At 40.9% G+C, this 57671-nt stretch carries 48 protein-coding genes (2 of these 48 cut by a window edge); 22 read left to right on the top strand and 26 right to left on the bottom strand.

Features of this window, described 5'->3' with window-relative positions:
- From GKR71_RS15690 to GKR71_RS15605, 18 genes are all read right to left on the bottom strand, one after another.
- Positions 1-107 carry the beginning of a hypothetical protein gene (locus GKR71_RS15690; protein ID WP_154609574.1) on the bottom strand. 1600 nt of this gene lie to the left of the window's left edge, so the window shows 107 of its 1707 coding nt (coding positions 1-107); it begins with the start codon at positions 105-107; its stop codon lies off the left edge, out of view.
- Between the two features lie 54 nt (positions 108-161).
- A complete protein-coding gene (locus tag GKR71_RS15685; RefSeq protein ID WP_154599852.1) occupies positions 162-1160 on the bottom strand; it encodes a hypothetical protein in 999 nt (332 codons plus the stop codon).
- A gap of 5 nt (positions 1161-1165) precedes the next feature.
- Positions 1166-2482, bottom strand: a complete 1317-nt coding sequence (locus GKR71_RS15680) for an IpaC/SipC family type III secretion system effector (RefSeq protein WP_036949958.1) — start codon at positions 2480-2482, stop codon at positions 1166-1168.
- Positions 2483-2500: 18 nt separating this feature from the next.
- A complete protein-coding gene (gene sctE / locus GKR71_RS15675; RefSeq protein WP_154634538.1) occupies positions 2501-4645 on the bottom strand; it encodes a type III secretion system translocon subunit SctE in 2145 nt (714 codons plus the stop codon).
- A 13-nt stretch (positions 4646-4658) separates the two neighbouring features.
- On the bottom strand, positions 4659-5192 hold the full coding sequence (sicA, locus tag GKR71_RS15670) for a type III secretion system translocator chaperone SicA (protein WP_051422582.1): 534 nt from the start codon (positions 5190-5192) through the stop codon (positions 4659-4661).
- A 128-nt stretch (positions 5193-5320) separates the two neighbouring features.
- Positions 5321-6394: an EscU/YscU/HrcU family type III secretion system export apparatus switch protein gene (locus tag GKR71_RS15665; protein WP_154634537.1), complete on the bottom strand. Its 1074-nt coding sequence runs from the start codon at positions 6392-6394 to the stop codon at positions 5321-5323.
- Positions 6395-6426: 32 nt separating this feature from the next.
- Positions 6427-7221, bottom strand: a complete 795-nt coding sequence (gene sctT / locus GKR71_RS15660) for a type III secretion system export apparatus subunit SctT (RefSeq protein WP_036949956.1) — start codon at positions 7219-7221, stop codon at positions 6427-6429.
- Positions 7218-7490: a type III secretion system export apparatus subunit SctS gene (gene sctS, locus GKR71_RS15655; RefSeq protein ID WP_036949954.1), complete on the bottom strand. Its 273-nt coding sequence runs from the start codon at positions 7488-7490 to the stop codon at positions 7218-7220. Before sctS ends, sctT begins: the two co-directional genes overlap by 4 nt.
- A gap of 16 nt (positions 7491-7506) precedes the next feature.
- Entirely contained in the window at positions 7507-8172 is a 666-nt protein-coding gene (locus tag GKR71_RS15650; protein ID WP_036949952.1) for an EscR/YscR/HrcR family type III secretion system export apparatus protein, read from the bottom strand.
- Between the two features lie 2 nt (positions 8173-8174).
- A complete protein-coding gene (locus tag GKR71_RS15645; RefSeq protein WP_036949950.1) occupies positions 8175-9104 on the bottom strand; it encodes a FliM/FliN family flagellar motor switch protein in 930 nt (309 codons plus the stop codon).
- Entirely contained in the window at positions 9104-10372 is a 1269-nt protein-coding gene (locus GKR71_RS15640) for a SpaN/EivJ family type III secretion system needle length determinant (protein ID WP_154634536.1), read from the bottom strand. The genes GKR71_RS15645 and GKR71_RS15640 overlap by 1 nt, the downstream gene beginning before the upstream one ends.
- Positions 10344-10799 carry a hypothetical protein gene (locus GKR71_RS15635; protein WP_036949946.1) on the bottom strand — a complete coding sequence of 152 codons (456 nt, stop codon included), beginning with the start codon at positions 10797-10799 and terminating at the stop codon, positions 10344-10346. The genes GKR71_RS15640 and GKR71_RS15635 overlap by 29 nt, the downstream gene beginning before the upstream one ends.
- Positions 10799-12091 carry a type III secretion system ATPase SctN gene (gene sctN / locus GKR71_RS15630; RefSeq protein WP_108478767.1) on the bottom strand — a complete coding sequence of 431 codons (1293 nt, stop codon included), beginning with the start codon at positions 12089-12091 and terminating at the stop codon, positions 10799-10801. Before sctN ends, GKR71_RS15635 begins: the two co-directional genes overlap by 1 nt.
- 6 nt (positions 12092-12097) lie before the next feature.
- Positions 12098-12502 carry a type III secretion system protein gene (locus GKR71_RS15625; protein WP_036949943.1) on the bottom strand — a complete coding sequence of 135 codons (405 nt, stop codon included), beginning with the start codon at positions 12500-12502 and terminating at the stop codon, positions 12098-12100.
- An 11-nt stretch (positions 12503-12513) separates the two neighbouring features.
- Positions 12514-14580, bottom strand: coding sequence for an EscV/YscV/HrcV family type III secretion system export apparatus protein (locus GKR71_RS15620; RefSeq protein ID WP_036949941.1), 2067 nt, complete (start codon positions 14578-14580; stop codon positions 12514-12516).
- A gap of 23 nt (positions 14581-14603) precedes the next feature.
- Positions 14604-15731 (bottom strand): type III secretion system gatekeeper subunit SctW, encoded by a 1128-nt coding sequence (gene sctW, locus GKR71_RS15615; protein WP_036949938.1) that lies wholly within the window; start codon positions 15729-15731, stop codon positions 14604-14606.
- Positions 15722-17422, bottom strand: coding sequence for a type III secretion system outer membrane ring subunit SctC (gene sctC, locus GKR71_RS15610; RefSeq protein WP_108478664.1), 1701 nt, complete (start codon positions 17420-17422; stop codon positions 15722-15724). Before sctC ends, sctW begins: the two co-directional genes overlap by 10 nt.
- Complete coding sequence (locus GKR71_RS15605; protein WP_036949931.1) at positions 17412-18227, bottom strand: AraC family transcriptional regulator; 816 nt, start codon at positions 18225-18227, stop codon at positions 17412-17414. Before GKR71_RS15605 ends, sctC begins: the two co-directional genes overlap by 11 nt.
- A 218-nt stretch (positions 18228-18445) precedes the next feature.
- Here GKR71_RS15605 and GKR71_RS15600 point away from each other — a divergent pair, with 218 nt between their 5' ends.
- The 13 genes from GKR71_RS15600 to GKR71_RS15540 all read left to right on the top strand — a co-directional run bounded on the left by GKR71_RS15600 (position 18446) and on the right by GKR71_RS15540 (position 37553).
- Positions 18446-19639 (top strand): PrgH/EprH family type III secretion apparatus protein, encoded by a 1194-nt coding sequence (locus GKR71_RS15600; protein ID WP_154634535.1) that lies wholly within the window; start codon positions 18446-18448, stop codon positions 19637-19639.
- Between the two features lie 13 nt (positions 19640-19652).
- Complete coding sequence (locus GKR71_RS15595; protein WP_036949926.1) at positions 19653-19964, top strand: EscF/YscF/HrpA family type III secretion system needle major subunit; 312 nt, start codon at positions 19653-19655, stop codon at positions 19962-19964.
- Positions 19965-20031: 67 nt separating this feature from the next.
- A complete protein-coding gene (sctI, locus tag GKR71_RS15590) occupies positions 20032-20328 on the top strand; it encodes a type III secretion system inner rod subunit SctI (RefSeq protein WP_036949923.1) in 297 nt (98 codons plus the stop codon).
- 3 nt (positions 20329-20331) lie between these two features.
- Entirely contained in the window at positions 20332-21087 is a 756-nt protein-coding gene (gene sctJ, locus GKR71_RS15585) for a type III secretion system inner membrane ring lipoprotein SctJ (protein WP_108478662.1), read from the top strand.
- Positions 21071-21622: a hypothetical protein gene (locus tag GKR71_RS15580; protein WP_036949918.1), complete on the top strand. Its 552-nt coding sequence runs from the start codon at positions 21071-21073 to the stop codon at positions 21620-21622. Before sctJ ends, GKR71_RS15580 begins: the two co-directional genes overlap by 17 nt.
- Positions 21600-22280, top strand: coding sequence for a hypothetical protein (locus GKR71_RS15575; RefSeq protein ID WP_154599843.1), 681 nt, complete (start codon positions 21600-21602; stop codon positions 22278-22280). Before GKR71_RS15580 ends, GKR71_RS15575 begins: the two co-directional genes overlap by 23 nt.
- Positions 22270-22755: a hypothetical protein gene (locus GKR71_RS15570; protein ID WP_230082483.1), complete on the top strand. Its 486-nt coding sequence runs from the start codon at positions 22270-22272 to the stop codon at positions 22753-22755. The genes GKR71_RS15575 and GKR71_RS15570 overlap by 11 nt, the downstream gene beginning before the upstream one ends.
- 336 nt (positions 22756-23091) lie before the next feature.
- Complete coding sequence (locus GKR71_RS15565) at positions 23092-23520, top strand: winged helix-turn-helix domain-containing protein (protein WP_036949913.1); 429 nt, start codon at positions 23092-23094, stop codon at positions 23518-23520.
- A gap of 26 nt (positions 23521-23546) precedes the next feature.
- Entirely contained in the window at positions 23547-23972 is a 426-nt protein-coding gene (locus GKR71_RS15560) for a YbaY family lipoprotein (RefSeq protein ID WP_036949911.1), read from the top strand.
- A gap of 328 nt (positions 23973-24300) precedes the next feature.
- The gene (locus GKR71_RS15555) at positions 24301-32667 is read left to right on the top strand and encodes an Ig-like domain-containing protein (protein WP_154634534.1); all 8367 of its coding nucleotides are present in this window, start codon (positions 24301-24303) and stop codon (positions 32665-32667) included.
- 912 nt (positions 32668-33579) lie between these two features.
- A complete protein-coding gene (locus GKR71_RS15550) occupies positions 33580-33864 on the top strand; it encodes a helix-turn-helix domain-containing protein (protein ID WP_036949907.1) in 285 nt (94 codons plus the stop codon).
- A gap of 222 nt (positions 33865-34086) precedes the next feature.
- Positions 34087-35913 (top strand): FUSC family protein, encoded by a 1827-nt coding sequence (locus GKR71_RS15545; protein WP_154634533.1) that lies wholly within the window; start codon positions 34087-34089, stop codon positions 35911-35913.
- Positions 35914-36311: 398 nt separating this feature from the next.
- Positions 36312-37553, top strand: coding sequence for a Zn-dependent hydrolase (locus tag GKR71_RS15540; protein WP_154634532.1), 1242 nt, complete (start codon positions 36312-36314; stop codon positions 37551-37553).
- Between the two features lie 66 nt (positions 37554-37619).
- Here GKR71_RS15540 and GKR71_RS15535 read toward each other — a convergent pair whose 3' ends face one another.
- Both GKR71_RS15535 and dcuC read right to left on the bottom strand, forming a co-directional pair.
- Positions 37620-38885 (bottom strand): amidohydrolase, encoded by a 1266-nt coding sequence (locus tag GKR71_RS15535; protein ID WP_036949898.1) that lies wholly within the window; start codon positions 38883-38885, stop codon positions 37620-37622.
- Positions 38886-38900: 15 nt separating this feature from the next.
- Positions 38901-40175 (bottom strand): C4-dicarboxylate transporter DcuC, encoded by a 1275-nt coding sequence (dcuC, locus tag GKR71_RS15530; protein ID WP_154634531.1) that lies wholly within the window; start codon positions 40173-40175, stop codon positions 38901-38903.
- 801 nt (positions 40176-40976) lie between these two features.
- On the opposite strand from dcuC, the gene codB reads away from it, so the two are divergent.
- The 6 genes from codB (at position 40977) to GKR71_RS15500 (ending at position 47442) form a co-directional block, all read left to right on the top strand.
- Positions 40977-42224, top strand: coding sequence for a cytosine permease (gene codB / locus GKR71_RS15525; protein WP_036949895.1), 1248 nt, complete (start codon positions 40977-40979; stop codon positions 42222-42224).
- Positions 42217-43515, top strand: coding sequence for a cytosine deaminase (locus tag GKR71_RS15520; RefSeq protein ID WP_230085101.1), 1299 nt, complete (start codon positions 42217-42219; stop codon positions 43513-43515). Before codB ends, GKR71_RS15520 begins: the two co-directional genes overlap by 8 nt.
- Positions 43516-43687: 172 nt before the next feature.
- Complete coding sequence (locus GKR71_RS15515; protein ID WP_036949891.1) at positions 43688-44359, top strand: heavy metal response regulator transcription factor; 672 nt, start codon at positions 43688-43690, stop codon at positions 44357-44359.
- Positions 44356-45717 (top strand): heavy metal sensor histidine kinase, encoded by a 1362-nt coding sequence (locus tag GKR71_RS15510; protein ID WP_154634530.1) that lies wholly within the window; start codon positions 44356-44358, stop codon positions 45715-45717. The genes GKR71_RS15515 and GKR71_RS15510 overlap by 4 nt, the downstream gene beginning before the upstream one ends.
- 109 nt (positions 45718-45826) lie before the next feature.
- Positions 45827-46834, top strand: a complete 1008-nt coding sequence (gene msrP / locus GKR71_RS15505; RefSeq protein ID WP_036949887.1) for a protein-methionine-sulfoxide reductase catalytic subunit MsrP — start codon at positions 45827-45829, stop codon at positions 46832-46834.
- Positions 46834-47442, top strand: coding sequence for a sulfite oxidase heme-binding subunit YedZ (locus GKR71_RS15500; protein WP_036949885.1), 609 nt, complete (start codon positions 46834-46836; stop codon positions 47440-47442). The genes msrP and GKR71_RS15500 overlap by 1 nt, the downstream gene beginning before the upstream one ends.
- A gap of 37 nt (positions 47443-47479) precedes the next feature.
- On the opposite strand, the gene dmsD is transcribed toward GKR71_RS15500, so the two are convergent.
- The 4 genes from dmsD to dmsA form a co-directional block, all read right to left on the bottom strand.
- Complete coding sequence (dmsD, locus tag GKR71_RS15495) at positions 47480-48094, bottom strand: Tat proofreading chaperone DmsD (protein ID WP_036949883.1); 615 nt, start codon at positions 48092-48094, stop codon at positions 47480-47482.
- A 274-nt stretch (positions 48095-48368) separates the two neighbouring features.
- Entirely contained in the window at positions 48369-49226 is an 858-nt protein-coding gene (locus GKR71_RS15490) for a DmsC/YnfH family molybdoenzyme membrane anchor subunit (protein ID WP_132496824.1), read from the bottom strand.
- A 1-nt stretch (position 49227) separates the two neighbouring features.
- Entirely contained in the window at positions 49228-49845 is a 618-nt protein-coding gene (locus GKR71_RS15485; protein ID WP_036950397.1) for a DMSO/selenate family reductase complex B subunit, read from the bottom strand.
- An 11-nt stretch (positions 49846-49856) separates the two neighbouring features.
- Positions 49857-52301: a dimethylsulfoxide reductase subunit A gene (gene dmsA / locus GKR71_RS15480; RefSeq protein WP_108478651.1), complete on the bottom strand. Its 2445-nt coding sequence runs from the start codon at positions 52299-52301 to the stop codon at positions 49857-49859.
- A 705-nt stretch (positions 52302-53006) separates the two neighbouring features.
- Here dmsA and GKR71_RS15475 point away from each other — a divergent pair.
- Positions 53007-53339 carry a helix-turn-helix domain-containing protein gene (locus GKR71_RS15475; RefSeq protein WP_051422597.1) on the top strand — a complete coding sequence of 111 codons (333 nt, stop codon included), beginning with the start codon at positions 53007-53009 and terminating at the stop codon, positions 53337-53339.
- A gap of 58 nt (positions 53340-53397) precedes the next feature.
- Here GKR71_RS15475 and GKR71_RS15470 read toward each other — a convergent pair whose 3' ends face one another.
- Both GKR71_RS15470 and GKR71_RS15465 read right to left on the bottom strand, forming a co-directional pair.
- Positions 53398-53859: a hypothetical protein gene (locus GKR71_RS15470; protein WP_154634529.1), complete on the bottom strand. Its 462-nt coding sequence runs from the start codon at positions 53857-53859 to the stop codon at positions 53398-53400.
- Positions 53860-53864: 5 nt separating this feature from the next.
- The gene (locus GKR71_RS15465; RefSeq protein WP_036950391.1) at positions 53865-54770 is read right to left on the bottom strand and encodes a winged helix-turn-helix domain-containing protein; all 906 of its coding nucleotides are present in this window, start codon (positions 54768-54770) and stop codon (positions 53865-53867) included.
- A 425-nt stretch (positions 54771-55195) separates the two neighbouring features.
- Between GKR71_RS15465 and GKR71_RS15460 the strand changes: the two genes are divergently transcribed.
- Positions 55196-55714 carry a fimbrial protein gene (locus GKR71_RS15460; RefSeq protein WP_036950387.1) on the top strand — a complete coding sequence of 173 codons (519 nt, stop codon included), beginning with the start codon at positions 55196-55198 and terminating at the stop codon, positions 55712-55714.
- Between the two features lie 66 nt (positions 55715-55780).
- Positions 55781-57671, top strand: the 5' portion of a protein-coding gene (gene pefC / locus GKR71_RS15455) for a PefC/AfrB family outer membrane usher protein (protein WP_154599832.1). 485 nt of this gene lie beyond the right edge of the window; the window shows 1891 of its 2376 coding nt (coding positions 1-1891); it begins with the start codon at positions 55781-55783; its stop codon lies beyond the right edge, outside the window.

Raw genomic sequence — 57671 nt, 5'->3', positions numbered from 1 at the left:
GCCGAAATTTGTGAGCTGATAGGATTATTACCCGCTAGCGATGTAGTATTTAATGATATATCTGACGAACGTCTTATTTCAGAATTAGCGCTTCCAATAATAGGCATAAAAACTCCTCATAATTACTTATGATTAAAATTAAATAGGATAAATGACTTAAATTACATATTGATCAGACTATTATTATTTTGATTTAAGTCTTTAATTAATTGAATTAATAACTGAACTAGTGTTTCAAAATGACTATTATCTTGACGAAAAGTCTCTAATAAACGGGAAGTACTGCTATTAACCGAATTTTTTTGGGCATCAATGGCTGTTTGTAGGCTCTGCAATTCCTGAGCCATGATGTCACTTCCCCCCCACTCAGCTGATGATTCAACAACAGACTTAAATATTTCACGTATAGGCTTTAAATCAGGGCAGATTTCAATTTTTTCACCCTGTTTCCTAACAATAAATCCTTGACCACTGAGTTTTTTTTCCCAGAATTTAAATTCTGCCTCCGTGTAGTCAAACGTAACAAATGGCTTTGTTTGAGAGTCTTTACTAGACCAGGATTTATAATATGTACTTGGTTCAGATACTCGCATAGCCAGATCTTTAGGAGTAGTGGGTTTATCGTCCGTATATTTTGAAACCGAACCTTCTAATTTGTGTAAAAAATCGAGAGGTTTAAAATTAATTTTGCCGTCTTTCCCTGCCTGGACACAAGAACTCATTAGGCCCACAGCCGTATTAACATCCTGCATATACTCCGTCGATGCTTTAACGATTTCACCGTATTTTTTCTGGTAGTCTCCGTGAATTTCTTCAATTAAATTAAAAGTTGCAGAAATATGGCTACGACCATCCTCAACTAATTGAGAGGCACGTTGAAACTGATCAGATGAATGTTTCATCGCCATCATCATTGAGCGATATTGATCTTTGACTTTATCAAGGTTGCCCGAAACAGCACTCTCACGAAATTGCGTTTCAATCACTTCTGAGCCCAATTGTGCGGCAAATTGAAGACCTTGTTGGTAGACATCTAAAGAGGGGTCTAGTACTAACCCTTCCCCTATAACAAGGGAAGAGTCCTGAGCATCTAGATGCTTGGTCGCTGATCCATTGACTGGTGATTGCGGGTTTAAATGTCTCTGTGTGATGATTTCCATCGTGCTTAACCCCTTACCACGCTTTGGAAGGTACGCAATTGACCTTCACGGATCTCGCGCAGGTGCTCATTCATCTGTTTAACCAAGTCCATGCTTTTATCAATTTGCTTATCTTTATCCGCAGAGACGCTCCGTGCCACATCCGCAACAGATTGCTGCGTCATTTTATTCGCTTCTTCCGCTTTGACATTAACCTGATTCGCTGATGTTGCCATTTGACCTGCGTTGTCAGATAAGCGCCCACCTTGCTCAGCAATCCCCATCTTTGTACGGGTTTTGTTCATAATACGCTCATGTTCATCGCGCTCAGACAGCCCCAATTTATTAGTACGTTGTGCAGCCTCTGCACCACGCTGGTTAGCCAGTGCCTGCTGTGCTGGCGTTGCTTGATCAACGAGTTCCACACTCACACCCTCTTTATTTTTCAGTGTCAGTGAACTGTTTTTTGAAGACGAAGACAGAGAATTTGCATTCAGCTCATTCAAGCGGTCTGCTGCTGAGCCATTTTGGTTCGCCTTAACCAAGTTATTTTTAATTGATTGATTCTGTTGATGGAGAGATTTTGCTTGGAAAGCTGCGCCTGCTGTACTAATTGCCAAGGCAGTAAAGAACCCCGTCAATGCACCCGTGAACATCTCTTTACCTTCTTTGATGGTTGACTCTGCTGCCGCTTCAACCATTTTCGCGTTAAGCATTAAAAATTCGGCACTAATTCTACGGTCCGAAATATTCAGCTCTGCAACCACTTTACGAACTAGCTTAATCAGTTCCAACATGATGTCGCTACTAATGATGCCAACAAATTGCTGAGCTTTTGCACCTTCTAGTGACTTGGTGGATTTCTTATCCAACTCAATCACGTCCGAATTTTTCGATGACCCATCGAAGAAACTGCTGCCAATCATCACTTGAATGGCAAGGGCAATTTGTTTGTAATCAGTTTCATCCAGCTGCTGGTTATTAGCCAATACCTGATTAAGTGTTTTACTTTCTGCGGCGAAGACTTTTTCTACTGCTTGTTGCGTTTGCTCTGGTGTGACGCGAATAAAGCCATATAAATCATTCAATAACGCATTTTTCTCTACTCCGCTTAGCTCAGATAATGCCACTTGCATTTGTGTTGCTGTCATCATTGATGCAGGTACAGATAGTGCAGGTCTATCAATGGCGCTATCCGCAAAATCACTCGAAATATCATTTAGCTGAATATCTTGGCGTGCATTATTTACTGTTGAAAGTTGAGTTTTAGGCATCAGTGAAAATCCAATGCCATTTTGTTGGATCTGTGCAGGTAAATTTAATGATTGAGCGATAGTTGTCATATAAAAATTCTCCAAAATTTAAGCGAAGCGAGCCGTTTTTAGCATATCGACTTTATTGTTATTTGATTGGTGAAGAGTGGTCATCATGCCGCTGAACATTTCCTCAAATTGCTCATGGCTTTTAGACATAGATTTGATTAATGAATTAATGAGCTCCGTCAGCATTTGGATACTTTCATTATTGAGCATCATGCCTGCGAGCATCTCTTTCATATCACGCATCTGAGCAGCTGCTTCTAGACGTAACCCGCCTGAAGTTGCCGCATTAGCAACAGAAAGACCTGCGCCGGTTCCTTTCATACCCACTTCCAAACGCGCCATATTGACGCTTTGCGTTTTTCCTGAAGAAGAGACTTTTTCTACTGTTTTACCAATATCTTTTACGTCATCAAGCTTATCAGCGGCTTTCGCAAGTTTTGTTGTATCACTCACTTTCACCATTTGCCCACCAAGGGAAACATAGTCCGAAGATTGATCCGTCGCCTTAGCAAAGCTTTGAACATCATCGAATTTATCGGCTAGCTTGGTGAATTTTGTCAGTTTCACCATTTCATCCGTATTATCTGCAACGGCCTGTCCCATTTTGGCGCCTTTCGTTGCCATATTGCCCAGTGCATTGGTAAAACTTTTCGGCATCGCTTTCACGGCACTTTTCAGTAAAGTTCCCACGTTCTTCGCCAACATTTTGGTGACGTTGGTTACGGTATTTGCGATGTTTTTAACGAATGAAGACATAGAAAGTAGTGAGATTGCCAAGAATGCTACTGCGGCCAGAACCATTCCCACGATGCTGCCAATCTTTTTGGCTTCCTCTTCTGGCACGCCAAAAGTGATCAGCATATCCGTGACGACACTGGAAATTTCCGTCGCCAACATTTGCATCAAGCTCCCTTGTCCCGTTTCTTCCAAGACAATATCCGCAACAGACATCGCAATACCAATCGCAGCAACCGCCAACGTTAAAGGCGCGGCTGCACCAAATGTAGCAACCGTAGCAATCACAGAAACTGCGAGCATCACATAACTGAAAATCTTACTGGCGCAAGATGCCGCTTTATTAGCGTCTGCCGCTTTACGTTCAGCTTCGGCAGCTTCTTTGGCTTTTTTATCAGAGTCTTTACGAGAGGCTTCATTGATTTTCATCATCACCTCTTCTTGCTCTTTCATGTTGCGGATTGAATCTTCATTCATCGCTTTTTTGAGCTGCGCGGTGAGCATGGTTAACAGCGCAATGGTGTTTTCCCATTTTTCACCATCAACATTCGTTTGCAGTGGTGCAGTCTCTATAAATTGATTTAATTTTTGACGATCTTTATCCGCAATTTCCGCTAGCTTTGTGGAATCGCGCAGCAATGAATCTAATGATGAATTTAGCTGGTCAATCTCATTTTTGAGTACGCTGAGCTCGCTATCGAAGGCTGTAATGTTTGAATCTAACGTTTTTTGCTGTTGGGTAACTTGCTCAATTTCACTCGAAAATTGCGCAATGTTCGCTTCCAACATCACCTCTCGCTGATACACTTCTTCGGTATAAGGTTTCGGGAGTGAATCTAATTGGGCTAATGCTGTTTGGTTTTCGGCTAACTTGGTGCTTAGCTCGGCCAGCTTTTGCTCATTACTTGTGAATAAAGACTCATTTTTCGAGCGCTGGTTAACAAGGTCATTAGATTTAAGATTCAGCGGCTTTAACTGAGCCTTTTTTTCAGCAATTTTGTCATGGGTGTCTTTCAGCTGGTCAGTGGAACCAGCAAATGAGTCCAATAACTCCGCACCTTTTTGGCGTAATGCAGCCGACTCAATATTTAATAACTGCAATCGGTTATTTAACTCACTAATATTACCTTCATGCAATAACTGGCGGATGGTTGAGAATGTTTCAATCAGTACCGCATTGGCATTGAATCCTTTAGCTTGCTGAGCTTCTGGTGACATTTTCATTGCCGACATTTTAGGCTTTACTAGCTTTGGAAGATGCTCTGAACGCTGACGTTTCATTTGCTCTGAAGACATCAGTTCACCACATGCCTCTTCTAAGGCTAATACCGCTTTTGCAGTCGCCTCACCTAGCTCCAAAGGATTATTCCCTTGCAAGAAGGTGTGAATATTATTAATTCGTTCATTACCTGAAGCGTGACTTACGCCTGGCATGGTGACTTGACTCATGGTGTTTCCTTCTCTAGGTATTAGAGTTCGATGACTCTGATGACTCTGCCTTTTCGATGTTTGCCTTCAAAGCACTCAAATAAGCTTCTGATTTTTTCTGTAAATCTGCATCAAGACTGTTTTCAATTACGCTTTCAAAACAGTGGATTGCCGCACTGCTCTTCTTCAGCATCAAATTGCACTGCCCTGCATGGAATAATGGTCGGTAATCATTTTTCGCCAAAACAAAGGCGAGTGCGTATAATTCCGTTGCTTTCTCATAACGTTTTGTTAATTGATAAACAGCCGCTAACCCCATGACATAGTCAGTGTTATAAAAATCGTAAATACTTAAAAAGCGGAAAAAGGTTTCTGCTTCTTCTAACTTGCCTTGCTGATAAAATTCATAAGCGTAGGCATAAATGCCATCCATCGTGGTTTGTGGAATACCATGAATATCTTTATACGTTGCCCCATCCATGAGTGCCGTGGTAATTCCGTCGAGTAATGCTTCCATTTCGATTTGAGTGCTGTTAGTTTGGGTACTGCTTGTTTCTGTGTGGTTCATATAGTCACCTCGTTATTAATACGTGATATATGATGCAAACTGCTCTGTTGCATCATAATTAATCAAATTTCTCATTTCTTATAAAAAACGATTCAATGTATGAATAATTAATTCATAGCGTCATAAATTTATGATGAAATTAACTTTTCCAATGCTTCATCAACATCTATTCCTAATTTCTCTAATTCCACGCGGATCAGCCAAGTAATTATTTGCATAACATCCTGTAATCCATTTTCATCAATAAAGCTGTTCTTTTTATAATTTCGCCATATTTGACGAGCCAAAATAATATCTCGTACTACAGGTACATTCTGTTGCTCTGCATATTTAATAACGGCTTTCGCTTGTACCCCGCGAGTTTTTAACATTAAGAAAGGCAGTGGTGCGACATTCGAGTCATAGTAAATTAACATGGCAATGTGTGTCGGGTTTGCCATAACGAATGTCGAGTTTTTAATATTTGACTTCACTTCCTCTGATAATATTTCTTGGTGTAGCTCTTTACGTGCGCTTTTAATGTGGGGATCACCTTCATTATCTTTGTACTCTTTTTTGACTTCCTGTTTTTCCATTTTTAGGTTTTTAATAAATAAGAAAAACTCTGCAATTGCATCCACCAAAACAATAATGAGCGCCACTGCAAGAAAGACAAATACAAAGATAATACAAAGAGTTACCCACTGTGTAGTCATGCCATTTATCGTGGTTCGATATAACATGAAAATTTCGTGCCGCCACACCACAAAAAAAGTGGCAGCGGAAACACTAAAGACCAATAAGTACAAAATGGCTTTAATCAGCTCTTTAAGCGAATTTAAAGAGAATATTTTTTTAAATCCGGCAATTGGGTTTAATTTTGTAAAATCGAGTTTGATTGCCTCGGTCGCTAATCTAAACCGACTCTGCAATAATGAAATAATGGTGCCTGACAAAAAACAGGCAATCAAAATAGGTACCACTATGCTCAAAAATATTTTTGAGAATTGCCAAAGTAAATTATCGATATGAATATCATGTGGGTTTAATAATAATTTTTTCATTAACCCACCCAGTTCATATAAACTGGACATTCCGCCAATAACAAATGCACCAGTGACTAAAACAATTGCTGCTATGGTGTCCTTACTTTTATAACTTTGTCCTTTTTTGGCAGAGTCTTTTATTTTTTTGTCGGTAGGCTTTTCTGTTTTTTCAGCCATAGCACAGCCTCATAATTCCGTATCAATAATCATTAAGGTGAATAAAAAATAGTTTTTAATGGCGATATCGAAATCATATTGACCAAAATATCTGGAACTTCATTTTGGAAATAAAGTAAAAATACAATAAAAGCAATAATCGACTTAATTGCCAAAGACAATGAAAATGCGTTTAATTGCGGACAAAAACGGGAATATAACCCGAGCGCTACTTCCGAAATAAAGAGTGTCACAATAATCGGTGCCGTTAATATCACTCCGTTCACTACTGCCTTATTTATCCATTCCCCTAACGGTAAACTATTGAATGACGTAAACCCATGAGCAAAGGGCAATAATTGGTAGCTTTGCGCAAATACGTTGGCGAGTTGGTACATGCCCCCTTGCGCCAAAAACACCATACACACGATATAACTGATAAATACTGCTAATTCAGAGGCTTCTGTACCACTCGCAGGGTCTACAATACTACTAATGGTTTCTCCCCGCTGGGTATCTATCAACTCGCCGATAACATTGGCAATCATAAATGGCAGCCCTAAAATTAGCGCCAATACAATGCCAATACTGATTTCGTAAATGAAAACCTCACTGAGGCTGATTTCATCCCAATTTATTTCGCGAGCGGTAAGATAAGGCCACATTCCTAACGCCAAATACGCAACGACACAGTTTTTAATGATCCCACCATTGAGTAATTTATTACTCAAAAAAGGCAGGAAGAACATCACAGGGGCAATGCGCAACCATGCAAACGCAATCTTCACTAGCCCTTGTTGGAAATTAAAATACAAGGACGACGCTAATGAGAGCATCTCCTGGTTCATCCAAATAACCCTATCGCAGGCAGAGCGGTGGTCATGACTTCAATAGCGTAATTCATCACTTTATCCGCCAGCCAACCTGAAATCATAAACAAGGAACCAAATACGGCTAATAGCTTGATACCAAAAGGTAATGTCTGTTCCTGAAGTTGGGTCACGGTTTGTAAAAGCCCGACTAACAACCCCACGACCGTCGCCACAATCACAGGAATCGCTGACAATATGACGATCAACAACATCGCTTTATTACTGACATAAATGATTGAATCCATTTTCTATTCCCTTACGTCAATGCTGTGCGAGTTCGAAATACTGCATCACCAGCCCTTTCGAAATCAGTGACCATCCATCAATTGCCACAAACAAAATCAATTTCACTGGCACTGAGATAGTCACGGGACTCATCATCATCATACCGAGTGCCAACAGAATGCTTGAGATCACCAAGTCGATAACCACAAACGGTAAATAGATATAAAAACCAATTTCAAACGCGGATTTAATTTCACTCAATGCGTAGGCTGGCAGTAATGAAAATAGCGTTGGCGCCGCTTGCTCTTCTTGTACCTCGGCTTCCGTTTTACCCTGCTGAATAGACTCGAAGAAATTCACTAATTGAGGATCGGAATATTTCACTAAGTAATCTTTATAACGCCCTAGTCCGTTATCAACGAAGTTGTCGATGGATTCCACATTGCTAAAATCCACGCTTTCGTGGCGCATGTAATTGTTCACATCTTGCAGCACAGGCATCATCACAAAAATAGACAGTAATAAGGCGATACCATTAAGTGCCATCGTCGAAGGGACTTGTTGTACGCCCATCGCATTGCGCACCATAATCAGCACAATCGAGATTTTTAGATAGCAAGTTCCCGCTGCAATAATAAAAGGTAGCAGTGTGGAAAAGGCGATAAGGACTAATAAAGGTATTTCATTCGGAACCGTTGGCATGCTTATAACCTTTTATCGCCTAAGCTTACCAATCGCTTAATTTCTAAGCCTAATTCGTCACTATCACCAATATAGGTCAGCTCGCCTTCTGCGATCAGTTGCTTGTTGGCATACACCTTCACTTCACGTTCTTTATTTTCACCAATTGAGTAGATTGCTCCCGGCTGGAGTGAATCCAATTCCTCTACACTGATGTCTGAATGACCCAATACAAAGGTCAGTTTGACCGTGAGGTCGTGCAAATTAAAAGGACGAACAGTTTCATCAACAAACTCCTCTTCCACCGCAGAATCTATCTGTTCGTCATCCGCTGTCATTAACTGCTCAATCATAAAAATGCCTTCTTGTTGTTTTTGAAAATGGGCCAATACACGCCCTGCAACGGTCATATCTAATTGTAATTGCTGAATACGCAGCACATCGCCAAGCGCGATAGACTGCAAAATTTTGCGACTGATATGGCTATAACCTAAAATCCAGTCGGCTTGCAGCTTAAGCTGCTCGGCTATCCCGTTTTGCGCCTTACGCTCGATTAGCCCTTCAATAGGCTCAGCTAACAGCACAATGCCAAGTTTCTTTTCTTTCACCGTGAACCTTGGTTGTAGGAGCTGTTCATCATCAATAATCTCGACGCCATGACAACGGAATTGCTCGGAGAAAAACGCCTTTCCGGTATTTTCATAAGTAAAAACTTTGCATAAGCTTTTGGTATCTAAAAGATTCCATGCGTAATGAGCCAACTTAGGCCAGCGGTGACGGCACCACTCTTCAGCATTCACCAGCACTTGAGTTTTCTGCTTTTTACTGTGTAGAGTGACTTGAAAATAGCGCTCTCCAACTTTGGGAATATGCATGTCTAAGTCCCATTGAAAACGCTGCTGCCACTCTCTCACCTGCTTTTCTCGGTGGCTAATTCGATGAATGTTTAGCATTAGGACTCCTCATCTTGCTGATGCTGTTGCTGCCGTTGACGCTGTTGACCTTCCTGCTCTTCACGTCGGATTACCATTTTTTGTTCACCTGTCCATAAATGCTGGTTGTCTTGCAAAGCCTGCTGAACCTCATCGCTTTGCGTTGATGCCACCACCTGATCTTTGTTGGTACTCGCTAAAGCAAAAGAGACCGTTGGTGCATTTTGCCATTGGCTAAAGGTGTAACTCAGTGTGCGAGAAGGCACCGTTTTGAAACTTTCAACTTCGGAAGCTGCCATCAATTCAGCGACTTTGTTTACCATTGAAGAGGCTTGCTGTGTGTGTGTTGAAGTTTGAGAAGCCGAGGTTTGAAAAGTAGAAATTTGAGGCGTCACCGCCAGTGGCTTTTCCCCCATCTCTGCACGCACTTGCGTTAAAATGTTTTTGGTAATATCCATTTCATCCGGTTGAATCACTTCTGATTTTTCAATATTGAAGCTTTTCATATCAGGAAAATGTTGCGGTGCCGGGCGCTCATTTGGTACAGGACGCTCATTTGGCACAGGTCGGCTTTCGTGACTCGCAGAGGCATTCTGCCCCTCAAAATCATGCTGAGCTTGCATAACAGGCTCAGTCACAGAGTGAGTTTCACTCACTAAACTTGATTGACCATCACGCAAAGGTGATTTCAATACCGCGATATCCACAACTTCAGTCTGCTGCGCTAATGGGATGCTCATCCATTGGGTCTGCTTGACACTTGTCGGGTTATCTGACAAAAAGCGAGCCGCTTTTTGTTCTATAGTTTTTGTTTTAACGGTCTTCGCGTTAGTTAATTGACCAATCGATACCACCTCAACATTGGCGTTAAACGTAATCTGAGGAATATCATCTTCACTCACCGCTTGCCCTAATAAGTCATCAGGTTGTGCACTTAGTGAATGGTTCGCTTCGCTGTTGTTTTTATCTGAGCCATATTCTGCAGAGAGAAATGCCACTTTCACGCCAGAGTGCATATGCTGGATTTGAGTCGGTAAGTTCAACAGAACGGGTACTGCCAACTCCTCTACTGGTTTTTTAGGCTTTTTATTATTACCGGTCACTTGAGTCAGTTTTTTTTGAACAATATCCTGAGCCGCTTTTTTGACTGAATGCTGCTGACTGCCCTGATTTTGAAAACCCGGTTTTTGCTGGTTATATTTTTGATGATTAAAACCAAGTGATGAACTTTTAGCTTCCATTACGGAATTAAATGTATTGTCACTGGGCAGTGATTTTATTGTCGACATGAACAAACAGCTCCTCGATTTCATTTTGTTGCTGACGCTCTAATTTTAACCACCGCGCCCTACGTTGTTGCTTGAGATATTTTCGGAATTTCTCGCACTTATTACGCAAAATGAACGTCCGTTCAGTCATTTGCTGCTTCAATAAATGGTACTTAGATAATTCAGCGTTGATGTTTTCTATCTGAAATTCACATTGGGCGATTTCTGATAAAACCACGGCTTTTTGCCGTTGACGTTCCCAAAAATCCATTTGGGTTAATTCTTCAGATTTTTCATACACCCCAACTTGTAGAGTTAATATGGCGATCCGTTGGTGGATATCTTGGCGCTGTTGCTGCAACTGCAAAATGGCGATTTTCAGCTTGCTTTGCTCTAACTGCACTCTTTCGAGACGCTTTTCAGTCAACGCTAATAATTGATTAATCATCAGGATGCCAAATGGTGTAATTGGGCTAACATTTCCTCAAAGCCCTCTGACTCATCCATGTTTTGTTGTAAGAAATGATTGATATCCTGCTGTTTATCTAAAGCACGGTCATTTTCTTGGCTTTCACCTCGCTGGTATTCCCCTAATTCGAGGTACAGCTTGATCTGCTCTAAGCGAGATAAATTTTCACGAATATCGACAGCAAATTGGCGATGTTCTGGCGTTGTTACCTTCTGAAAAACACGGCTAATACTGTGCAAAATATCAATCGCAGGGTAATGTCCTCGCCCCGCAAGTTTATGACTGAGATAAATGTGTCCATCCAAAATAGAGCGAATTTCATCTCCGATAGGATCGGCTTCTTCCTCGCTTTCTAATAACACGGTGTAAAACGCAGTAATAGAACCCTGTTTTACGCGCCCTGGACGTTCGAGTAATAACGGAAGTTGCTCGAAAACAGAGGCAGGATAACCACGACGTGCAGGAAGCTCTCCTGCCGCAAGAGCCACATCGCGCAACGCCCTTGCATAACGGGTCATCGAATCGACATACAATAAAACCTGTTTTCCTAAATCGCGGAAATATTCCGCCATCGCTGTCGCCAATAAGGCGGCATTACAACGCTCAATCGGCGGGCTGTCGGAGGTGGCATACACTAAAATGGTTTTATCCGCATGGGGGGACTGCTTGAGTTCTTCAATAAACTCAATCACTTCTCGCCCACGCTCACCAATCAGTGCCACGATATGAATATCCCCGTGAGCGTGATTAATCAGCATGTTCATTAAGGAGGTTTTACCGCTACCCGCGGCTGCAAAAATACCGATACGCTGACCTAACCCGCACGTGAGCAATCCATCGATAGCGCGAATTCCTGTGACCATCGGTTCATTCACCGGACGGCGTTTATTCACACTCACTGGAGGATTATCAATGCGTTGCAGCTTGGTTTTTAACTGGGTGATTTCGCTATTTTTCTGACTTAATGCGCCTTCTAATTCCCCAGCAGCATTAAAAATATTCCCAGCAAGATGCTCCCCCATTTGGAATACAAATGGGTAGCCACTTGGGCGAATAACCACTTCACGAGTGAAGCCCTGAGCACGGCCAATGAGGCTCAAAACAGTTAGCCCTTCTTTGAAGCCTATTACTTGCGCTTTGGCGATAACTTTTGGCTGTGCCAATGACTGCTCAATAAAGCAGATCTCGCCAATAAATACGCCATTCAATGGAGCTTCAATCAGGCATCCATGAATGCGCACAGGATGTGCGCAAACGTCAAAAAGTTTCATCATCAATTACGATAATTGCAGACGCAATTCGTTAACGCGTTCAAAGAATTCTTCAAAAGAATCAGCAAATAATTGCATGTCATCCAATGAAGTCTCCTTTAATACCGCGGACAGCACCAAGTTATTTTCCATAATATTGAGTGCAGGTTGCCCTGGATAAAAATTACGTGGTACATATTCTAAAATGCTTTTTAATAATGAAGCGTGGGATGCATCGAGCCGGCTGTAATTACATTCCATTAAGCTGCACCAAATAATTAAATCATCCGATGACAAATCAATATTAATCGCAGGTACATCACTCATTTCGAGTTGAATATTGGAATGGCAATCAAGCTGCGGATTCACTAAATCACTGCGCCCCATGGCATTTAAAAATTCATTCAATTTTTCGACAAAACGGTATTTCATTTACGTATTCCTTATATCGTTTTAATAACGTTGACCTTCACCATTTCGGAAACCTCATTAAATGAGAGCACCTCAAGTTCAGGGAAACGACCTTCTAAGATTTTTTTCACAAACCGGCGGATATCCACAGGTACCAGTACATTGACATCTCTAACAGATAAGTAACTGTTTTCTAATGCCAATTCAGCAGCCTGAATAAGCTCATTGCTTTTTTCAGGTTCTAAATGCAAATAAACGCCACCAGATGATTGACGGATACCTTGGCGAATGGTGTCTTCCAGTTCGGCATTCACCATTAAGACATTCAAACGCCCTTCCACCGAGAAACGGGATGAGATATAACGCGCCATTGAGCTGCGAATGTGCTCTACCAGCATCATGCTGTCTTTCTCTTTGGGTACCCATTGCACTAAGGTTTCAATAATTAGCTTCATATTGCGCACCGAAATTTTTTCCATTAATAAACGTTGAAAAACTTCCGTGACTTTTTGTACGGTGGCGTGGCGATAGCATTCTTTCAGTAATTCGGGGTACTTTCTTTCAAGATCATCCAGTAAATTTTTAGTTTCTTGGATCCCGAAGAATTCATTGATGTGGCGTAAAAGCAGCGTACTAACGCAATCAATCATTTCCGTTACGTCATCGCGCACTAATAGACCGAGTTGCTCGACGTTTTCGCTGTATTGGTTGTCAAACCAGGTGCTGACTGAACCATATTCATCGGTATATTTGATGAGTTCCATACCAAGGTATTCCAGCTCATCATTCGCTGTTAGTAAGCGTTGACCATGAAAATAGACATCGTATTCACCCGCTTTTACTTCGTTTATTAGCACCACAATTTTGTTTTCTGGCACGATAGGCGAATAGTTAATGGCAATATCTGGAATGCGATATCCATAACGAATAAACACATCTTTTTTCATGCGAGATAGAAAATTATTATCTTCTAGATGCTGCTTATATTGCTGATTAACCGAGATAATGACGGGTAAAGTTTCAGGAATATACTCATCGTCGAAATCATCATTCGCGCGCTGAGTTTCCCCTTCAGTGGCTTCGGTTTGCAGATTTTCCTCACCCAATTGCTGCTCTTTTCGCTGTGCTTTACGCTTTTTAAAATAGCGAGTGGCAAATAACCCCATCAGCAATGCCGCAAGGAATAAGAAAATGGCGGTTGGAAATCCGGGTAAAAACCCCATGAATAGCACGATAAATGCGGTGATCAGGATGGTGAAATCATTGTCAAAAAGTTCAGAAACAATGTTTTCACCCAAGTTTTTATCATTGCCACCCACGCGGGTCACAATAAAGCCCGCACTGATAGAGATAAGAAGCGCTGGAATTTGTGCGACCAACCCATCACCGATGGTTAATAACGTGAAGGTATTTAATGCCGTGGAGAGATCCATGCCTTGCTGAGCCGTACCCACGGATATTCCGCCGATTAAGTTGACGAAAATAATCACGATACCGGCAATGGCATCCCCTTTGATGAACTTCATCGCACCGTCAAAAGAACCGAATAATTGGCTCTCTTTTTCCAGTTCGCCACGTTTAATTTTCACGGTCGCTTCATCGATAACCCCGGCGCGTAAATCCGCATCGATGCTCATCTGTTTTCCGGGCATCGCATCCAAGGAGAAGCGAGCTGCCACTTCAGCAATACGTTCTGAACCTTTAGTGATAACAATAAATTGCACGATCGTCACGATGGCGAATACCACCATTCCTACCACTAAGTTGTCCTGAATAACGAACTCACCGAAGGTATCGATAATGTCGCCAGCATCTGCTTCAAGCAGAATAAGTCGGCTGGTACTAATAGAGAGCGCCAATCTAAACAGCGTGCTAATCAGCAAAATAGACGGGAAGGATTGGAAGTTAAGAACGCGCGTAATATAAAACGAGCTCATAAAGATCAGCACCGAAATCATAATGTTCAGTGCAATCAATAAATCGACCAAGACGGTAGGTAACGGAATAATCAGCATCGCAATAACCATCACCATGATGACTAGCACCATCAGCTCAGGGCGATTACGGATCTGCAATAAAAATCCGGTTAAGTTTTTCATGAAATCGTGTATTTCCTGTCAAATTAGGGTTGTCGACGTAAGCGCTGCTCTTGCGCCAACAGTTGATCCATCTGTATTTTTAATTGGTCGAGTAATTCATCACGCGCTTCCAATGAGTAAAAAATGGCAACTGGGATAATTGAAAACGCAATAATCAGAAGCTGAACAAAGCGAGCACGTAGATCCGTGGTCATGGCACTTAATTGTTCCTGAATAAAATTCACCAGCTTGTCATTGAAACTTTCTTGGCTACGGATCCCACTGGTAAATAATTGGCTTAGCACCTTCTCCAATTGGCTCTGCGGCAAGAGGTTTTGTGACAACTGTTTTTGTGACAAGCTCGCTTGCTGGCGAAACAGACCCGATTGGAGAAATTGCTGACTAAATGTGCGGTCTAGTGACTGCAATTCACGCAGACGACCAATTCGTGTAAAGAAGCTGCCAAACTCACTGATATTGAGGTCTCCCAGCGGCAGTGCTTGTAAGTCACACGCCAAGGCCCTTGCGAGATAACGCATCATGTTTTCCCGTTGAATCAGTTCCATTTCTTCTACCCACTGTTCGTATAAATAGACCACTGGACCGTCATAACCGATAAATTCGCGGTATAAGGTGCGTAAGTTCCCAGCACTTTCACGCAGAGTTTGGGCAAACGCTTTGGCAATTAGCGCGATGTTTGCCCCTGCCTGCGCCGTACGGTTGGTATCTTCCGTTAGCAGTAACCGCTCTAACTCTTGTAAATGATCAATCTGCTCCTGCTTGAGTTTTTTACGGTTGATAAGCGCGGCAAGCACCATCAGTAAATCGCTAGGATCAGAGAAAAACTGCAATAAAAAGGCGCGTAGCTGCTGAGGTGTCATCAACTGACGATTGAGTATTCCTTCAATCTTCAGCACTTTTTCGTCCGCATTGTTTTCTAAGATGCGCTCAGCAAAGCGCATCCACTCCTCTTCTTGCCCTTTTTTCGAACCGCCTCGACGAACATGGCTCGCGGCCAACATCGCCATCGAAGCGTATTCGCTGGAACTGTCAATCACCCCCGCACCACGCGCAGCTTCATCGGAGTCATCACTGCTTTTCGTGGCTGTACGACTCTTATCTTGTGCGTTCAGTAGCGTGCGATTGCTATAGCTCAGCGGGGTTATTGCCATGAATCCCTCATGTATTGCTGGAGAAACTGTACAGTTCCATGCAGTTGGCTATCTTTTTGTGTAATACGGGCTTTCTCGGAAAATTGTCTCCCATCCCACACTTCGTTTTCATCCAATAAACGCGGCTGGATTAAAAAGATGCGCACCATTTTTTGTTGATTGGTCGAACTATGGCGGAATAAGCCACCCACCCAAGGAATATCACCAAGAAGAGGAATTTTGCTTTCATTTTCAATATATTGGTCGCGGGTATAACCACCGATTAATAAACTGCTATCTTTGGCGATACGTGCCACGGTATTAATGCTGGTACGGTTAACCGTCGGAAGCCCTTCAACGCTGGACGTTTTACCGCTGCTATCACGGTTCTCTGCACCGTCTTCGATATTGACTTCCATTTCAACACTTTGGCCGGCTGAAATGCGCGGCATGACGCTGATCATCGTGCCGTAAGTGACAGATTCGAGAGTTGCGGTACGTTCACCTTGTAGCTTGGCGTAGAAACTGGTGTTGTTATCAAACAGCGCAGGAACGTTTTCTTGGGTCAGTAGCACCGGACGCGAGACAATTTGGCTATTACCATTTTTGCTTAGCGCATCAATTTGTACTAAAAACTTGCTGCTATCGGGTAAAGTGCTTCGATTGAAAGAAACAGAGCCACCGCCTACGTTAAAAGAACCGACTTCCCAATTGACCCCTAAGTTATCTAACTCAGAACGCGTGATATCGATGATCCACAAAGAAAGCTCCACTTGGCGGCGGCGGTTATCTAATGTTTTAACCAAATCGCGGACGTAACGGATCTGCTCAGGGCTACCTTTCACAATCAGGCTGTTGCTGTCAGGATGGGCAACCAGAGAAAAGCTACTATTTGATGCGCCACCACGTTTGACGGTGACTTGGCGATTTTCAGGACGAGCGCCACCAATGGGTGCATCCATCAAGGCATCAATTTCATCCCCATCGGTATTGAGCTTTGCAGGTAAAATTTCGAGGGTTTCTTCGACGCTACTGCCCCCATTTTTAAACAGGGAACTGATCACCGATAACATGCCGGGAACCGTGATCGATTGGCCACGTAATGAGTAACTTCGATCGCTTACAGAGGCATGCTTCAGCGGGAGTACCGCAACATTACCACTGGTTTTTTCTTCTTGTTTGCGTTGCTCGCCAAGATACAACGCGGCACCTTTAATCAACTCAACATAGAGCGGCGGTCCCGACACAAATAACATCGTGTCGCCACCTTGGGAACGAACAGGAAAACGCGCATCATAGATGCCATTACGTTGAATATAGCTGAGAACTTGCTGGCTACTGACTTTATGAGTTGGAATAATCAGACTACGCATTTCACTATTATCATAGACATAAATGCCTGCACCATCGTCATACCAGACTAACGCGATACGACGCGTTAAGGCTTTAAACATTTCATCGGCATTCGCGAGGTTAAAATTTCCCGTCACTTTTTTCTGGGATGCCAATTTACTTAAAATAATCGGCTTGTTAATTTGTTCCGCTACAGCATCAAACACTTTGCCTACCGCGATATTATTCGCGACAAACGTGTCTGCACTTCTTTCTTGTGTTACCGGCTCTGCAATCATCATTTCTGATTGCGCGGTATTGATATTTACACTCAGTAAAAACAGCGAGATAAAAACCGCCATTAATTTTTTACTGTTCATATAACGTTGCTCCAAGGTGCCTTATTTCTGATGGGGTTAATCCCAATTCTTTTTTCAAATCATTCGTGAAGTGAGAGGCGGAGCAGTAACCTGCTTCTAACCCAACATCTAAAATAGAACTTTCACTTTCAATTAATTGCAAAATGGCCGCCCCCATACGTACGCCCATAATTTTGCGTTTAGCGGTTTTATTAAAGTTTTCTCGGTAGAGTTGTCTAAAATAAGAAGCGGAAATGCCGTAACGGGCACACAGTTGATTAATATTGGCGTTTTTGTCTTGCTGAGCGGCTGAAATTAAAAAGCGCATCATTCCATACGCTTCATAGCGTCTTAATACATCACACCAATCATCAAATAACGGCTGCTTTTTAATGATCAAATCAATTACGATATTTTTAATTAAAACAGGTGCTGATATTTCATCGTCAAATAGAATGAATTCACCTAGTTGGTTTTCATCACTCTCTCTGGTGGCTTTTTTTGCAAGAAAGGATTGCCCCATTGCAGTATCAATAATAGCCAGCGTTTCAACGAGTTCAGATAATTCCATTGTATAGATATCCCATAAGGCTTTATCTTCAATCGTTAATTCATCCAAACCGCAAACAAAGATAGCGGGTTCTTGTACTTTAATATTTAAATTTGTATACCGAGATTTATAACAAAGCGTCGCTTTCGCTTTTACTGTGGTTACAGTTTCTATTGAGGTTATAGTTTCTTTTGGTATTGACAAGACCAATACGTCTTGTAAAGAAAAGCAACTATTTCTACTCGCCAATAATTTAGCAATATCTTCATTCGACATTATAAATAGACCTTATCCATTGATTTTTACTTGATATAGGTTCATTGATTAAATATAAAAAAACAAATGAATACTCTGGAATAGTTTGGAATTAACTATAAAAATAAAGGGTGTGAATGAATAAGATAAATTCAGCTGACTATATTATGTTCTTATATTTAAATGCTGAGCATTGAAGTCAATATGATTCGCTATTTTTTATTAATTGAGATTATCTTATGATAGAAAAAAAATACCACACCTGCATAATGAAAATCATTAGTGGTTCGATGAATAGTCAAGAGCTAATGATTAACATCGATAAAAATCTTATTATCGTTGGGCAATATACTAAATACAAAACTGAAATAGATGAAAACGGTTTCACAACCTATTATATTCCTAGCGAACATACCCAGTGCGAGTTTTCTATTGTTTCTCATGACGAACATAGTAATAATTTTGCAATTAATCTTAAACAAGATGGAAAAAGTCGTCACCTCACTGTCACACTACAAGAAATCTTGCTCATTGACACCTTTCCAATCGTAATTAAGCTATTGAATACTGAATGGAATTACCCCGAAAAAGACCAAAAACCATTGTCATCTAAATCACTATCGCTTACAGAAAATAGATCCACTGCCATAAAACAGAAACCAAAGTTTAATAAGAAATGGCTTTTTGTTTTATTATTAACATTTGTCGTTATTTTTATATTATTCGTTGAATTCCAAATTAATCCAAAAAATAACGCTGCAAAACAGATTAAAAATATAGATAATATATTAAAAGGAAGCTATTACCCTATTATCTATACGCAGAATAAAAATGGCGAAATACTTATTCTCGTCAAATCGCAAAGAGATGAAGACTGGAGCCGTCAAGTTTTACTAAAATCAGATTATCAAGAAAAATATACCATCAAAAAAATAAACCTTCTTGAAAAAGAAATTGAAGATAAGTTAATAGATACTGTACCCAATTTATTAAAGGTTGACATTAGCAACCCTTGTCAACCCGTCATTCGAGTCGTGAAAAACCCACTACCGAATAATGATGATAAAAATATTAATCGCATTTTATCTAGTTACTTCAGTTGTTATAACCAAAGCCAACTTGTACAGATTCCTCTTGATGAACTCATCAAGAGAGCAGAGTTAGGATTGACTGAAAGTAATGTGAAATGGCAAAGAATAACCAAAGGTAACTACATTATCTTTGTTATAAGAGATAGTTTAAATGATAAACAGACTCTCTCTTTAATTAGCTTCACCAATTCATTTAGTCAAAAGTGGGGAACCAAGCAAATTCAATTTTCCGTCTCCCTTGCCAATAATGAACTGGCTGGAAAATCGTTTATCACCAATTCTAATGGTATTACGTTGTTAGGTAATAATCATTGGTTATTTAACTCAAATCAACCTAATTAATGAGGTAATAAATATGGCAACTCCAGGCATTAGTAATGCAAATGGTAATTGGGATGCATCTGCATTAGAACAAGCATCTACCATAGCAACAGATAATAAATGGGGCATGATGTATCGCAGCTCCGCAGGTATTAGCGAAAGAACAAAAACTATCGCTGATGAATTAAAGTCTATGATCGACAACCCAAATCTGGAAGTCGATAACCCGCTGACTCTGGGTAAAATCACAGCATTAAGCGGTAACTATAATATGGCACGTCAATTACAAAGCAACATAATGAAGTCCTTTAAAGATGCGGCGCAAGCCATTATTCGTAACGTGTAAGCCCGCAACGTTTAATTTACATCAGAGCATCACTGATCCTGATGCTCTATTTTTATAGGAGATACTTATGTTACCTATTAATCCTGTTTCAGTATTATCAAATATCGCTGAAATGGCACCTGTTACTCCAGCGGCTATCCCATTGGAAGATAAAGTGAAACAGTTATTTGCTGAGTACACGACCTCTGTGAGCCAAGAAAAAGCGGATCTTCTGGAGAAAATGAATACCGTTGACCCAAGCGACCCCGCTAAATTATTGGAATTACAAAACCAAGTCGGTAATTACAGCCTCGCCTTGAATATGGTCAGCACACTCACACATAAAAGTGTTTCTGCCATCGATACGGTATTAAAAGCACAATAGACCATGAATATATTAAAGAAATTCCTATTAATCGGGTTTATTAGCTTACTGCTCGGCTGTGATAACCAGCTATTACTGAGCAATTTAAGCCAGCGCCAAAGCAACGAAGTGCTTGCGATTTTGCAAGAGCACGGGGTTGATGCTAAGCGTAAACAGGATTCTAAAAATGGAGACTCGATTCGCGTAGCACCTGACGATTTTGTTATTGCGGTGGATCTTTTACGTCAATACAACCTGCCATCCAAAAATCCAGTGGAAATTATTGATGCCTTTCCTGGAGATTCGTTGGTTGCCTCACCGCAAGCTGAACGAACACGATTATTATCTTTGATTGAACAACGGCTTGAGCAATCTCTACTAACCATTCCTAATGTGGTCAATGCGAGAGTCCATGTGAGCTACCCTATCTCAGGTAATGGTCCCGTAAAACAGGCGCAAAAAGTTTCCAGTCTCGTGACTTACTCAGGTAATGAAGACCCAAAAGTGATGATGAATAAGATTAAGTTATTCCTCAATAATAGCTTTGCCGAAACCACCTATGACAATGTTTCTGTTGTGATAGTCAACCGCCCTCCGCTGCTGTATCAAACCCAAAATGGTCCAACCCCAGCATTTAATCCAGTGATTGCCTCTGCTTTAATCACTGCATTAATCGGTATGCTAATTGCATTTGGATTGTATCTATACCATCGCAACAATAAACAAAGCGATGAAAATGAAGAAGAGGTGGAGAAATCAAATCATGCCCCAATTGAGTAAGCTGCTGATTGACCAAAAAAATATTTTTTTAGCACCGGGGGATTATTTTCACTCGGAGTTCGTTGATGAGCATTATCATCAGCTACCCGTTCCGCTACAACAGCTGCAAAACTTGCAGCTTATTGAGCAATATCAATTAGATTTACCCGATGAAAAAACGTTGATATTACCCGAGATACTTGCCGAAAATTGGTCATTATTACCTTCTGTGGCGTGGGGTTTGGGGGTTATTCAGTACCCAGGCCCTCTGCCTTGGTGGGGAGAGCTATCTCAATATAGACAATTGCATCAGAAATTTAGCCACCCTTCATGGCAAGACATAACACAGACCATCGATACGCCTCAGCATTTACTTGCATTAGGCGCTGAGCAGCTTTTGATGTGTTTAAACACCTTTAGTCACGGCTATGCTACCCGCGCAAAATATATGTTTAGCCACCGCACACAGCAGATGATCCCTCACACGGCTTCCACTCTGCTACCTTGGAATATTATTGAAGAAACTTGCCGCTATGTCAGAGAACACACAACCTAATATCCAGCAGACTTTAATTGAAAATGTGCTGATTAAGTATCCGGTTTTAGACACCAATAGATATGCCCAGTCGGTTGTTAAACAGGCACATCAAAAAGCCAAAGCACATATTCAACAAGCTCAACAGTCTGAGAAAAATATTCATACTATTGCCTATCAACAAGGCTACCAAGATGGATTAACACAGCTTTTGAATGATTTTATTGGTGCCCTCAATGACAGTGAAGCCCAATACCAAAATCAGGTGAGCCAAACAGAAAGCCAATTAACTCAATTACTCATCGGTTTGTTTACTGACGCGCGTCTACAAGAAATTGTGGTAGAACACTTTGCTCAATTACAATCCGAAGCTCGCCAGGTTCAATTACACATACCGGCATCCTTGCAAACCAAGATAAGCACTAGAGCTAACGGCACCAAAATATGTACTAGCCCCGATAATTCAATCACGTTAGAAGTGAATAACGAAATTACACAATTCTCGCCGAAACTGGCGGCAGAAAAAATATTACCGCATATTTTTCCGATTTCGACCCGTTGTTTAATTTTGCAACAACACAAACAAGCTTATGCACTATTAATTCAACAAAAACGGCTAATCCAACAAGAACGTGCACTCCAACAAGAAGAAACAAGGAGGGGAAAATATGAAAATTGACTCTAATTTGCTGAATACTTTGTCAGCTTCGCGTACTCATGGCAATACGCCATCGAGTCTATCCGACCTACACACTAAAATGAGTACCCTTTGGAATTCCCATATCAACATGAAAGAGATACAGAACTATCAGGAAAAAAATATCCCCCACATTTCTGAGGATAAAAACACTAAAATACAAAGTTTTATTAGTGAATTTAAACACCAAGATAGTGATAAAACACGATTCGCATTGGTGTTTAAAACCATGGTGAATTTGAACCGTAATGATAAAGAATCATTCATTACTCAAATCGTTCAAACATTAAAGTCTTCATCTGAATCTGACCCTGCTTTATATAAATATTTCACTAAAGCTATTCAACGTTATATGTCGATAAGTTTAATGAATACTCCATTTACTGAACAATTGAATAAAAACATGACTAGCTTCAATCTTGATGGCGATGAAGATGAAGATTCATCAATCATATAACCATAATGATTAGATAACCTTGTACTATTAGATTAGTTCATTACTTAGCGTCTCACCGACGAATATTTATAAGCTTAGAGTACATTTTTTATAACCTAAGCTTTTTAACTCCCTCCTTTTTAAAAAACATAAAAAAAATAAATTTGAAATTGATATATACACTCACAGATAGTAGTTTAAATTTACATCACCAAAACACATTGTTCGAATTTAAAAAAACGCCTTAATTTTTCATTAACTCATTACCCTACTGTTTTTTTATATTCAACATAATTTTACTGATGATTACGATGTCGATAATTAATTTTATATTGAACTATATCTGTGGGAAATATTATGAATAACATGGAATACAATAAAATAGAGCCAATGATGCTTTTATGTGGTCAAGTCGTTTATGACCCTCTGAAGAGAACGCTATCTCGCGGAAAAAGAACCGTGAATTTATCTGAAAATGAATCCTGCCTCTTAAAACTGTTGTTATTAAAAACGAATAGCAAGCGAGAGGTGATGCATGAAATTTGGGAAAAGCGCGGAACTATCGTGACTGAAAGCAGTTACTACAAGTTAGTCAGACAATTACGACAATCATTTAAGAAAGTTGAGTTAGATGAAAATCTTATCATGACACTGCCCAGAATTGGTATCTTGTATACTGGCGAAAAATCAGAAATGCCAATTTTATCAAGAGTTAATGAGCGAAAAAACATGTATGCGTATGTTCGCTGTTTTTTTCAGAAAGTATTTAATCGCTCATATCAATAAATTATTCATATAAAAGAAGAAAAATCATGCCAAGAATTGCTATATCAAAATTTATTTTACATTCAATTTTTATTTTAGCGTGTTGTTTATTTCTATTTGCTTGTAATAACCCAATAAATCAAAATCGAAATACATTTAATATTCAAGGTGATGTTTACAGCCAATCTATCGATATTCCTAGTGATGCGCTAATTACCGTTTCGGTCACCCCAATAAACGGAAACAGTTACTCTGAAAAAAGTCATTATGATTATACTATGACAACCAGAAAATCAGCGAGAACGGTTAATTTTTCCATTAATTTACCGGAACCGTTATTAACCCAAGGTCACTATTTTGGATTAAGCGTGAGAGTTGAAAAAAAGGGTGAATTACTGATGATGAGTAATCAAATTACTCCATTAAATCAATCTAAATCTGAAAGATTTTCTTTAAAAGTAAATTCTATTTGATTTATTAGGTTAGAGAATATCAGTAACTGCAGCACTTAAATACTTTAATGCCTAATGAAAAATTGCTAAATGCATAAATCGACACAACAAAGAATTAGTCATCACTAGAATTCATTGGAATTACTTTTCTTTGAAGAAAAATTCCAAATTATTCAAAAAATAGATCTTAAAAAAGTAAATATACTTCATTCAAATATAAATCGAATGATGTTGAGTATTGGCAGCTTATTTTAATGACTGTGAAAATCTTAAGGACTGTTATAAATCAGGGATTTTTAAAATACTCATCAACGATATTTAATTAACCCTATATTCTCGGAGTTCCTTAATGAATCGCAAGTCTAAGGATTTTATTCCTTATCATGTTACATTTATTGCGTGGATAAATATTGCAACGCAGATTAGTTTTCCTTTAGTATCAGTTTTTGCACCTGTCGCAGCCAATGCATTTACAGAGCAAAACCATCAACAACGCACGTTTTTATTACCCAAAAAAAATACGCTTACTTTAAGAGAAACTCAGCCATATACACTACAAGCGGGAGAAACAACTCAGAGTATTGCCAAAAAATATAATATAAGTTTGGAGCAATTACGTAAGCTTAATCAATTTAGAACATTTTCTCAAAGTTTCGAGACCCTAAAAGCCGGCGATGAGCTAGATATTCCTATGTCGCCGTTACCAACTTTAGAATGGGAAAACGAAAAACCTGTTTATATTCCACCAGAAGCATCGAGTGAAGAAGAAATTAAACTGGCGCAGTTTGTTTCCAAAGCGGGCCAATTTTTTACAAAGCAGCCTAATCATCACAAAACCAAAGCATTTACCCAAGAGATAATCACAACCACAGCAAGCAGCTATCTACAAGATTGGTTTAATCATTTTGGTAGCTCACAAATAAAGCTGGTTGCGGATAAGAAATTTTCATTAAAAAATTCACAAATTGATTTGCTGCTGCCAATTTATGAAAACGAAGAAAGTTTATTCTTTACTCAAGGTAGTTTTCATCGTCAAGAACAGCGCATTGAAACCAACCTCGGCTTTGGGGCACGTTGGTATGGTGAAAATCAAATGGTTGGCGGAAATACCTTCTTTGACTACGATATTTCACGTGGTCATTCTCGTTTAGGATTAGGTGTTGAATATCGTCGTGACTTCTTAAAATTGTCAGGTAACAGCTACCATCGTCTTAGCAGCTGGCGCAATGCCCGAGAATTAACCGATCATTCAGCTAGACCATCTAATGGATGGGATCTCCGCGCAGAGGGTTGGTTACCTACCTATCCACATATTGGTGGAAAGCTCACTTACGAACAATATTATGGTGATGATGTTGCGCTATTCGGCACCAAAAATTTACAACGTGATCCGTATTCCATCAATATCGGTCTTAACTATACTCCGGTTCCATTAATCACATTCAATGCGGAACATCGCCAAGGAAAAGCCAGCAAGAAAGATTCGCGAATTGGTTTACAACTCAACTACCAATTTGGCAAAAGCTTGAAGCAACATTTGGATCCGGAATCCGTCAATGCATTTCGTTCATTGATGGGCAATCGCTATGATTTCGTCAGTCGTAACAACCATATCGTTCTGGATTATAAAAAAAATGACGTCATCCACCTAAACATAACGGACTCTATCACGGGCTACGCAGGGGAAAAGATCCCTTTACATTTCACAGTGACCAGCAAATATGGGTTAAGTCACATAAAATGGGATGCTCAAGCACTGGTTGCCGCAGGCGGACACATACTCAATGAAAATGGTCAATACAGCCTTGTGTTGCCTTCTTATAAAAATATCAAAAATGCGAACAATTACGCCATTACTGCCATTGCCATCGACAAGAAAGGAAATACCTCTTCCAAAGCTATTGTCCGAGTTTCTGTTACTCAACCAGCTATTCACACCCTAAAAAGTGTCGTTTCATCCAGCAGAATTGATTTAATCGCTAACGGTAAAAGCAGCCAAAAATTGTCGTTATCCATTAAAGATAAAGCTGGAAATGTCATTGATCTCGCAGCTAAAGAAATTACGCTTGAGCGAGCAACAACTCGAAAAGTGAAGAGAGCGATGCCAGCTAAAGGGCTAAAAGCAGCTCCACCAGCCAAGTACACCGCCATAAGCCCATTTACCCGCTTAGCAGCTGGACAATATGAAGCGACGTTAACCGCAGGCACTAAGCCTGAAAGCTTTATACTGGTTCCCAAAGCCCGTAATGCTGTCTTCCCTGAAATTAAAGTGACCGTTGTTGCAGATACGGCAACAATTCAAGCTACAAAGCCCACGCCCAATACGCAAACGCCCCAGTTAGCTAACGGAAATTCACCTATTGAAGTTAAAACACAGCTTAAAGATGCGAATGGTAACCCTATCATTAATAGTGTGGTGACTTGGAGCTCCAACAAAGATCCGCAAAAAGTGATATTCACCCCTGTGAGCAGCACAACGGATAACAACGGCTATGCCACCACTCTAATCGCCAGCACACTAGCTGGTGAAGTCACGATCACGGCAACACCAACAAATGGCTCTCCACAAGACGTCACGCTAACATTTATACCGGATGCCACCACTTCAGTGCTGAAACCGCAAAATATTAACATTACTCAAAATGGTTCGATTGCTGACGGGAAAAAACCCAATCTGGTATCTATCACCATTACCGACCAATTTGGCAACCCATTACCAAATGTCGATGTACAATTCGCAACGGATAAAGGAACTCTCGCCAATACTCTCGTAAAAACGGATGCTAATGGAGTTGCACAAACCGCAATAACCAGTACGCAAGCGGGTGAAGCGAATGTGACGATTACTGTGGATGGCAAAGACATCCAACATAAAGTTCAATTTGTGGGAGATAAATCAACACCACAAATCGCAAAGCCAACCGTCAGCCAGATAACGCAAATCGCCGATGGTAAAAAACCGATTGAAATCACCACGAAATTAGTCGATGCCCATAATAACCCGCTGCCAAATACGGTCGTGACCTGGAGTTCAAATAAAAACGCCAATGATGTTCAGTTTACGCAACAAACCACCACAACCGATGCTAATGGTCTAGCAACCACCACGATTACCAGTACCGTGACCGGGGACATCATCATTACCGCCACAGCACCGAATGCTACACCACAAGAAGTAAAAGTGGATTTCTTACCTGATACCACAACAGCTGCGGTGCAATCGAATGATATTCATGTATCCCAGACAAGCACTGTCGCGAACAGCAACTCGGCAAATACCATTTCTATTACTGTGACGGATGCAAAAGGCAACCCAGTTCCAAATGTTGAGGTCGCATTCGCTACAGATAAAGGAACATTAGCTGATAGCAAAGTGACCACTAACAGCCAAGGAGTCGCACAAACCGCTATTTCCAGCGATAAAGCTGGAGATGCTACCGTGACGATTACCGTAGATGGCAAAGATGTTAAACAGACTATCTCATTTGTTGGAGATAAAAACACTCCACAGGTTGTGAAACCGACAACCAATACCGTTCCTCAAATTGCCAATGGTAATAAGCCATTTGAAGTCAAAACACAGATTGTAGATGCCAATAATAACCCGCTGCCAAATACCGTGGTTAATTGGACATCAAATAAGAACGGCAATGAGGTTAGCTTCTCTGAAATCAGCAGTATCACTGATGCCAATGGTTTTGCTACGACTCAAGTCACCAGTACCGTTTCAGGTGATGTCCTGATCACGGCGGCAACACCTAACGCAACATCACAAGACATTAGCCTTACGTTTTTACCGGATTCAACCACTGCAACAATTAAACCTACAGATATCATTGTTGGCTCAATGACATCCGTTGCGAATGGTGTAACAGGCAATCCAATTGCGATCACCGTGACGGATGCTAATGGCAACGTCGTTCCAAATGTTGAAGTTCAATTTGCAACCAATAACGGTTCTCTGGCTGACCAAAAGGTGATGACAGATAACCAAGGTGTGGCAAAAACCACCATCACCAGCAAGCAAGCAGGAGATGCAAAAATTACGGTGACTGTCGGTGGAAAATCGTTTGATAAAACCGTTGTATTTACGGCAAATATACAGACGGCGAAAGTCAGTTCAGTCATACCAGAAGTTAAAAATCAGTATCTCGCTGATGGCAAAATGACCGTCACTTATACAGCAAAAATTGTGGATGCGAATAACAACCCTATTTCTAATGTTGATACCGACTGGCTATCTAACTTAAGTGCATCAGAAGTGAAATTTAGCCAAGCAAAAACCAAAACCAATGCCCAAGGGGAAACGACCACTACCATTACCAGCACAAAAGCTGAAATGGTGATCGTGACAGCATCAACAAATGGCGATGGGAAAATGGCCAAAGAAATTCATTTTGTTGCCGATAAAGCCCAAGCTCAAATCACATCGTTAAACGTCAAGAAATCAACTATTGTGGCTAATGGCGTGGATAAAACCGATGTTTATGTCTTCGTGGAAGATAACTACGGCAACCCTGTTGAAGGTGTAGATGTTCAATTACAGACGAACAATGGTGCCCAACTCACCGTAATCACACCGTTCTCTAAAACAGATAGCCATGGATTGGTTCGCGCCACGCTGTCTACCTCCCAAGCTGCCAACAATATTATGGTTGCAGCAGTATTAGCGAACGGTAACCAACAACCGATTTCGAGCACCGTAAAAGCGGTCGCTGATAATACGACCGCGACAGTGACGATTGCATCATCAGCTAACCAAGTGCAAATTCGGCCACAAGCCCAAAAAGTATTACTGACAGCAACCGTCGTCGATAACCTGAACAACCCATTAGTTGAAACACCAGTAACTTGGCTCAGTGATAACAACACGCTAAGTGTAAATACAACCCGTACTGATAATCGAGGGCAAGTGACCGTTGAACTATCGGGCTATATCGCAGGAGAAACGACGGTCACTGCACAACTGCTTAACCGCCGTGAAGCACAGGAAAAAATTCAATTTATTGCAGGCGATGCAAACTCACTAAATAGTTTCTTTGAAATTAAACCACAAACTATTGTGGCGAATAACCGTGAACAAGCAACAGCAACGTTGACCTTACGTGACCAATGGAATAACCCAGTTACAGGGCAAAGAATTGATTGGGATAGTAACAACAATGCCATTACATTCACGGACTCAAAAGAGCTTGCTAACACAGGTGAATACCAAGTTAAAGTGAGTGGTAATCTTGCAGATACCATTGATATTACTGCTAAAAATGGTGCTGTTTCTAAACAAAAAAGCCTCGGTTTAATCGCGGACAGCGCCACTGCGCTCATCAAGGATATGAACATCACCAGTCAGGCTACGGTTCCTGCTGATGGCATCAGCCGCATTACCGTACAAGCAACCATTACAGATGCCACCAATAATCTGGCACCTGCGGGTATTGCGATTGGTTGGCGTAGTGATGTTGGTGAGCTATCACAACCCGTTAGCCATACAGATAATAACGGTATTGCCCAAATTACTTTAACTAGCACACAAGCTGGAAAAGGCAGCGTAACCGCCATTTTAGGTCAAAATACTAAGCAAACCGTTCAAAATATCGAGTTCTTAGCGGGGAACGTTTCTAGCAGCGCCTCCACTGTTGCTCTGAGCACGCCATCATTAACAGCAGCAACAGGTGAAACTGAAATTACCGTTACGCTGAAAGATGATATTGGTAACCGACTGGGTAACTTGGCGAATAAAATCACGCTAGATTACTCAACTGATTTGGGCTTAGCAAACTCACCGACTTTCACAGAGGTAACACCTGTAGGAACCTATCGTGCGAAGTTACACAGTACCAAAGCAGGTAATACAGACATTACCGTCCTGGTTGATGGTGTGACTCTGAACCAGAAAGCCCCTCTGACTGTGATTGCTGACGCACAAAGCGCACAGGTACGTGGTGATATCAAGGTTTCAAAAACAACTGAAACCGTCGGTAATCAAGTCACTATCAGCGCCCAGTTTGAAGATGCTAACGGCAATCAGCTCGGCGCAGGTATTCCCGTATTCTGGACGGCTAACGATGGCAGCCAGCTTTCGGATAACCAGACAACCACCGATGCTAATGGACGCAGCGAAGTTACCGTTCAACGTAGTGATGTGGGTTATGCAAATATTACCGTTAACTTAACATCGCAAAATACTAAAACCGCCCCAACTATCTCCTTTACACAAGGTACGATTGATACCAGTAAAACAGTATTCAATATAACCCCTACCACAATTGTGGCGGGTCAACCTGCGACGGTTGAACTGATATTAAAGGATCAGTTTGGTAATTTATTAACCAATCAAATATCTGCTATTCAAATCAGTAGTAATAACAATGAGGTAAGAATTGCTCCAGTAACGATGCCATCGGCAGGGGTGTATCACGCCGTTGTGAGCAGTGATAAAACAGGCGCTGCCATATTATCAGCCAATCTCAACGGCAGTGCATTATCGCAAACCTTAACGTTGAATGTGACTAGTGACAAAGCCACCAGTGTAATCACTAGCTTAGATACCAGCACCAATAACATTCAGGCGGGTAATGCCCAAGGCGTAGTTTATACCGCCAAAATTGTGGATAAGTTCAATAACCCAGTGCCGCAGGTGAATGTTTCATGGCACTTACAGGGTAAAGCAGAACCTTTCCCACACTCATCAATAACGGATATTAACGGTAACACTAAAATTTCGGTCACCAGCCATACCGTAGGTGCATTAGTGATGACAGCAGCACTTTCCGCAAGCGAAGATAAAAAAGCCAGTGTGGTTAACGTCCTTGCCGGTACTGTAAACATCACTAACTCTACCTTTACGACCACTAAAACTGATATTGGTCCAGATGGGCTTGAAAGCACCTTGTTCACGGTTAAATTGCAAGATGATTTTGGCAACGCCTTACTGAATGAAACGGTTGATATTACAAGTAATGTCCCTGCTCAGGATTTTACTATCAGTCCAGTCACCAATCACCAAGATGGCAGCTACAGTGCAACAGCCACTGCGACGAAGCAAGGCACCGCTAAAGTCACGGCAAAAGTGGGCAATCAAACCATTGCTAACCCGATTGAAATCAAAGTCGATGCCATTAACCCAACACTACGTTTTGACAACATGCAACAGCGTCTGACTTACTCTTCCGCCGTAAATAATGGTCAGGTTGTTAAAGGGTTGCCAAACGGTGCTCAACCTGTTTGGTCCAGTGATAACACCAGTATTGCTACCGTTGACCAGCAAGGGAAAGTTAAACTGAAAAAAGCGGGACGCACCAAAATTTGGGCGCGTATCGATGGAAATGGTATATATAAATCCGCAGCGGCTAGCTATGAGGTGGATGTTGAAAAAGCCAAACCAAACTTGACATTAACCAGTGCAGACACTATTTCCACAATTTGGTCAGATAACCAAGCTCACAATATTCAAACCTCATTCGGTAATACGGATGTCACTACCATTCCTCTCGAATATGTCAGCCAAAATACCAATATCGCTCAAATAGATTCTGTTTCTGGTGCAATTACTCAGGTCAAGCCTGGAGTAGCAAAACTGACCGTGCGTTCCAAAGAGACAGATCAGTTTGTTTCTGAAAGCCAAGATATTACCTATAACCTCGCAAAAGCACGTTTTAATGTGAATTTTAACCAGAAAGAACAAGAAATCACGGATCAGCGTAATCTTTTTAACCTACAACAAACCAGTGTAGCTATCCCACCTAAAGCAGATATTGAATGGAATTCAGGAGCCAATAATGTCGTTAGTATTGCCAAAAATGGCTCGATTCAAAGCCTAGGCAAAGGCGAAGCCAATTTAACCATGACAGTAAAAGCCAATGATTACTTTGAGCAAAGTAGCGGTGATTATAAGGTCAAGGTGTACACGAAGCCTGCAATTACTATAAATTCAATCTCTTATGGCAATAATGGCAATCAAGAAACTAATTCGGCTTATTGGTCCCCTGTTTATACCGACGATAACCTAACAGTTAACTGGTCTGTCGCAGGAACAAGTGATTTTGATATGCCTTCCGATGTCAAAATCGTTATAACAAAACCAGATGGTGGGACAGATAGCGCCACATCATCAGTGACTAGCGGTCCGCGTTCAAATACCTATGAGCCAAAGCAAAGCTACTTGAAAACGAACCAAAAAGTTAAAGTTGAAATTATTGCAATAGGTAAGTCCCAACATAAAATTGAAAACCGAATCCAAGCTGTTGATGTTCCTATTGTTATAACTGAACCCAAAGATATCGGAAACTTATCTATTAGCTATAGGACTTTCGCTTACATTGTTGGAGACGACGTAGTCGATAACGCTAATCGTTGTAACCCAATTACTAGCATTTCTTGGTTCAACAACCATCGTAAAGCGATTATATTTCCTAAAGTACAGATTGGGTTATCAGGAAAACAGCTATTAGAGAATATTCAGGTGAGCCATCAGATATTGAAGTCTGAATATAGCGGGAACGAATCATTTGGCTCAAATAGAATAACGTATCCAACGCTGACAAAACCCACTAATGGTCTAGATACATACGAGTACAGTTACTCACAGATTAGCAATCAGCCAATAAAAGATGAATGTTATATGAATCATAATGGTAGCGGAAAGCTCACCACAATATTAGAATTTGCAGGTCTACAGTCTGAACTCAAAACCCCATTCTATTGGAGTGGTTATTAACTTATTCCACAGGGTGCTTTGCACCCTGTTTTTTTATTACCCTCCCGCTTTACCTCTTTCAACAAATTACAATCACTAAGTAAATACACGTAAGATCTTGGAGGTTTTTAAAATATGCGAAAATCATAATCTGAAATTTATTACTTTATTGATAGCCGTATAACGAATATTTATACTGCAAAGATTAAAATCGGAAATCCTTTACTACTAAAGTGGCAGACAATTTAGTACTATTTGACTTAAAATGATTAATGCAAAGTTTTAATTTTAATCATCATACAAACCTCCCACTTGCTCACCAAATCTTTGATACTAAAATAACTATCACGTTAGAAACAAAAAAAAGAAAATAGAAATCAAAATATTTTGATCTTTATTAAGATGCCATGAATATACATATTTCATAAAATCATAAAAAAATTGATCAAATAACGATCTTCCTAGATTGATGTCTTTATGAAATAAATCAAAAACCAAAAACAATTAAGCTAAATCACAGAGATTAAATATAGAAATCCTGTATTGTTAATGTTTTATTTTCTGTTTTTTTGGGTTTATATATTGAATTAATCAAAATTAACAACAAATTATATTGATCAAAAACAATACACTAAAATTTACATTTGTTATAACATTGCAGGAATTTAAATTTAAGCCATTGAAAATGAAAAAATAATTCTTTAGTTAAATATTTAAAATTAATAATCGTAAACATGTATATATTTTAGACGTCATTTTGGGACTAATTGAAAACAATTATAAGGATAGTATATCATTCAGTGAGTGGCACTTGAGGGTCACTATATATTTAGCCCAAAATTAAAATGCGCAGATTATATTAAATCACTTTTATAAAATCTGAAAATTCACATTGATTGTTATCTCAACAATATAATTTAATAGAGAATATTTATGAATAGAAAATTTCCTGTCGCTTATGCTGTCGGACAAAAAATCAAGTCATTAAGAAAGTCTCAAGGTTATACTGTGTTTCAATTAGCACGAGAATGCAATATCAGTGAACAACAACTATTCCGTTATGAACGAGGTGTTAATCGTATTGATATTGATTGCTTAGCTAGAGTAACAAAAATATTAGATGTTAATATCAGTGATATATTTTGTGATGTATTTCAAGACAATCAAGATACTAAATACGAAAATAAAATCCAAGAATCAGTTGAATCTTACGCATAATATGCGTAATCGGTATTCCGTATTAACTTCAACTATTTTTTGATTTAAAAAAGTCCATATATGATGCTCTTGCATAAAAAGTAAAAGCCTATTTTAAGGCTTTTACTTTTTATTTTACCTCGAGCTCTGTTTTCCAATATTGGCGCTTTCCACCTCTGTTTGCGATTTATCACCACAAGCACTACCCTATACGCAGTTTTATTCACCCATCTGCGAAAAACCATGTCACAGCCAACTACATTAATACAGCGATTCGGATTTGATTCTGACCGTTTACGCTTTGCAATAATCACCGCCTGCGCATCCATTCTTGCACTATTTATTGCTGAATATGCAGGACTTACTCACCCCCAATGGGCAGCAATGACTGTATGGGCTTCCGCGCAACCTTGGCGTGAAAACTTATTAGAAAAAAGTTGGTGGCGTTTTGCAGGTACTGTTATTGGTGTCGTTGCTGGCATTGCTCTCATTCAAATTCACCTAATCAGCCCATTATTATTTGTGATCAGTTTAGCGGGGTGGTTAGGTACATGTAGCGGTATCGGACAGCTACAAAAAGGCTTTGTAGCCTACGGTACTTTTTTGGCAGGTTACTCAGCGGTGATGGTGAGCATGCTTAGCGTTCATGCCACCGATAATATTTTTGCCGTTGCATGGGATCGATTTTGGACTATTTTAGTTGGCGTATTATGCGCAGTTTTGTTTAACTTTTTATTTACCCCTAAACGAGAACAAGCCTCTATCATCGCGCTCAAACAACAAATTGATCAGCAGTTTTACCAGATTTTGCACCGTTCTTTATATAGAAAAGAGTCTATTGAACAACAGGACATTGACATCTTATGGCAGCAAATGGCCGCCTATGATGAGCAGTTAGAAGCCAACCGTATTGGATGGCGTTATCACCGTAAACAAGTCGTAAAAGCCCGCCAACAACTACTCGCGCAAAGCCAGATTTTGCTACAACTTGATACGTTTAAAGGGATAGCTGCATTTCCATTCCCAGCAACACAACCGACTGAATTACAATGGAAACATATCCTATCCCTATGCCCGAATGGCGTATTGAAAAATCTTCTTATCCCACTGTTTTACGTGTCAAAAGGGTTAGCTATCAAGGCAAAATACCGGGTAGATAAGCTAAAGCTCCACCATGATCGCATTGCTGCTTGGCAAGCTTTTGCGCGCTCGTTCGTTGCCATTGCCACCGTAGGCTTACTCTGGCTAGTGACCCAGTGGCAAGCACTGGCATATTTAACTCTCGGGTTATCGGTGATGATCGCTCTGTTCGCATCCCTCGATTACCCCGCTAGGTTTATGAAAAACATCTTCACAGGACAATCTTTCGGAGCACTTGCCGCGTTGATTTGTACTTGGTGTCTATGGCCATTTGCATCATCATCATGGCAAATGACCTTATTCATTGTGCCCGTCATCATCAGTGGAATTTTGGTTTTTGCCCACAAAAAACTGATTTTAATTGCCTTTGATTACATCATGGTCTCTTTGATCTTACTGCAACCAAGCTACCCTTTTACCTTAAGTTTTCCAGAAAGCCTCGGTAATGCCATCGCCATTATTTGTGGACCGTTAGTCGCGATGGGGGCTTTTTATTGGATTTACCCAACAAATCCGAAGAAACGTTACCAAAACCTTATTTTACTCAGTGAACAACAATTTAAATTAGGTCTTAATAAGATTATTACCGGACAAAAACCATCAACATCACAGATGAGCCATCGCCTATTTAGCGGGTTAATATTGGCGCGTAAAAGTGATTATCCATTTGATAGAACAATACAATTTTTTGCCGTTCGCCACGCTATTTGGCTCAATCTGATGCAAGTTTATAAACAGTTTTCTACCTCTGAATCACACAATCGAGCCCTAAAAGGACTCGTTTTACGTTTGCAGCACCCACAGCCTAATGTTGAAAAAATTCACCGCCTGTTGAAAACACTATTACGTAGACAACAAAACAGTGCTGAATTACGTCAATTGTATAATGATGTTCATCTCTACTTGCATTATTTAGAAACTAACAATTGAATATAAAAAATAACAATCAGCGAGAGATTGAAAACAATAAAATAAATTACCGTTCTAAATTGATTAAAAAAAATAAATCTCTTACTTAAATTATAGAACCCCAAAATATCATCAATAAATAATGAAAAAATCGAGGGTTAATTTAAAAAATATTTAAATTAACCCTTAATAACTTCAATCTGTTACAAACGTAAAATTTGTTATATTTTCGTTTAATATCAGTAATTTGATAAATATCATGCAACCTTCTTTTTTTCATACTTCTGTTTGACTTACTCCATTTCTATTTGCATAGTAGTACTCATAATAATTTTTATACTTTTCTGCTTTTTATTTTCAATCCTATTTATTCCAACACATTTAAATATATCTGATTACAATTTATGAAAGAGGTTTTCATGACTAGGGAATTATTTTCTACTAATGAAATGAAATTATTATTTGAAAAATTAGCATCCTTTACTGTTTATCCTGAAAATAAAGGTGTGACACGTTTGGCTTATACACCCACAGACCAATTGGCACACCAATACATGATAGAAACCATGCAAAAAGCTGGGTTTACTGTTCGCCAAGATGCGATAGGGAATATTTTTTGCCGATTACCGGGAAAAAATCCCGATTTGCCTGCTGTTGGCACTGGCTCTCACTTGGACACGGTTCCTAATGGTGGTGCTTATGATGGTACACTTGGTGTCGTGGCAGGATTTTATGCGCTGATGCAGTTTAAGCCACAGCAATTATCCCGCTCCCTTGAACTCGTCATTTTCAGGGCGGAAGAATCCAGCCGATTTGGTTTTTCCTGTATTGGTAGCAAAGTGTTACTTGGGAAAGTTGATCGTGAAAAATGGGCTCTCAACCGAGATGATGATGGACGCAGCTTTTTCGATGTCCTCGATAGCCTTGGTTATCCAAGCCACGAAATTGAACAGTGCGAATTGGCTGATAACCATTATTCAGCTTTTATCGAAATGCATATCGAACAAGGTCGGCGCCTTGAACTTGAAAGAAAATCAGTGGGAATTGTGAACGGAATTGCCGCTCCAACCCGCTTCCAAGTTCAGGTTACAGGGCATGCAGATCACTCCGGCGCCACCCCAATGTACCAACGCCACGATGCATTAGTGGCCAGCGCCGCCATAATCAGCGATGTGAACCGAGCGGCTTGCCGTGAATCTGTATGGGGAACCGTCGGTACCATTGGGAAACTCAATGTATATCCAAATTCCATGAACGTTATTCCCGGTGAAGTGAACTTCTTGGTTGATATTCGCGGCATTGAACCAGAAAGTATTGCCCGCGTTGCCACTCACTTGAAAAATTCCATTAGAAAATCTGAACAAGACAACGATGTTTCGATTCAAATTCGTGAAATTTCAGCAGAAGCACCAGTGAAATTAGATAACGAGATTTGTCAGTGTATTGAACAGCATTGCCTTGAACAAAACATCGGTTATATGACCATGTTGAGCGGTGCGGGTCATGATTCTATGAATCTCGCCCAAAAATTCCCAACCGCAATGATTTTCACACCATCAAAAAATGGAATTAGCCATCACCCTGATGAATTCACTGATTTCGACGACATCATTATTGCCGCTAATCTATTGAAAGATACCCTGTATTCATTAGCAAAATAAAGCCTTAGCGAAATAGAAAAGCCGCTGGGAGATTACTCTCAGCGGCTTTTTCCTATCACCAAAAAATTACATTAATGACACCAAACATCCGGTATACAGCTGATAGGCTGTTAACATCTGTTTTTCATCAAAATCAAAATTAGCTTGGTGATGCCCTGCGGTTCTGTCAGCACCGACAACAAAATACAGAGATTTACCCCCGTGACGCTGGACGCGTTTTGCCAAAATAGTGGCATCTTCGCTACCACCAAACGGTCGAGTCGCTACTGCAGTTAATTCCCCATGTTGCCCTACCACACTAGCCAAGGTGTCAATCAACTCTTGGTCATTGGTTAAATCAACCGCTTCTCCCATCACTTCACTTTCCATTTCTAGCTGGAAGCTGTGTGCGGAGCCTTCTGCCATGCGAATCGCATTTTCGCTCATAAAGCGGTTAATCTCTTCATTTTCGCCGCGGACTTCTATCTGCATTTGAGCATAAGATGGCGTCACGTTTCGCCCTTCACCGGCATTCAGTACCCCAACGTTAATGCGCGACATTCCTTTACCGTGTCTTGAAATTCCCAACATTTGCGTTGTAGCATGACAAGCGCCGGCTAGCGCATTACGTCCCAATTCAGGCTCTGCTCCTGCGTGGGATGGTGCACCTTTGAAGCGAAAATCCAGTTTTGTTGTGCAGAGGAAATGGGTTGGGTTAATCACAATTTCACCGCTATTGGCAATGAACCCTAAGTGCGCCCCTAAGAAATAATCCACATCATCCACAATGCCACTTTCAGCCATCGCTCTCGCACCACGAACGCCTTCTTCCGCAGGTTGGAATAACAATTTTACTTTGCCAGATAAGCTCTCTTTATTTGCTACTAGCCAATGCGCGACCGCTAAACCAATCGCGATATGCCCATCATGACCACATGCATGCATTTCACCAGGATGACAAGAGCTAAAATTATCATTTTTTGGGCGATGGGTTTCATCAGTACTTTCTGTCACACCGACACAGTCAATGTCAAAACGCAGTGCGATTGTCGGTCCTGCTTTGCCACTATCGAAAATGGCAACACACCCTGTCAGCTCCTGCATTTCAGCCAGCAGATTTTCATCAACTTGGTGCTTTCTCGCCACCGCTAAACCTTTATCAACCACTTTCTGTTGACGTCCAAAGGCATATTCAGGATTGATCACCTGCGGACCCACTTTGACGTCCAAGTTTAAACGACGCAGTTCTTCAACGATTTTTGCTGTGGTTAAAAACTCAGACCAACCAATTTCAGGGTATTGATGGAATTCACGACGCCATTGAGTCAGTTGTTCTAATGTAATATTTGACATGTTATCTCCTTAAAATTAAAGCATGATGAGCGCAATGAAGATCACCCCAACAATCATGCCAGGCGCAGTACGCTTCACAATTTCCATCGGGTTCACATTGGCTAAACCTGCACAGACGATAGCCGCACCTGCTAACGGTGACATGGTTCTACCCAATGCGCCTGAAATTGCAGAAGCCATCCCCAAATCAGGAATTTCATAACCAAATTGCTGGGCAAATGGTGTTACCGTTTCGTTGAAAGCAAACGCGGCCGCATCACCTGAACCCGTGATAATTCCCATTAAGAATGGGCCCAATGTCCCTCCCCAACGTGCAAATTCAGGAGAGTGGATCAGAAAACCAATAAAGGAATCAATTAAGCCAGATGCTTTGAGACCCGCAGAGAAAACTGCAGCAGCGATGATGATCCCAAGAACATCCCCATAGGCATTCCCCATCCCTTTAAAGAACTCTTTAGTAATGGTTGAAGGGTTAGTACGCGTGATAACTAACGCATAAATTGCCCCAATGACCATCGCTGCTGGCACACTAATTTGATACGCTTTCAGCGCATCCATAAATGGCAGAATTAATAGGATTAATGGAATAAACGGCGCTGTCGCGTAAAGATAATTTGGCTGTTCTGCCGCTGCATTTTGTTCTGTGCCCGCGGTGCCATTCACTTCGACAACCGCTTTCATGTTGCACTCTTTTTTCACTAAAGCAACGATCGCTAAGGAAACGGCAGCGATGCCTCCAACTGCTAAGCTGTATGGTCCGTGGCGAGCAATTAAGTCAACAATACTCATGTTCGACATCTGCGCCACAAATGGGTTATGTGACAACCCAGGGCTTAGCATAGAACCTATCGTACCGCACAGCACAGCACCACCAGCAATAGCTGGGTGAATACGTGCAGCAATCAGTAACGGAATCAATGTCGCACCAACCGCGGCGGCACATCCAGCCGCAGAAGGGATCGCAATATTAATAAAGAAAGTCAGTACGACTGCTGCGGGGATCAGGAAAAAACCCAGTCGAGTCAGAACACGAGATAGCACCAGTACTAAATGTTTATCGCACTTGGTGTATTTCATAACATAGGCAAAACCCATACTGGAACAAATGGCTTGGATCAGCGGAGCCGAAACCATGCGCTCGCTAAATGCATTTAAGGCATCCATTGGCACGAGGCTAATAATACAGAGTACTAGCCCAGCAGCAATTAATACCATCCGAGTTTCATATTTTTTAATTAAAAGATAAATTGTAGCAACGATAACTAATGCCGCGATAATTTGTATTATCATGACTGACCTCTTTTATTCCCTGGAGAAATAGATAGAACAAATAAAGAAAAGAATGAATTTTTAATTGGTAATTCATTGTGAACTTTAATTGTTTTATTTAATTGAGGGATATCAATTTTAATTCCCTATCTGGAAATTAACCCTCATTTTGTGATCAGCGCGATGTTTACTATAAAAAAATCATTCAAAATTAAAAAATATCCTTTAAAAACATAACCATGATCAACCAGCAAGAAACATTAAATTCCGTCAAAATGACGATAAAATTAACGTTGTTATCATTTTGGTAATATTGAAACTCTTTTTTTACTCTTTACTCATTAAATAATTAAATATTAAATTACGTAAATAATTAGATTTATAAATATCGATTCTCATTTAGATTAAAATCATATTTTACTCAAAAAAAGGAGTAATAAATTCCAATCAACAATTTAAATGCGTAATAATAAATAAAATATTAAAATTTGTTTGAACATTATATTTTATTGAATAAATATAAATAAAAAAAACGAATCATTGATACCCACACATTCGGAAGTCTTTTATCTTAATTTTACGTTTTTTGTTTGTATCATTGGCTATTCTAACCGCTGGTTTTTATCGTGACTTTATCTCACCCCATCAAGCTGTTTACCGCCTCACGCCCTTTCCAGTTACGCTACAGACTAGAATAAAAAATGAGCAAAAACACAATTCATTAATTCTTTTTAAGCATGTGCGAAACCGTTTGCTTTTTATTTTTACGGCTATAGAATTCGTCAGATTTTTTTGGCCAGAGGAAAGCTACAGGAGGCAATTGTGTCCGGTGATAAAAATTATAGTCATGAGCCAGTACCCATATCCGCAAGAAAAGGCGGGCTCGCATTAACCTTTGTAATGCTGGGTTTAACGTTCTTTTCCGCCAGCATGTGGACCGGAGGCGCTCTCGGTACCGGTCTTAGTTTCAACGATTTCTTCCTCGCAGTTCTCATTGGTAATCTTATTCTTGGTGTCTACACCGCCTTCCTTGGTTTTATCGGTTCTAAAACAGGCTTAACAACCCACCTTCTTGCACGTTATTCTTTCGGTATTCGCGGCTCTTGGCTCCCTTCTTTCTTACTTGGCGGTACACAGGTCGGCTGGTTCGGTGTCGGCGTTGCCATGTTCGCCATTCCCGTTGGTAAAGCAACAGGCTGGGATATCAACTTACTGATTGGTATTTCCGGTATTTTGATGACCGTCACAGTGTTCTTCGGTATCTCCGCGTTAACCGTGCTGTCCATTGTCGCCGTTCCTGCCATTGCTATCTTAGGAAGCTACTCCGTATATCTTGCTGTCACTGATGCCGGTGGTTTAAGCGCTCTGCAAATGGTAAAACCGGAACAACCAATCGATTTCAACCTTGCACTGGCGATGGTCGTCGGCTCGTTTGTCAGCGCAGGAACCTTAACCGCTGACTTCGTACGCTTCGGGCGTAAGCCGAAAATCGCGGTACTGGTGGCCATTGTGGCGTTCTTCTTGGGCAACTCACTGATGTTTATCTTCGGTGCGGCGGGCGCAGCTTCCTTAGGTATGGCGGATATCTCCGACGTAATGATCGCGCAAGGATTACTCTTACCAGCAATTATCGTTCTTGGTTTGAACATTTGGACAACCAACGACAACGCGCTGTACGCTTCCGGCTTAGGGTTCGCCAACATTACAGGCTTATCCAGCAAGACGTTATCCATTATCAACGGCTTAGTGGGCACACTCTGCGCACTGTGGCTGTACAACAACTTTGTTAGCTGGCTGACCTTCTTATCCGCAGCCATTCCACCGATTGGTGGCATTATCATTGCGGATTACTTAATGTATCGTCATCGCTATGTCACTTTTGACATGAGCAAAATGCGCGATGTGAATATCAGTGCGTTAATCGCCGTGGCTGCGGGTGTTGCCGCAGGACATTGGCTACCGGGAATTGTCCCTGTTAACGCAGTGCTTGGCGGCGCTATCTGCTACGCCATCCTGAATCCATTATTGAATCGCGTACGCGCCACTAATTCGGAGATGACCCGTGCTTAATCAACATATTCAACATATCCACAATGTCCGTTTACCTGAGCGTGAAGGTCTGTGGCGAATCGATATTGAAAATCAACAAATTAAAGCTATCGTTCCGCAGCCCGCAGGTGAAGTACTCGCTAATAGCCTTGATGGTGAAGGCGGCTTAGCCATTCCACCATTTGTTGAGCCACATATTCATTTGGATACAACACAAACCGCTGGGCAGCCAAATTGGAACCAGTCTGGCACCCTGTTTGAAGGGATTGAACGCTGGGCCGAACGCAAAGCGATGCTAACCCATGACGATGTTAAACAGCGCGCTTGGCAAACTCTAAAATGGCAGATTGCTAACGGTATCCAACATGTTCGTACCCACGTTGACGTTTCCGATGCCACTTTAACGGCACTGAAAGCCATGCTGGAAGTGAAAAAAGAAGTGGCACCTTGGGTGGATATGCAAATCGTTGCTTTCCCACAAGAGGGGATCATGTCCTATCCAAACGGCGAAGAGCTATTAGAAGAAGCGCTACGTTTAGGGGCGGATGTGGTCGGGGCTATCCCGCATTTTGAATTCACCCGTGAATATGGTGTGGAATCCCTGCATAAAACCTTTGCACTGGCACAAAAATATGACCGTTTAATCGATGTTCACTGTGATGAAATTGATGATGAACAATCACGTTTTGTCGAAACCGTTGCCGCCCTTGCTCACCGTGAAAATATGGGCGCACGCGTTACCGCCAGCCATACAACGGCGATGCACTCTTACAACGGGGCATATGCTTCACGTTTATTCCGTCTGCTGAAAATGTCAGGGATTAACTTTGTCGCCAACCCGTTAGTGAACATTCACTTACAAGGTCGTTTCGATACCTATCCAAAGCGTCGAGGGATCACCCGCGTGAAGGAAATGCTCGCCGCCAATATTAATGTCTGCTTCGGTCACGACGATGTGTTCGATCCATGGTATCCACTGGGTACCGCAAATATGCTGCAAGTGCTGCATATAGGTCTGCATGTTTGCCAATTGATGGGCTATGGTCAGATTAATGATGGTCTGAAGCTTATCACTGAGCATAGTGCAAAAACGTTGAATTTGCAAAATTACGGTATTGATGAAGGGAAACGTGCAAGCTTACTGATCCTGCCTGCTGAAAACGGTTTTGATGCTGTACGCCGCCAAGTGCCAGTACGCTATTCCATCCGCGATGGTCGCGTCATTGCCACTACGCAGCCAACCGTGACCCAAATTCAACTCGACGATGTCGAGACAATTCGTTACGGTTATCAGCCACATAGCGAAAACTAAGTATTACCCCAACACGGGGCTTGTTGAGCCTGCAATCAATGAGTTCCCCGTGTTTTTTTCCCCTGAAATATCTTCATATACCTCATTTTTATTGCTAAACCCCAGACTGTTTCTTTACAGTAAAAGTTTCTTTAAGATGAATTAAGTCAAATAAAACGATTGCTGGGTTTCCATGAGAATACTATTAATTGAAGATCACCTTAAAACCCAAGGTTGGGTTAAAAATGGCTTAGAAGAAGCGGGTTTTCTGGTGGATGTCGCTAATGATGGCCGTGATGGACTCTACTTTGCTTTAGAAAACAATTATCAATTGGTTATTCTCGATATCATGCTGCCGGGTATGAGTGGCTGGGATATTTTAAAAATCTTACGCACTGCGAAAAGTATTCCCGTTATTTGCCTCACGGCGCGGGATGCCGTAGATGATCGCATTAAAGGCTTAGAGCTCGGTGCCAATGACTACCTTGTGAAACCATTTTCGTTTTCTGAATTATTAGCGCGCGTTAAAAACCAACTCAAAGTGAATCAGCCAACCTCGACAACCATGACGATTGCAGATTTAAAGATAGATCTGACCCGCCATGATGTTGAACGCGGAGGAAAGAAAATCATCTTAACCCGCCAAGAATTTTCTTTGTTGCTATTTTTCGTGCTGCATAGCGATGAAATTTTACCTAGAACCTTAATTGCCAGTGAAGTTTGGGGCATCGATTTTGACAGTGATACCAATATCATCGATGTCGCCATTCGTCGATTGAGAAAGAAAATTGATGATGAGTTTGAAGTTAAGCTTATCGAAACCATCCGAGGGATGGGATACCGCTTAAATAGGCCAATAGAATGAAAAAAAAGTCGCTACGCTTTAAACTTATTTCCCTGTTTATCATTCTAATGGTCGCTAATGCTGGCGTCGTGACATGGGTTTTATATCACTCGCTGAAGAATGAGCTGTCTGAACAAGATAATAATTTGCTCGTGAACCGTGCGGAGCAGCTCGCTAAATTAATTTCGGGTGGCATCGATATCAAAACGCTGCCGATGTATTTCCAAAGCATGATGGACATGCGCCAAGATTTGATCCAGATTTCTGATGCGAGTGGGCATATACTCGTCGCGACTAACAGCGAACTTCTGGATACCCGACCACTGCGGCTAGTAAACCTTGAGCAGCTCAATATCCATGCCATCAACCATTGGCAAACCACACAAAGCATTCCCATCTCCGCGGTCTATTTCGCCATGAACTCACCATTAGGGCAGCTCCATGTGGTACTCGGTAAAGTCTCCGTCGACCGCAGCGGAGTATTAACCCAATATTTAACCCAAAGCGTGCTGGTGTCTGCCCTCTCAATATTGTTGATGGGATTACTGAGTTTATGGTTACTGAAAAAAGGGCTCTCCGATATTCAATCACTGAGCCAGATCACGATCAAAACGGACGTACATGCGCTGAATGATCCGATCGATATTGATCAGCTTCCACAAGAGTTAAAAGAGCTGGGCGAATCAATGAATACCATGCGCCAACGGCTAAAACATGACTTTGTTAAACTAACCCAGTTCGCCGATGACTTAGCCCATGAGCTAAGAACGCCCATTAATGCCATACGAGTGCAAAATGAAATTACACTCCAACGCTCCCGTAATGTGAGCGAATATGAAGAGGTCATCATTAGCAATATTGAAGAGCTTGATAAGCTGGCACAGATGATCCAAAGCACGTTATTTATTGCTCGTGCTGAAAATAAAAACATCACGTTAAATCGAGAAAATCTCTCAATATCAGAATTAGTGAATGATGTTTATGAACTATTTTCGGCTTATGCAGAAGAGAAACAGATTACGCTTTATTGTGAGCCTTCAACTCTCAGGATTGATGCTGATCCGGTATTACTGAGCCGTGTATTCATGAATGTTATCGCTAATGCGATTAAATACTCTCACCCAAATACTCGCGTGGTCACCCAGATCATTGAGCTTCCCCAGCAGAGAGAAATCCGCATCACTAACCAAGGGAACTCCCTACAAAATAGCGAGGAAATCTTCACCCGTTTTTGGCGCGGAGATAATGCCAGAACCACGGAGGGAACTGGGTTGGGGCTGGCGATTGTCAAAGCGATTGTTGAACTGCATGGCGGTTCGGTTAGTTTTAAACACGAAGCAGGTACCAGCACCATTACGCTAACGTTTCCTACAATCTAAAATCTCCTACAATTAAGTAAGATGACAAATTTGTCATCTTACTGTCAGCCACTTTTATCACGCATTCGGTATAACTGATTTCATTCTTCTTTTTGCTATGGAGCGCACAATGAAAAAGTTACCTAAAATCCCCGGCTCTCAAATCACGGATGAATCCATTTTTTTTATGAAGCGCCGGCAGCTACTCAAAGCCTTAGGTCTGGGGGCAGCAGGTTTAACCGTTGCAGCGACAGCAAATGCGGGCTTATTTTCTTGGCTAAGTGACGATGCGCCAGCAACGCCCTCAGCGCCAAGAAAAGCACTGACATTTATTCAACCTGAAGAGTTTCAGTCATCGTTAACCCTGACACCTGAAGATAAAGTGACTGGCTATAATAACTTTTATGAGTTTGGGCTAGGAAAATCTGATCCAGCTGAAAACGCGCATACCCTCATTACCGACGAATGGACAGTAACCATTGATGGGGAAGTGAATCGTCCTTTGACCCTTAATTTAGATGATATCAACGCCAAGTTTCCCCTAGAGGAGCGTATTTATCGCATGCGCTGCGTCGAAGCTTGGTCGATGGTTATTCCTTGGGTGGGCTTTCCGTTAGCCAAACTATTGGCATTGGTGGAGCCCACCAGCAAAGCCAAATATGTCGCCTTTGAAACTCGTTATGCTCCCGAACAAATGCCAGGACAAAAAAGCCGTTATATCGGCGGTGGCTTACCTTATCCCTATGTTGAAGGGCTACGTTTAGATGAAGCCATGAATCCGCTAACCTTACTTGCCACTGGCGTATATGGAAAAACATTACCCAATCAAAATGGCGCACCGATCCGCTTGGTTGTTCCTTGGAAATATGGTTTTAAAGGAATTAAGTCTATCGTCAAAATTCGCCTAACCGAACAGATGCCAGATACCACATGGAACCTATCCGCGCCCAGTGAATATGGTTTTTTTGCCAATGTGAACCCGCAAGTTGATCATCCTCGTTGGTCGCAAGCGACCGAGCGTTTTATTGGTGCGGGGGGTTTAGGTCAAGTAACCCGACAGCCTACGTTACTTTTTAATGGATACGCAGACCAAGTCGCGAGCTTGTATCAGGGAATGGACTTGCGGAGATACTTCTAATGCCCCAAGAAAACAGGCTATTAGTGAGATTAACCAAAGGAGGCTTTCATCTTATTGCTCTGCTTCCTTTGGCATGGCTGATTTTTTTAATTGATACTCAGCGACTTGGCGCTGATCCCGCTAAAGACATCCAACATTTTACGGGAATAGCCGCTTTGCGTTTGCTCATCGTTATCGCACTGATCCCCGTTATCGCTAAATTATTGCGATTTACCACGCTGTTTCAGACACGAAAATTACTGGGATTATGGTGCTTTTTCTGGGCTCTACTGCATTTGAGTAGCTATTTATTATTGGAGATTGGCGTCAATAATTTATCACTCTTTTTTGAGGAGGTTTTTTCGCGGGTCTACTTAGTGATTGGCGCCATGGCTTGGCTATGCTTATTTTTGATGGCGGTGAGTTCGTTCAACCGCATACGAATGAGCCTAGGTGTATGGTGGAAAAGAATTCACATGCTGCTTTACCCAACACTATTACTCGCACTTTGCCACTATGCTTTGTCATTAAAAACCCTAACGCCTGAGCCAATGATTTACTTAGTGTTAGTGGGCGCTGCTTTTGCTTATCGTGTTTGGAGCCAACAAAAACAGCCGATCAAACCTTAGGATAAATTGGCGATCCCCAAGATCGCCAACCGACTCATCAGCGATAAAAAATCAGTTTTTTATCCACTTCAATATTCATCGAATCCTGCCAAGCCACCAACGTTAAATGCGCTAACTTACTCAGCCCCACATAAAAGGGAGAATCGCCTTTTTCCTGCATTTTATCTAAATACAGCAGGCCCCACGGCAAAATATGTTTCCCTAATAATTCAGAAAGATTTTCAGGTTGATGTTCCGCCACCCAAGCCACCATCATCATCAATAAACCAAAATGGTCTTCGGGTTCATTTTGGGTTAAATGAATATCAATTTGGTTGGCTTGCATCCACTCACGAAGTTGCAAGGTAGACTCACCAAACAGCACATTTTCTTTATCAAGCCAGACCGATCCCCATGGTGGAGAAGGGAGTGCGTAAGGACCAATAAAGAGGCGTTGATAAGCTTCATCAAGGGTTTCATCATCACGTTGCATTGTCGCCATCTCTGCGGCAATCCCTTGTTTTTGCTCTTCAGAGCCGTAGTGCCAATCTGCAACCCATTCACCGGATACCAATAATTCGATAATCTCAGGCACTTGGTCAGGGGAATAATAGAATGCCGCACCAAGGATCCGAGCTGTCACAGAAACGTCATTTAAAGCGAATTCGTTCATGGTGTGTAATCCACTGTTCATGTGTTATTTGTTGTTTTGCTTATTATTGATAAAAATTCTTGGGAACGAAAGGCTTAGCAACCATCTGCTAAGCCCCAGACCATTTCCAAACCCATCAGGTTTGGAAATGGCTCGTTTGGGTTGTAACATTAACAAGGAAAATCAATTTATTGATTTTCGCCTGATAACACAAAGAGGGAAAAACCACGCTTTTATCCCTCTTTGTCATCAACCTTAGGCTTAGCAACCATCTGCTAAGCCTTTGAGGTGATGATTAGTTAACTGCCATGCCCACGGTCATGTGCAGACCATAGAACACACCGCGTCCAACAATCTCACCCGCCAACACTAACAAAGTACCGATACCCAAGTTGATGACGGATGGATTACGTTTTGCGATTAACGGCATGATCCAGCAGCCCAGCCCCATCGCTACGGCAACAATCTTAATATCCATTAAGAAACCGTAATCAGGCACTAAATCCGTTGCTTTTTGTACTGCGGTTTCAATGCTCGCCAAGTCAAATCCTTGAGAGATTGCGGCGGCTGCACTCACTAATAATGCTATCGCACTCAATGCAGGGAGACGACGAATGCATTGCAGGTCAAACCCAGCAACACGCAATAGCAATGCGGCTAAGATAGGTCCGCCCAAGAATGCCGTTAGCACAAAGTTGATCATGGTGTAGCTGTTATTCCATGTTGGTACCGTTGGGATTTGGTACACACGGGAAGTCGCCACCACAAAGATAGCCGCAAGAACAGCTACCACCACTAACCACAGTTTGCCTAGCGCAGCAGGCATTTTATTTAACACTGCCAACAACCAATACAAGCCACCAAAGGCAAAGAAGATTGCACCACTGGCAATTTCATTACTCAGTGAAGAAGCCCCTAAGCGATTGAAGGCATTAAATGCACGCAGTGGTGTGCCCATGTGCATCGTGGATAATAAGAAACCAATCCCCATTAACACCCACAAGCCAAACATGCTGTAATGCACTTTACGGTTAAGTTCAGGGGATAGTTTTCCACTTAACAAAACCGCTGCCATCACAATAAATGCACCCGCAACACTTTGACCAATAACGGTGAAAAACATCAATGGCCATTCATGAATTCCCGCGCCCATATTAAACTTCCTCCGGGTTAGCCAGATGACCCGTGGTATCACCGACAGGTTTGCTATTGGCATTCAATTTTAAAACGATATTTGGATGAGTATACTCAGCCGATGGTAACGGTGCGATTTCCGCTAAATCGCCATATTTAGCGCGTAGCTCTTCAATCGGCGCCATATCCAATGCGCGTAATGGGCAAGATTCCACACATATTGGTTTTTTGCCTTCTGCAACACGCTCATAGCAACCATCACACTTGGTCATATGACCTTTGACTTGGTCAAACTGAGGCGCACCGTAAGGGCATGCCATACTGCAATAGCGGCAACCAATACAGACTTCTTCATCCACCACCACAAACCCGTCTTCGCGTTTGTGCATCGCACCACTTGGACATACTTTAGCGCACGCTGGATCATCGCAGTGGTTACACGAAATAGACAGGTAATAGGCGAAAACATTCTGCCCATAAACGCCATCTTGCTCAGTCCAATCACCGCCCGCGTATTCATAAATACGGCGGAAATTCACTTCTGGAGATAAATTTTTAAAGTCTTTGCAGGCTAACTCACAGGTTTTGCAGCCAGTGCAACGACTTGAATCGATATAAAAACCATATTGCGTTGACATATCTGGCATCCTTAAGCTTTCACAACTTCAACAAGATTAGAGTGTGATGGGTTTCCTTTCGCTAGTGGCGATGGACGCTGCGTGGTCAGCACGTTAATGCTGCCCGCATGGTCAATACGGTTACCATCTGGGTCATACCATGCACCCTCTCCTAAACCAACCACACCCGGTAAAATACGCGGGGTAACTTTGACTTTGACACGCACTTCGCCTCGGTCATTGTATACGCGGACTAAATCCCCATGTTTCAGGGAGCGTTTCGCCGCATCTTGTGGGTTGATCCATAACTCTTGAGGACAAGCCGCTTTCAATACATCCACGTTGCCATAGGTTGAGTGGGTACGTGATTTATAGTGGAAGCCCGTCAATTGTAATGGGAATTTCTCCATTAATGGGTCGCCATACTGCTCAAACCCAACGGAATAGACTGGCAATGGATGGATAACATCTCCCTCTTCCAGCTCCCATGAGTTTTGCAGCTCCGCTAATTGTGCGGAATAGATTTCGATCTTGCCTGATGGCGTGGTTAATGGATTCGCAATCGGGTCTTCACGGAAACTTTGATAAGCCACATGGTGACCTTTAGGATCACGTTTTTTGAAGATACCTTGCTCACGGAACTCTTCGAACGTTGGCAGCTCAGGTAATGCTGCGCGAGATTGTTCGTATAAATGACGTAACCACTCTTCTTGGGTACGATTTTCAGTAAACTGCTCACCGACACCCATGCGTTTGGCAATTTCGCTGGTCATTTCATAGATATTTCGGCTTTCAAAACGGGGTTTGATAGCTTGGTCAGCAAAAATAACGTAGGACATATTCCCCGCGGAAGCATCCATACAGAAATCCATTTGCTCAGACGCAGTGCAGTCTGGCAGTAAGATATCGGCATATTTTGCAGAGGCGGTCATGTGGTTATCAATCACCACAATCATTTCGCACTTCGATTCGTCTTGCAGGATATCGTGGGTACGGTTGATTTCTGAATGTTGGTTAACTAAGCAGTTACCTGCGTAGTTCCATACCATTTTAATTGGCACATCCAATTTATCTTTACCACGGACACCATCACGGGTAGCCGTCATTTCAGGACCACGCAGGATAGCGTCAGTCCACATAAACATGGAAATGCTGGTTTGCACTGGGTTAGTTAAGGTCGGCATACGCACGAATGGAATACTGTAAGAGCCTTCACGAGCCCCCGTGTTACCACCATGAATACCGATGTTACCGGTTAAAATCGCCAGCATTGAGATAGCACGAGACGTCAGCTCACCATTCGAACGACGCTGAGGACCCCAACCTTGCACAATATACGCAGGTTTTGCGGTACCAATTTCACGGGCTAATTTTACAATGCGATCTGCCGGAATACCGGTGATGGATGACGCCCATTCAGGGGTTTTCGCTTGACCGTCAGGACCATCACCCAGGATATAAGCTTTGTAATGCGCATTTTTTGGTGCGCCAGCTGGCATGGTGGTTTCATCGTAGCCTACGCAATATTTATCTAAGAATGGCTTATCCACTAAGTCTTCTTTGATCATCACATACGCAATGGCGTTAACGAGCGCCGCATCAGTACCCGGACGAATTGGGATCCATTCATCTTCACGCCCTGCACCCGTATCGGTGTAGCGAGGATCGATGATGATCATTTTCGCGTTAGATTTTTCGCGTGCTTGTTCAACATAGTAAGTCACCCCGCCGCCGCTCATACGCGTTTCGCCAGGGTTGTTACCAAACATCACCACTAATTTAGAGTTTTCGATGTCTGAAGGGCTATTACCGTCTGCCCAGCCACCAAAGGTATAATTCAGACCTGCCGCAATTTGTGCGGTACTGTAGTCGCCATAATGATTTAAATAACCACCACAGCAGTTCATGAGGCGAGCAATCAAAGTTGCGCCCGGTGGCCATGATTTTGTCATGGTACCGCCAAGAGTACCTGTACCGTAGTTCAGGTAAATGGACTCATTGCCATAATCTTTAATTAAACGCTTCATGTTATCGGCAATAGCGTCGAAAGCTTCTTCCCAACTGATTCGCTTAAATTTACCTTCACCGCGTTTGCCTACACGCATCATTGGGTAGCGCAGACGGTCAGGGTTATAGACGCGGCGGCGCATAGAGCGGCCACGTAAACATGCACGGACTTGATGCAGCTCTTCATACACGTCATTACCCGTATTATCGGTTTCGACGTATTTGATCTCGCCATCTACGACATGCATGCGCAATGGGCAACGGCTTCCGCAGTTAACTGTACATGCACTCCAAACAACTTTTTCATTCCCTGATGGTGTCGATGTTTTTTGCTCTGTTTCCGCTGAAGCGCTAAACGGAAGAGAAAATCCTCCCGCTGCGGCGGCTAAACCTGTCACGGCGCCCGCTTTCACAAAGCCGCGACGGCTAAGAGGAGCAAAAATAGCAGCTTTCTCTTTTATATTGGCCATATATAACTCGCTCACTTAAATTGCAATTGCTTAAAATAATAAGAAGTTTTTTCGCTAAAATTTTTTTCGCTAAATTTTTTCGTTAAAACAATAGAATTAAAAAATGCAGTTTGTGTGCCATTAGCGATAAAACCGCCAGCCACATAATTAGAGGTAATTAGAGTTTTTGATTGAGTTAATAATATCAATCGGGGAATTCGAGAGATTGTCTTACATCAATAAATACATTAATAATCAACATCATCAATGTGTTTATGCCGCTTCATTCGCGGTTTATTTCACCTATTCGCTATATAATTAAATATATAAAAAAGAGATTTATAATATATAACTGTCTATATTCAAATGATTATTCAAAAATAACACGCTTAAAGCTTTATTATTTTCTGATTATTTTTATCGATATTCCTGCGAAAAGAACCCTTGATTAAAAAACATCATATTGCGCAAATTATTGTGATACCACTAATAATAAATAATAATCTTAATAAGATTGGTTTCTATTATCATTTCAAACGATTTCTCTTTCAAAATACTCATTTTGCTTTTAATTAAGAAAATATGAAAACTTAATTTTTTAATAAAGAAATTCCCTAACTACATAAAAAACCTAGATTAAAAGACTAAAAACTATTTGATTTTTAATTTGGTTTACACCCCTCGGTGGAAATACAACAATTATGATTCCATCACGCAAGAGGACATATGATGAGTGAACACCTTTCCTTTGAAAGCACGCAAGCCTATAAATTACCCATTCAAGATATTAGCTTTTACTTTGCCGGAGAGAATGAAGCTCAAATAAACAATTTAATCGGGCACTATATAAGAAAAAAAAGAAAAGAACTGGGTTTGACTGGAAGCCAAATCGCTAGCCGTGTCGGTGTCAGTCAGCAACAGTTTTCACGGTATGAGGTAGGGATCAGCAATATCACATTACCGAGATTATTTTTAATTATTAGCAAACTTGACATGGATATTGAGACTTTCCTCAACGACCTTGTCATGATCGTTAAACGACTACATACACAGGATTAAAGAGGTAGTGATAGATAATCTTTTTATTGGGTAGATTATCTATCACGCTCATATTTAATCATTTGCAATAAAAAGCATACATATCATTGGTGAAAAAGACATACCCACCACTTTTCTGAGGATAGAGAAAGATATCCATATCTAGGTTGGGTTCCAAATAAGACTGAGACAAATATTTTTCTAACTCCGAAGAGTCCGTATTATCCGAATTCAATAAAATATTTTTCTTAGATTTAATTTTAAGACTATCGCCAATCTTTATAATATCGATATAAACCTTTCTTGCTACCTCACTCTCAATACCATTTTGGCTAAACTTGCCCTTTAAATTCACCCACCCTTCATGATCGCCTAAGGTGTAAGAAATACTCAAAGAGAGTTTTACATTGTTTTCAATAGAAATAGTCCTAAATGAGGATCGACAAATAATGTCATCTGATTCATTAACCTGGTATACAGCAATAGAAGAAAGAATAATTGCTGATGTATAAACAACAGCTTTCAAGATGCTTTTTTTCATTTTTATTATCCAGCCCAATCCATGATGTAATACGAAACACATTCATTATCTTTTAACGAAAATGAATCTAACTCTCTGATGCAATAAATGATTGATAATTTATTAGTGAAATTCCGTCTTATCACATACATATATTGATAATCATCAAATGACTTTGAAATAATTTCATCTGAGAGAAATTTAGATAATTTCGCATTTAAATCCATCTGCTTATTACAGAGTATTATTTTACTATTAATTTCTCCACAATGGGTGTAGTTCGATAAGCTACTACTTTTTTTTTGAAAATCGATATAGCTAAAAAAAATTGTTGTCATCAACACAATTAGAACTAGCATAATGATTGTTCTTTTCACTTCACGATTTGAGAAACTGAGCCACACATTCTTTTTTTTAATATACCCAGAGGGATATTTAGGAGGAGTATTTATGCTGATATTTTTATGGTTTTCTACTTTTTCCACTTTAGGGATATGGATTTTTTCTATTTTCCCATCATATTTCCTATCAATTTTGTGTTTATTTCTAAACCTACTACTATTTACATTATTTATCGATGAGTTAAGAATATGTATATCATCAACAAGCCTATAGCCTCTTTTAGGAATATTCTTTATTATCTCAAAATTGTGTTCGAGTTCGCTAAATGCCTTTCGTAACAATAAAATGTTTTGATAAAACGTATTGATTGTCACAAACTTCTTTTTTTCACCCCAACCTGCACTAAATAGCTCATCTTGTGAAATAACTTCATTATCTCCATCTACCTTGTTTTTTATTAAAAATAAAAGAATATTCGCAGCTGGCGTTAAGACTTTACGTTTATCTCCATTAAGTATGTATGTGATTTTCTTATTGGTGTAGTCAAACTCAAACTTGTCATTAATTATATATTTTATACTCGATTTCATAATTTCATTCTTTATTAATATAGTAAAACATCGCCACACTATACTACCCATGCGAGTGAACCGAAAATTGAAATAAATCATAAAAAACTAAAATAAATTTGAAGGTTTTATTGAGTTTTTTAGCACCACAAATCCACAACCCATTGTTAATAATGAGTATTTTTAGAATTCCATATAAATAAAAATACTTAAGTAGTTTATTTAGTTTATCCAGCTGAGGAGTGAGAGTATTCTGCATCACAGAACGAGCAGGCTCCAAAACATTCATCTCTTAATGATGTAAATGATTTTTATTATCTATCATTTCGCCTGCACAGTTCCTGACATTAAAAATGGTGAAATTTAAATTTGAATCTTTGGATATGCATATCCAGAGATTCTTAATACACATTATTAAATATAAATACTCTTATGAGGATGATTAAATGAAAAAGATGTTATTACCTTTAATTTGTAGCAGCGTATTACTTAGTGGCGCTGCATTTGCAAATACAGGGGAAGTACAATTTATTGGAGCGGTAACTTCTGCAACTTGTGATATTGATACCGAAGTCGGTGGGTTAGTTAAATCTACAATTGATTTAGGCAAAATGACAACAGCAGATACCAATGGTGACTACGTTGAATTTAGTTTAGTTCCACGTACTGACGAATGTTTGAAAAAAACTAATGGTCAAGTAGGTTGGCAAAGCGCTGGATTTACTAATTCTGGTCTTGCAAATATGAAAGGAACAGCAAATGGTGTTTCTATTCAATTAACCGCAATGAACTCAACCACTCCAAATCAAGATGTAACTTATAACAGCCAAACAGTTGATTTTGGTAATGGAACCGATGCTATTGGAAATATGAATTTCAAAGCAAGAATGTTGGCAACAACAGGTCAAACTGTTACCGAAGGTACCATCATTTCTACTGCAACTTATGCAGTGGCATATAAATAATTAGTTTTATATTTTTAAATTAAGGGTCTTTGACCCTTATTACCGCTTACAAATAGTGATGGATATATGCGTTTAAAACCAGTCAATGCTTTTATATTATCCCTGTTGGTAAGTCCATTTTGTGTATATGCAAACTTGAATATGGACTTCTTACATGGAGGAGTTCAATCTCAAGCAGCAAGTATTTTTGATGACAGTGTTAAATATCCTGAAGGTCACTATATTGTAGAGGTGATTTTTAATCGCCACCCAATGGGAAAAAAAGAATTAATTATATTAACCAAAGATAGAGAAAATCTTTGTTTAAATACAACATGGATAAATGAGCTTTCATTGCCTATTAATTTATCCTTATTTGAAAATGAATTCGATGCAGAAAGAAACTGCTACAACTTAGGTCATTATCCAGGTGTTAAAATTGACTTTGATAATGCAAAACAGGTTTTGACTTTTAATATTCCACAAGTCGCCTTAGATAACTCAAAAAATCAACAAGAATGGGATTATGGAATACCAGGGATCAAAGTTAACTATTCCGGGTATGTCTCTAAAACAACATCCGCTAATACCCAACTTTATGGGGATTTCGACTTATATTCTAATTTTGGTCGATGGGTAGGCTACGTCCGCAGTAGTTATCTTAAAGATTCAGGAACCGAGACTTCAGAAGCTACCATTTCAACTGCCATGAAGTCTATACAGGGAAGTTTTATTGCCGGTAAAACAATAACATCAATGACGATGTTACCTAACTTTGTGTTTTACGGAATGGCGTTACGTTCAGAAAAAAATATGCGCCCATGGGAAATGCGAGGTTACGCCCCTGTCATTTCAGGTGTGGTCAGTTCGAATGCAAAAATTACTATTTCACAAAATGGATACGTTCTTAGTTCTCAAGTCGTTCCTGCGGGAGCATATCAATTAAATGATATTTCACCCGTCAGTAATGGTGATTTGACCATTACTGTTGAAGAAGATAATGGAACCAAAACCGTGAGATATGTGCCAGTTGCCACACTCCCATCATTATTACGAGCCAATGAGATGGATTACAACCTCGTCATTGGTGAGCGAGAGCTAGCTGGAAAGCGTGAAAGCCACCCATTCCTTTTGGGCGCTCTTGATTATGGATTTACGTATTTTACGTTGCAAACGGCGGGAATTTTACACAGTGATTATCAAAGTGCTGGAATTGGTCTGAGTAAAGAGTTTGGTCAATTTGGTGCGGTCTCTTTTAACGTGAACGCGGCCAACAGTCACTTTCAAAAACAGACTCCCACATCACCTGATGCTAAGCAATCAGGGATAAGTTATATGCTGAAGTATGCCAATTCACTGTCGAATACGACTAACTTACAGCTTTTAACTTACCGTTATACAGGTAAAGAGTACGTTGATTTTAATGAGTTTAACCAAAATGCGCTGTACCAAAGAAGTAATCGTAAAGAGCGCTATGAAACCATTATTTCTCAAAATTTTGATAACAGCTTTATCAGCCTGTCGGGATGGGTACAAACCTACCGTAATCGTATCCGCAATGAAATCGGCGCTAACGTGACTTATAACACAGCCTTCAAAGGTATCGACTTTTCGGTATCCGCTGATTATCAAAAATTAAATGACCATGACCGTGATAATTATGCCATCTCCGTCGGTGTGAATATTCCGTTTAGTGTGTTTGATAAAAACCATTTTTGGACGAACTCTGTGAGCTATGACCGTGATAATAAAGCCAGTTTTAACTCTGGTATCGCAGGGAACATTAATGAAAAAGTGAACTATAGCGTGAATACCAGCAAAGATCGTGATAGCTGGTCAAACTCTGCTTACTTTGGATTTAACCAAGATTGGGTGAATACAGGTGTGGCTATTGCCCAAAACCAGCATCAAACCACAGGCTCTATCAATGCCTCCGGTAGCTTGCTTGCCACGCAACAAACCGGCTTATTTTTAACCA

Source organism: Providencia sp. wls1922, from assembly GCF_009706505.1.
Taxonomy (GTDB): domain Bacteria; phylum Pseudomonadota; class Gammaproteobacteria; order Enterobacterales; family Enterobacteriaceae; genus Providencia; species Providencia lanzhouensis.
The sequence above is the reverse complement of the archived record's forward strand: the minus strand, read 5'-3'. Positions and strand labels throughout refer to the sequence as shown.

What these genes read in the sequence shown, in the direction of transcription:
- GKR71_RS15685 (WP_154599852.1), bottom strand. Translation starts at nt 1,160, where the DNA reads ATGGAAATCATCACACAGAGACATTTAAACCCGCAATCACCAGTCAAT.
- GKR71_RS15680 (WP_036949958.1), bottom strand. Translation starts at nt 2,482, where the DNA reads ATGACAACTATCGCTCAATCATTAAATTTACCTGCACAGATCCAACAA.
- sctE (WP_154634538.1), bottom strand. Translation starts at nt 4,645, where the DNA reads ATGAGTCAAGTCACCATGCCAGGCGTAAGTCACGCTTCAGGTAATGAA.
- sicA (WP_051422582.1), bottom strand. Translation starts at nt 5,192, where the DNA reads ATGAACCACACAGAAACAAGCAGTACCCAAACTAACAGCACTCAAATC.
- GKR71_RS15665 (WP_154634537.1), bottom strand. Translation starts at nt 6,394, where the DNA reads ATGGCTGAAAAAACAGAAAAGCCTACCGACAAAAAAATAAAAGACTCT.
- sctT (WP_036949956.1), bottom strand. Translation starts at nt 7,221, where the DNA reads ATGAACCAGGAGATGCTCTCATTAGCGTCGTCCTTGTATTTTAATTTC.
- sctS (WP_036949954.1), bottom strand. Translation starts at nt 7,490, where the DNA reads ATGGATTCAATCATTTATGTCAGTAATAAAGCGATGTTGTTGATCGTC.
- GKR71_RS15650 (WP_036949952.1), bottom strand. Translation starts at nt 8,172, where the DNA reads ATGCCAACGGTTCCGAATGAAATACCTTTATTAGTCCTTATCGCCTTT.
- GKR71_RS15645 (WP_036949950.1), bottom strand. Translation starts at nt 9,104, where the DNA reads ATGCTAAACATTCATCGAATTAGCCACCGAGAAAAGCAGGTGAGAGAG.
- GKR71_RS15640 (WP_154634536.1), bottom strand. Translation starts at nt 10,372, where the DNA reads ATGTCGACAATAAAATCACTGCCCAGTGACAATACATTTAATTCCGTA.
- GKR71_RS15635 (WP_036949946.1), bottom strand. Translation starts at nt 10,799, where the DNA reads ATGATTAATCAATTATTAGCGTTGACTGAAAAGCGTCTCGAAAGAGTG.
- sctN (WP_108478767.1), bottom strand. Translation starts at nt 12,091, where the DNA reads ATGAAACTTTTTGACGTTTGCGCACATCCTGTGCGCATTCATGGATGC.
- GKR71_RS15625 (WP_036949943.1), bottom strand. Translation starts at nt 12,502, where the DNA reads ATGAAATACCGTTTTGTCGAAAAATTGAATGAATTTTTAAATGCCATG.
- GKR71_RS15620 (WP_036949941.1), bottom strand. Translation starts at nt 14,580, where the DNA reads ATGAAAAACTTAACCGGATTTTTATTGCAGATCCGTAATCGCCCTGAG.
- sctW (WP_036949938.1), bottom strand. Translation starts at nt 15,731, where the DNA reads ATGGCAATAACCCCGCTGAGCTATAGCAATCGCACGCTACTGAACGCA.
- sctC (WP_108478664.1), bottom strand. Translation starts at nt 17,422, where the DNA reads ATGAACAGTAAAAAATTAATGGCGGTTTTTATCTCGCTGTTTTTACTG.
- GKR71_RS15605 (WP_036949931.1), bottom strand. Translation starts at nt 18,227, where the DNA reads ATGTCGAATGAAGATATTGCTAAATTATTGGCGAGTAGAAATAGTTGC.
- GKR71_RS15600 (WP_154634535.1), top strand. Translation starts at nt 18,446, where the DNA reads ATGATAGAAAAAAAATACCACACCTGCATAATGAAAATCATTAGTGGT.
- GKR71_RS15595 (WP_036949926.1), top strand. Translation starts at nt 19,653, where the DNA reads ATGGCAACTCCAGGCATTAGTAATGCAAATGGTAATTGGGATGCATCT.
- sctI (WP_036949923.1), top strand. Translation starts at nt 20,032, where the DNA reads ATGTTACCTATTAATCCTGTTTCAGTATTATCAAATATCGCTGAAATG.
- sctJ (WP_108478662.1), top strand. Translation starts at nt 20,332, where the DNA reads ATGAATATATTAAAGAAATTCCTATTAATCGGGTTTATTAGCTTACTG.
- GKR71_RS15580 (WP_036949918.1), top strand. Translation starts at nt 21,071, where the DNA reads ATGCCCCAATTGAGTAAGCTGCTGATTGACCAAAAAAATATTTTTTTA.
- GKR71_RS15575 (WP_154599843.1), top strand. Translation starts at nt 21,600, where the DNA reads ATGTCAGAGAACACACAACCTAATATCCAGCAGACTTTAATTGAAAAT.
- GKR71_RS15570 (WP_230082483.1), top strand. Translation starts at nt 22,270, where the DNA reads ATGAAAATTGACTCTAATTTGCTGAATACTTTGTCAGCTTCGCGTACT.
- GKR71_RS15565 (WP_036949913.1), top strand. Translation starts at nt 23,092, where the DNA reads ATGAATAACATGGAATACAATAAAATAGAGCCAATGATGCTTTTATGT.
- GKR71_RS15560 (WP_036949911.1), top strand. Translation starts at nt 23,547, where the DNA reads ATGCCAAGAATTGCTATATCAAAATTTATTTTACATTCAATTTTTATT.
- GKR71_RS15555 (WP_154634534.1), top strand. Translation starts at nt 24,301, where the DNA reads ATGAATCGCAAGTCTAAGGATTTTATTCCTTATCATGTTACATTTATT.
- GKR71_RS15550 (WP_036949907.1), top strand. Translation starts at nt 33,580, where the DNA reads ATGAATAGAAAATTTCCTGTCGCTTATGCTGTCGGACAAAAAATCAAG.
- GKR71_RS15545 (WP_154634533.1), top strand. Translation starts at nt 34,087, where the DNA reads ATGTCACAGCCAACTACATTAATACAGCGATTCGGATTTGATTCTGAC.
- GKR71_RS15540 (WP_154634532.1), top strand. Translation starts at nt 36,312, where the DNA reads ATGACTAGGGAATTATTTTCTACTAATGAAATGAAATTATTATTTGAA.
- GKR71_RS15535 (WP_036949898.1), bottom strand. Translation starts at nt 38,885, where the DNA reads ATGTCAAATATTACATTAGAACAACTGACTCAATGGCGTCGTGAATTC.
- dcuC (WP_154634531.1), bottom strand. Translation starts at nt 40,175, where the DNA reads ATGATAATACAAATTATCGCGGCATTAGTTATCGTTGCTACAATTTAT.
- GKR71_RS15515 (WP_036949891.1), top strand. Translation starts at nt 43,688, where the DNA reads ATGAGAATACTATTAATTGAAGATCACCTTAAAACCCAAGGTTGGGTT.
- GKR71_RS15510 (WP_154634530.1), top strand. Translation starts at nt 44,356, where the DNA reads ATGAAAAAAAAGTCGCTACGCTTTAAACTTATTTCCCTGTTTATCATT.
- msrP (WP_036949887.1), top strand. Translation starts at nt 45,827, where the DNA reads ATGAAAAAGTTACCTAAAATCCCCGGCTCTCAAATCACGGATGAATCC.
- GKR71_RS15500 (WP_036949885.1), top strand. Translation starts at nt 46,834, where the DNA reads ATGCCCCAAGAAAACAGGCTATTAGTGAGATTAACCAAAGGAGGCTTT.
- dmsD (WP_036949883.1), bottom strand. Translation starts at nt 48,094, where the DNA reads ATGAACGAATTCGCTTTAAATGACGTTTCTGTGACAGCTCGGATCCTT.
- GKR71_RS15490 (WP_132496824.1), bottom strand. Translation starts at nt 49,226, where the DNA reads ATGGGCGCGGGAATTCATGAATGGCCATTGATGTTTTTCACCGTTATT.
- GKR71_RS15485 (WP_036950397.1), bottom strand. Translation starts at nt 49,845, where the DNA reads ATGTCAACGCAATATGGTTTTTATATCGATTCAAGTCGTTGCACTGGC.
- dmsA (WP_108478651.1), bottom strand. Translation starts at nt 52,301, where the DNA reads ATGGCCAATATAAAAGAGAAAGCTGCTATTTTTGCTCCTCTTAGCCGT.
- GKR71_RS15475 (WP_051422597.1), top strand. Translation starts at nt 53,007, where the DNA reads ATGATGAGTGAACACCTTTCCTTTGAAAGCACGCAAGCCTATAAATTA.
- GKR71_RS15470 (WP_154634529.1), bottom strand. Translation starts at nt 53,859, where the DNA reads ATGAAAAAAAGCATCTTGAAAGCTGTTGTTTATACATCAGCAATTATT.
- GKR71_RS15465 (WP_036950391.1), bottom strand. Translation starts at nt 54,770, where the DNA reads ATGAAATCGAGTATAAAATATATAATTAATGACAAGTTTGAGTTTGAC.
- GKR71_RS15460 (WP_036950387.1), top strand. Translation starts at nt 55,196, where the DNA reads ATGAAAAAGATGTTATTACCTTTAATTTGTAGCAGCGTATTACTTAGT.